The organism is Nonomuraea sp. NBC_00507, from assembly GCF_036013525.1.
GTDB lineage: Bacteria > Actinomycetota > Actinomycetes > Streptosporangiales > Streptosporangiaceae > Nonomuraea.
The window spans coordinates 1846781-1902962 of sequence record NZ_CP107853.1; the positions used below are offsets into that span (position 1 = coordinate 1846781).

The following is a 56182-nucleotide window of genomic DNA, read 5'->3' on the forward strand; positions in this document are numbered from 1 at the left end:
CCGTTCCAGCAGCAGGGTGCCGGTGCCGGGGTCGGAAGCGAGCAGCCGCACCGACCCGTCCCCGTCCCACGCACGCAGCCCCATCGCCTCGGTGGCGTTCTCGGCGGTGACCGGCTGCAGCTTCAGAGCGGCCTTGGTGCCGTCCGTGCGGAGCACCGGCAGCACCAGCGACACCACGCCGTGCCCGGGCTCGCCGTCGAGCCGCAGCTCCCATTCCTCCAGGTAGCGCTCGGCCAGCGCGGGGAGCCCGGCGGACCAGGCACGCCCGGCCTCCCCGTCGTACTTGATGTGGGATGCGGTCAGGGCCGGCGGGACCGTGATCCGCATCAGTAGTGCCAGGGGAAGGGCGACCAGTCCGGGGCGCGCTTCTCCAGGAACGAGTCGCGCCCCTCGGCCGCCTCGTCCGTCATGTACGCCAGCCGCGTCGCCTCGCCCGCGAACACCTGCTGACCCACCAGCCCGTCGTCGATCATGTTGAAGGCGAACTTCAGCATGCGCTGCGCCGTGGGCGACTTGCCGTTGATCTTGCGGGCCCACTCCAGGGCCGTGCTCTCCAGCTCCGCGTGCGGCACCACGGCGTTGACCATGCCCATGCGGTGGGCGTCGGCCGCGGTGTAGGTGTCGCCGAGGAAGAAGATCTCGCGGGCGAACTTCTGCCCGACCTGACGTGCCAGATAGGCCGAGCCGAAACCGCCGTCGAAACTGGCCACGTCGGCGTCGGTCTGCTTGAAGCGGGCGTGCTCCTCGCTGGCCAGCGTGAGGTCCGCCACGACGTGGAGGCTGTGGCCGCCGCCCGCCGCCCACCCCGGCACCACGCAGATCACCACCTTGGGCATGAAGCGGATCAGGCGCTGCACCTCCAGGATGTGCAGGCGACCGGTCGAGGCCGAGCCGTCGGCGTACTGATAGCCGTCCTTCCCCCTGATGCGCTGGTCGCCGCCCGAGCAGAACGCCCAGCCCCCGTCCTTCGGTGACGGGCCGTTGCCGGTGAGCAGCACGCAGCCGACATCGGTGGTCTGCCGGGCGTGGTCGAGCGCGCGGTAGAGCTCGTCGACGGTCTGCGGGCGGAAGGCGTTGCGCACTTCGGGGCGGTTGAAGGCGATCCGCACCGTGCCCTGGTCCACCGCACGGTGGTAGGTGATGTCGGTGAAGTCGAATCCCTCGACCACCTGCCATGCCTTGGGATCGAACAGCTCGGAGACCATGGACGAGAGCCTAATGGATCTGCCCTTCCACCTGCGGCCTGGTGTCCGTTCGCTAGGTGACCTCCGCACGCAACTCCGCGAGCAGCTCCCCTTGGTCGGCGAGCATGTCGGTGAGGATGCGGCGGGCCGCGCCGAGCAGATCCGCCAGCTCCGGTGTGGCCAGTGTGTAGACCACGGTGCTGCCCTCGCGGATCGCGCTCACGATGCCGGCCCTGCGCAGGACTCCGAGCTGCTGGGAGAGGCTCGACGGCTCGATGTCGATCTGGGCCAGTAGGTCCCTGACGGGTAGCGGCCCTTCCTGGAGTAGCTCCAACACTCTGATGCGAGCGGGGTGGCCGAGCGTTCGGAAGAAGTCGGCCTTGGCCTGATAGACCTCCACGTGCATATAGCCCAGACTAATCCAGCGGAGTTGCATAATTCTTCAAGTCACCATGTTGTTGGATAGCATGACAGCGGGGACTAGGGAGTAGCCATGGGCCGAGGAAGAGCCAAGGCGAAGCAGACGAAGGTCGCTCGCCAGCTGAAGTACACCAACCACAACATCGACTACGACCGGCTCCGGGAGGAGCTCGGTGCCGACACGCGGCACGAGGAGAGCCACCCGTCTACGGCATCCGAGCAGGAGTCCGAGCGCGCGCAATGACGCGGGTCAGCTTCGCGGGTGCGAGGGTGACGTTCTTCAGCCGCCTGGCCTCCGGCGCCTGATCGGGCGCCGAGAGCTCCAGGCGGTTCAGCACCTCGCGAATGATGACCCGCATCTCCAAAAGCGCGAGCTGCGCGCCGACGCAGAAGCGCCGGCCGCCGCCGAAGGGCATCCAGGCCCTGTTCTGGTGCCCGTCCATGAAGCGTTCCGGGCGGAACTCCTCGGGAGAGGGGAACGCTTCGGGGTCGCGGTGCACGAGCGGGATGTACGGCCCGGCGTACCAGCCGGCCGGGATCTCGTATTCGCCCAGCCGGAGCGGGACGTCGAGCAGGCGTGGCGCCTCATAGACGACGGGCCGGACGCGTAGCACCTCCTTGACCACCGCGTCGAGGTAGGGCTCGTCGTCCGGCAGCTTCCCCATGATCTCGGGCGGCATGCGCAGGAGCCGCTCGAAGGCCCAAGCCAGGCCGGTCGCGGTGGTCTCGTGGCCGGCGATCAGCATGGTGACCAGCTCGTCGCGGATCTCCTGGTCGCCCAGCTCGGTCTCGAGCAACCTGCCGAGCACATCCGTACCGCCCGGCGTCGCGCGGCGGCGGCGGATCTCGTCGAACAGGATCGTGTCCACCTCGGCCCTGAGCCGGACGAATCGCCCGGACGCCAGGAACGGCACCCGCGCCGCCAGGCCGCGCAGCCGCTCGGGCAGGGCGAGGAGCTGCATGGATCCGCCGGTCTCGATCAGCTCAGGGAGCAGTGCCCGGAGCCTGCGGACCCGTCCGGCGTCCCGGATGCCGAAGATCAGCCTGATGATGATCTCCAGCGTGATGTCCTGCATCCGCTCGCGGAGCGCGAACGGCCTGCCCAGCGGCCAGGTCGCGATCTTCTCCGCCGCGATCGCGGTGATCTCGTCGTGGTAGCCGGCGACCTGCTTGGCCCGCAGCGGCGGGTTGAGCAGCTTGCGGTGCCGCCACCAGTCGTCGCCGTCCAGCGTGAGCACCGAGTGCGCGCCGACCATGTGCTCCAGGAAGTCGCGCCGCGCCTCACCGGCGCGCCCGCCGCCCTGGTCGGTCTGGTAGACCTGCGCGGCGAGCTCCGCGGTGGTCACGTAGACCTCCGGCGGGAAGCCCGCGTAGCGCACCGTGAAGATGGGCCCGTACCTGCGGTGCAGGCTCTCCATCAGGCCGGGCGAGTCCCACATGAACCACGCGGTCTGCACCAGCGACGGAAGCTTTGGTCCCGGAGGGAGCATCTCGAACCTCCTCATGAATGTATACGTACGTCATAGACGCTCGTATACATCTGTAGCATGGATTGCGTGGCGCGAACAGAGGCCGGTGGATACCGGGAGAAGTTGCTGGCGGGCGCGGTGGCCTGCCTGCAGGAGAAGGGCTATGCCCGCACCACCGCGCGAGACCTGGTCGCCGCCTCCGGCACCAACCTGGCCTCCATCGGCTACCACTTCGGTGGCAAGGACGCGCTGCTCAACGAGGCCGTAGCCGGCGTCTTCGACCAGTGGACCGCATACGTCGAGCGGTCGTTGTTCGGCACGGAGCTGAGCAGCCCCAGAGAGATGCTGGAGCGGGCCATGGCCGCGCTGGTCGACGTGTTCGAGGAGATGCGGCCGCAGCTCGTCCTGTGCGTCGAGGGCTACCCGGCGGCGTTGCGCGAGCCCGTGCTGCGGGAAAAGCTGGCCGAGGCCTACGCCCGGACGCGGCAGGCAGGCGCCGACATGATCAGGAGGGCGGCGGCACAGCTCGGCGTCGAGCCGCCGGTGTCGCCCGAGGTGCTGGTGTCGGTGGTGGTGGCGATCACGGACGGGCTCATGCTGCAGTGGCTGCTCGACCCGGCGAGCACGCCCGACGCCCGCCAGGTCGTGGACGCGCTCGCCGCCCTCTCGGGCTTCATCGCCTAACGTTCCGTGTGCCGGACGATGGCCGTGGCCAGCTGCTCGTACGCCTGGGGCGCCAGCGTGTGCCCCATGCCGTCGATCATCAGCAGCTCCGCGCCCGGGATCCGCTCGGCGATGATCGCGCTGTGGCCGGGCTTGACCGGCTCGTGCGTGCCCTCGATGACCAGGGTCGGCGCCTGCACCTTGCCCAGTGCGTCCACCGGCTCGATGTCCGGGTTGGCCGCGTGCGCCAGACGGTGGTTGACCACGGCCGACAGGTCACGGGCCCGCTCGAGCACCCGCTCCTGCAGGCGCCGCTCCGCGTCCTCGTCGAACGGCAGCGCGGTGCCGTGTAGCACCCGTGCCTCCGCGATCATGCGCTCCACTTGCTCGCGCCGGTCCGCAGGCGGTGGCGCAATGATCATCTTCGTGAAGTACTCCACGAACTCCGGCCTGGGCGGCGGCAGGCTGCCCTCCGGCTGCGGCTGCCCGGTGAGCGCCCGCAGGAGCACCTCGCCCTCGCGCCCGCCCAGCGGCGAGGAGCCGATCACGGTGAGCGTGCGCACCCGTTCCGGTTGCTCGACGGCGATCAGCTGGCCGAGCAGCCCGCCCGCCGAGTGGCAGACGAGGTGCGCGCTGTCCAGCCCGTAGGCGTCCATCACACGGAGCACGTCGTCCCTGATGTCCAGCCACGTGTACGGCTGCTGCTCGAAGTCGAAGGTGGCCGACTTGCCGGTGTCGCGGTGGTCGTACCTGATGACTCGGCGCCCGGCCGCGGCCAGCCGCCCGACGAACTCGTCCGGCCACAGGATCCCCTGCGTCATCGACCCCATCACCAGCAGGATCGGCGGGTGCGTGGCGTCCCCGAACTCTTCGGTCCAGAGTTCCACGCCGTCAATGTTGATCATGTTCGTTTGCATGGCTCAAGCTTGCCCCGGACGATTACGGAGGCCTTCAGTAGTCCTACTGGCCTTCACAGCAGGCGGGCGAGTTCAGTACGGGTCGTGATCCCGAGCTTGGGATAGATCTTGTAGAGGTGGTACTCGACGGTGCGAGGGCTGAGGAACAGCCTGGCCGCGACCTCCTTGCTGGAGGCCCCCTCCGCTACCAGCAGGGCGATCCGCAGCTCCTGCGGGGTCAGCGCGGCCGCGGCGTCGCTCTCCGGCCGGCCCGCGGCCTCGCCCGCCGCTCGCAGCTCGCCCTGCGCCCGCCGGGCCCACGGTGCCGCGCCCAGCCGCTCGAACGTCTCCCACGCCGCGCGAAGGTGGTGCCGCGCCTGGCCGGGCTGCTGCGCGCGGCGCAGGTGCTCGCCGTAGAGCAGCGCGGTGCGCGCCTGCTCGAACGGCTCACCGTGGCGGCGCAGGGCCTCCTCGAACAGGCCGCTCTCGCCGCCGAGCAGGGCACGGCAGCGGGCCAGCAGCGCCAGCGACTCGTCCGTGGTGGCGTGCGCCGCCCATCTCTCATACGCGGCCAGCGCCTCACGGGCCGCCTCGTGCTCGCCGGCCGCCACGGCGGCTTCCACCCGGTCGGGCGTCGAGCGCCAGACCACCGTCGGGTGACCGGCTCCGGGGCCGGCCGTGGTGATCGCCGTGAACCGGGCGTGCGCCGCCGCGTACCGGCCCAGGCCCAGGTCCAGCATCGCCAGCGCGTACGCGGCCACGCCCGCGCGCAGGCCGATGCGGTGCGGGATCGCGATGGCCAGCGCCTCCTCGGCCTGGCGGCGGCACTGCTCCTCCTCGCCCCGCAAGGCCGACACCACGGCCAGGTTCGCCAGGTGGGCGGCGACGGAATTGGTGTACCCCGCCTCGCGTGCCAGCTCCAGGCCCTCCTCAGCGATGGCCGCACTCTCGGCGAGCCTGCCCTTGAACCGCTCGCCCGTCGAGACGAACTCCAGCACGACCGGCAGTTGCCCGACCATCCCCGACACCCTGGCGGCTCGCCCGGCCCGCTCGACGAGCTCCGCGGACACGTCGGCCTCTCCGAGGTAGCTGGCCGCCGCCGACGCCCACAGCAGCTCTGCCGCCCCGGTCAGCTCGCCGGCCCGGGCCAGCGCGCCGCGCAACAGCTCCGCGCCGGTGCCGTCCTCCAGCATGGCGCCGATCCCGGTCACCACGTCCCGCAGGAAGCCGGTCGGATGTGCCCTGGCCCGCCGTCCCAGCTCCACGATGGCCCGTACGTCGCCCACGTAACTCGCGGCCTCGCTGGCGTCCGCCAGCATGGCGATGCTCGCGCCCGACGCCAGGATCCGCACCGCCTCCGCGGCGTCGCCGGAGTTCAGCTCGAAGCGTCCGCGCAACTGCGCGAGCTCCTCCAGCAGCCGGCCATGCTCCACGGGCCCATGGCTTTCGGCGAGTTCGCGGGCCTCGGCGAGGTGGGTTTGGGCCTGTCCGGGGCGGCCGCCCAGCCAGGCGGCGGTGGCGGCGTCCTTGAGGCGTTCCGCCCTCAGGAGCGGGTCGGGGGTGAGCTCGGCCGATCGGGCGAGGGCCGTCGCGGCGTCGCCGTACCCGCCCCTGGCCCGTGCCCGCTCGGCGGATGCCGCCAGCTCGGCGGCGACGTTCTCGTCCCTGCCGACCGTCGCGGCGGCCAGGTGCAGGGCGCGCCGGTCGTCGTCCACCAGCGCGGCCAGGGCGGCGTGCGCGGCGCGGAGCTGTACAGAGGTGGCGGCGGCATACACGGCCGACCTGATGAGCGGATGCCGGAACCTGATCATTCCATCGGACACCGTCACCAACCCAGCCACCTCCACCTCGTGCAGCACCCCGTCGGCTCCCGGCTCGCCCGGGCTGTCCGGCCAGGAGCCGGCGAGGTGGGCGGCGGCACGCAAGACCATGGCGAGCTCGCTCTCCACGGACGCCAGCAACAGGAGGCGGCGGGCCGGCGTGGACAGCCGGGCCACCTGCTCACCGAACAACTGCTCCCCGCCCGGCAGCGGATCCGGCAACGGCGCACGCCCGGCGAGCTGCTCGGGCGACAGCGACGCGGCGATCTCGCGGAGCACGAGCGGGTTGCCACCGGTCAGGGCCGCCAGCCTGGTCCTGACCTCGGGCGCGACGGTGACGGCGGCGGCGAGGAGCCGCCCGGAGCTCTCCTCGTCCAGCCCGCCGACCCGCAGCTCGGGCACGCCCTTCAGCACGGCGTCCCCGCGTACGGCCAGGAGCATCGCGACGCCCTCGGTCCGCAGCCGCCTCGCCGCGAACAGCAGCGCGTCCGCCGAAGCTCGATCGAACCACTGCACGTCGTCGACCAGGCACAGCAGCCCGCCCGGCGCCGCGGCCTCGGCCAGGAGCGACAGCACACCCGCCGACACCAGGAATCGGTCCCCGGCAGGAGCGGCGGCCAGACCCAGCGCACCGGAGAGCGCGTCGCGCTGCGGCCCAGGGAGCTCGTCCAGCAATCCGGTCACCGGATGCAGCAGTTGGTGCAGCGCGGCGAAGGCCAGGTCGGACTCCGACTCGATCCCGCTGGCCCGCAACACCCGCATCGGGCCGGCATTCCCATGACCGCGCTGGTGCGCGGCAAGAGAGGCGGCCAGGTCCAGGAGGGCGGACTTGCCGATCCCCGCCTCGCCGCGGAGCGCCAGCGCGCGCCCCTCGCCGGCGCGGGCCGACGCGAGCAGGGCCTCGATGGCGGCGACTTCCGCAACTCTGCCGTACAACACGAAAGGTGACTGTATAGGGAGACGTACGGGACGCCGTCAGGCGGCGCAGGAGTCGTGGGTGGCGTCGAAGCCCTTGATCGACTCGGTGTCGTCGGCGCGCAGCGGTTTCAGGCCCTTCCAGTCGTCGCCGATCACGAGCACCAGCCGGCTCGTGTTCGCGGCGGCGACCCGCCTGAGGGCGGCGGGGCCGAGGAGGTCGTTCGTGAGTGTGGGCACACGGGTCTCGCCGTTGGGCCCGTAGAGGATCATGGTCTTCTGCTGCGGCTTGCGGGCCGAGTCGCCGATCTTCGTGATGTGGTAGCCGCGCTGCTCCAGCGAGGCCGCCACTTGGGTGCCCAGCCCGCTCCGCCAGGTGCCGTTGCGGAGCTCGATCTGGATCTTGGAACGGCTCACCTTGGCCTGGCCGCCCTTGACGCCTTCGACGCTCTGGTCCCTGGCCACGATCCGGAAGAGCCGCTCCGCCTGCGGCTGCACCCACTCGACCCGGCCGGGCTGGCTGAGTGAGTAGTGCCACGGCGTGGTGATGAAGCGGATCTTCCCGGCGTCCAGGCCCTGAAGGCTGGTGGCCAGGTCCTTCATGACGCCCGCGGACAGGCCGCGGTCGGTGGTCACCGCCTTCGTGGCGGCGTCGAGGACGGCCAGGAGCTTGGCCGGGTCGGTGAGCGTCTCGCCGCTCATCGCCTTCTTGACCATCGAGGCGATGAACATCTGCTGCCGCTGGATCCGCCCGATGTCGGAGCCGTCGCCCAGGCTGTAACGGGCGCGTACGTAGCCCAGCGCCTGCTCGCCGTTGAGCGTCTGCCGCCCGGCGGGCAGGTGCAGCAGCGCCTTCGTGTCGTCCACACGCTGCGGCAGGCAGACCTCCACGCCGCCCACGGCGTTCACCATGCTCTTGAAGCCGGTGAAGTCCACCTTGACGAAGTGGTCGATGTGGATATGGGTCAGCGTCTCGATCGTCTTCCAGGTGCAGGCGATGCCGCCGTAGTTGAACGACTCGTTGATCATGCCGAGGTGCGGCCGCTGCCCGGGGTGGCCGCCGGCGGCTCGGCAGGCCGGCAACTGGACCAGCGAGTCGCGCGGGAAGCTGATCACCATCGCGTTGTCGCGCTGCGACGAGACATGCACCAGCATGATCGTGTCGGTGCGCTCGCCCGTGATGTGGCTGCCGTACTTGGCGTTCTTGCCGGTGCGCTGGTCGGAGCCGACGACCAGGATGTTCATCGCGGTGCCCGCGACCTTGGGCGGGCGGGTCGCGCCGAGATCCTCGGCGGTGACGTCTTCGTGCTTGATGTTGCCGTTGAGCTTGACGAGGATGCCCACCGCGACGCCCCCGACCAGGAGGACGACGGTCACCGCGACCGCGATCACCCAGCGCAGCCAGGGCCGCTTGCGGCGTCGTGGCGGCGCGCCAGGATCGGAGGGTGGCGCGTCGACAAGCCCGCCGCTCACGTGACTCCCCATGGGACAGGGCCGAAGGGCCGCCGCCCCTGGCCAAGAGCCTCGCCGTAACTGATCTCGGCCGTGGAACGTGCCTGAGTGTACTCAGTCAGGCACGGCCATGCGGAGTGACACGGCGCCGCGCAGGTCCAGCCACGCCGTGCCGGGGCCGCGTACCAGCCTCAGCACCACCTCCTCGCAGCCCGGGCAGCGGGCGACCAAGCCGGGCTCGGGGCCGTACACGTGGAGCGCGGCGAGGGGGCCCGTCAGTCCGCAACTCGCGCAGCGGCCGGTGGCGGTGGTGACGTCCACGGCGAAGATCTCGCCGAGCGGCCCGCCCAGGGCATTGCCATCCAAGTGAGTCATGTCAGTCTCCGGTCGGGCCGAATCGTTCGGTTCTGATCCGCTCAGGCGCGTGCCCGAGCGTCAGCAGCAGGTCGGCGGCCGCTTCCACGAAGCCGGTCGATCCGCACACGTAGCAGTCCGGCGCGAAGTCGGCCGGCCAGCCGCCCTCGGCCAGGTCGGCCAGCGTGATCCGCCCGGCCGGACGGGCCGCGCCGGGCGGTGCGGCCCTGGTGTAGACGTAGGTGATGTCCAGGCCGGGCTCTGGCCGGCGCAGCTCGGCGGCGTAGTAGCGGCGGTCCTGGTCGCGGAGCGAGTAGAGGAGGCGGAACGGCACGCGGCTGCCGGCCTGCCGGCGCGCCCGGATCATCGCCATCAACGGCACGACCCCGGACCCGCCGCCGACCAGCATCACCGGAGCCTCGTTCTCGGGCCGCCAGACGAACCAGCCGCCCACCGGGCCGCGGATCTCGATCTGGTCGCCGGGCTCGATCACCTCGGTCAGGTAGGGCGAGACCTCGCCGTCGGGCACGGCTTCCACGGTCAGCTCGATGCGGTCGCCGTCGGCGGGGGCGGCCAGCGAATAGCTGCGTTGCGTGGTGTAGCCGTCCTCGGCCGTCAGCCGCACGTCCACGTGCTGCCCCGCCACGTGTCCTGGCCAGCCGGGCACGTCGAACACCAGTGAGCGGGCGGTGGCGGTCTCGTCGCGGACCTCGTGCAGGCGGGCGGCCTGCCAGGTCAGGCGGCGGCGCACCTAGTCGCCCTCGTAGCGCTGCTCGCGCCACGGGTCGCCGTAGTTGTGGTAGCCGGCGGTCTCCCAGAAGCCGGGCCAGTCCTCGTTGAGCAGCCGGATGCCGCGTACCCACTTGGCGGACTTCCAGAAGTACAGGTGCGGCACGATCAGCCGGGCCGGGCCGCCGTGCTGTGGCGCCAGCTCCTCGCCGTCGAAGCGGTGCACGATCCACGCCTTGCCGTCGAGCAGGTCTTCGAGGGGCAGGTTGGTGGTGTAGCCGCCGTAGGAGTAGACCAGCGCGTATTCGGCGGTGGTCTCGACGTCCTCGAAGAACACGTCGAGGGAGACGCCCTCCCAGCTGGTGCCGAGTTTGGTCCACTTGGTGACGCAGTGGATGTCGACCGTCGGCGTCTGCATGGGCAGGGCCATGAACTCCTGCCACGACCAGCGGTGGGTCTGCTCGGCCTCGGTGTCGATGGCGAACTCCCACCGGTCGAGCGGGACCCGCGGCGTCGGCCCGGCCGACAACACCGGGAAGTCCTCGACCAGGTATTGGCCGGGCGGCAGCCGGTCGCCGCCCTCTCTGCGCCTTCCGCTGAAGCCCCGCGAAACGATGCCCACGACGCGCCCCCTCCTAGTGATCCCGATCTATTCCACCACGCCTCGGGGTGACAAGCCCGGATTCATAGGCGAACACGACGAGTTGTGCCCGATCGCGCGCCCGCAGCTTGGTCATCGCCCTGCTGACATGCGTCTTCGCGGTGGTCGGGCTGATCACCATGTGGGCGGCGATCTCATCGTTGGACAGGCCGCGGGCCACCAGTGCGGTGACCTCGCGCTCGCGGTTGGTGAGCACGTCCAGGCCCTCGGGCGCGGGCTCGGGGCGGCGGGCGACGTATTCGCCGATCAGGCGGCGGGTGATCGCGGGGGAGAGCAGCGCGTCGCCGCGGGCCGCTACCCGGACCCCTTGCAGCAGGTCGGCGGGCTCGGTGTCCTTGACCAGGAACCCGCAGGCCCCGGCGCGCAGCGCGTTGAAGACGTACTCGTCGAGACCGAAGTTGGTGAGGATCACGACGTGGACGCCGCTCAGCCGTTCGTCGGCGGCGATCCGCCGGGTCGCCTCGATGCCGTCCATCACCGGCATCTGGATGTCGAGGAGGGCCACGTCGGGCAGGTGCTCCAGGGCGAGCGCGATGGCCTGCTCACCGTTCGGGGCCTCGGCCACCACCTCGATGTCGTCCTCGGACTCCAGCAGGGCGCGGAAGCTGCCGCGGATGAGCGCCTGGTCGTCCACGATGAGGACGCGGATCACGATGTCCCTTCCAACGGAAGCGTCTCTTTCGACCGCGACGTTTCCGGCAACGGCTCCTTGAGAGGAAGCTCGGCGCGTACGGTGAAGCCCCCTTCGGGGCGTGGCTCGGCACGCAGCCGGCCGCCGAGGGCCGTGACGCGCTCACGCATGCCGAGCAGGCCCACGCCGGGCACGGGCGGCGCGTCGCTGGTGGCCGTCCCGTCGTCGTCCACCTGCACGATCAGCTCCTCGCCCGCGTAGTCCACGCGGACCGCCGCCGTGGCTCCGCCCGCGTGCCTGGAGACGTTGGTGAGGGCCTCCTGAACGATCCGGTACGCGGCCCGGTCCACCTCAGCAGGCAGCTCGCGGCGCGCGCCGGAGATCGTCACCGTGGCCGCCAGGCCTGTCGAACGGGCTCGCTCCACGAGATCATCGAGCCGATCGAGCCCGCTGGAGTGCACCTCGGCGTCGGCGGAGCCGCTGGAGTCGCGCAGCACCTCCAGCGTGGCGCGTAGCTCCCGCATGGCGTCGCTGCTGGCCTCCTGGATCGCCAGCAGCGCCGCGGGCACGTCCTCGCCGCGCTTGCGTGCCAGGTGGACGGCCACCCCGGCCTGGACCTTGATGATCGAGATGCTGTGGGTGAGCGAGTCGTGCAGCTCCCTGGCGATGCGTAGCCGCTCCTCGCCGGCGCGGCGCCTGGCCATCTCCTCGCGGGTGCGCTCGGCCTCGGCGGCCCGCTGTTCGGCCTGTTCAAGGTACGCCTGCCGGTGCCGGTTCACCGTCGCCGTCACGCCGGCCGTGAGGAACCAGCCTACGAGCAGTGTGGTGGTCTGGAGATTCTGCCCGGACCAGTCAGCGTTGGGGAGGTTCACCGCCAGGCTGCCGGCCAGGAACACCACGCTCGCCAGCGTCGCGGGCAACCGGTGGCCGGCCCTGACCGCGGCGAACACCGATATCAGCACGGGAAAGGCGGACGGCGGACCAGGCTGGGCGTGCGCCGCGAAGACGAGCATGCAGGCCGTGCTGACGGCCAGAGGCACCAGGGGAGCCCGGCGCCAGGCGACGAGGGAGAGCGACCCGGTGATGACGGCCGCGAAGTCGAGCGCTCCCACGCCCGGCGTGTCTGCCACGGTGACCGACAGCGCGGCGGCCACCACCACGGCGAGCAGGACGTCCTTGACGAGCGGCGGCCACCGGTCCAGATAGCTCATCTCTGCAGATTAGGGTCTTTGCCCGCGATGATCCTCCCTTGGCAGGCGTATTCCGTCACTACTCCCCGCGAAGTAGTCCCGTAGATCGTGATCCGGAGGTCGTACGGGCAGAAGCATCCCCTCGCACGACGACCGCTGACCGGCCGGAATACCACCATGTGCGGATATGGACACGATCCGAGCATCCACAGGAGAACGATCATGACCGTACACCAGCACGTCGCCGCCCCTTCCTGGACCATGCAGGCGCTGCGCGCCGCCGTGGTCCTGCACGTCGCCGCGCTGCTGTTCCAGGCGGTGACGGCCGGAATGTTGCTGTCGTCTCCCGGTGGCCGGGCCCTGCACATGACCTCCGGGATCGCCCTGGTCGTCATCGGCCTCCTGCACCTGGTCATGGCGATCCTGGTGTGGCGGCCGGGCGGCGGGCCCGCGAGGTTCATCGTCACGGCCGCATTGCTCCTGGTGTTCACGATCGTGGCGGCGATCCTGGGCGAGCTGGGGATCAAGACCCTCCACCTGCCGCTCGGTGTGCTGCTGTTCGGCGGCGGCGTCATGCAGCTCAGCAGGGTGCTCGCCAGGCCCGGTCCGGCATGAACCCGACCAGACGTGACGCGTTGCGCCTGCTCGGCCTCGGCGCGGTGGCGGTGGCCGCCGTGCCGGGCTGCTCACTGCTCGCCGGCACCCCGCAGTCGCAGCTGCTGGCCAGCGCGGCGCCGCTGCCCAAGCCGTACGCGGTGCCGCTGCCGGTCCCCGAGGTCGCCAAGCCTGTGCGCAGCGCCGGCGGGGCCGACTTCTACGAGCTGACCGAGCAGGCGGCCGACGTGGAGGTGCTGCCCGGCCTGCGTACCCAGATATGGGGATATGGCGGGAAGTTTCCTGGGCCGACCATCGAGGCACGCAGCGGTCGTAGGACCGTCGTGAAGCTGATCAACCAGCTCGGCGCGCCGACCGTCCTGCACCTGCACGGCGGCCACACGCCGCCCGAGTCCGACGGCTTCCCGACGGACCTGGTGGCGCCCGGGGGCGCGCGCGAGTACGTGTTCCCGCTGGAACAGCGGGCGGCCACGCTCTGGTACCACGATCACCGCATGGACTACACCGGGCCGCAGGTATGGCGCGGGCTGGCCGGCATGTTCCTGGTGCGCGACGACGAGGAGGAGGCACTGCCGCTGCCCGCCGGGGAACGCGATCTGCCGCTGCTGATCAGTGACCGGTCGTTCGCCGCCGACGGCACCCTGCTCTACCCGGCGCTGGGCGACCGGCCGGGGGTTCAGGAGGGGTACATGGGCGGCGTGCTCGGCGACGTGATCCTGGTCAACGGGGCGCCGTGGCCGGAGCTGCGCGTGGCCAGGGCTCGTTACCGGCTGCGGTTGTGCAACGGGTCCAATGCGCGGGCGTACGAGCTGGCCACCGGCGGCCCGATGATCCAGATCGGCAGCGACGGCGGCCTGCTCAGCGCCCCGCGTACGGTGCGGCAGCTCCGCCTGTCCCCGGGAGAGCGTGCGGACGTGGTCGTCGACTTCTCCGCCTACAAGCTCGGCCAGTACGTCGAGCTGCGGAACCTGGCGGGGGAGGGCGCGCAGGCGCGGGTGATGCGATTCGCGGTGGACCGCGACGAGGCCGACGACTCGGCCGTGCCGCAGCGGCTGTCCACCGTCGAGGCGCTCGACCCGGGCAAGGCCACGGTGACGCGCGACTTCGAGTTCAGCAGCGGCAGCATGCACGGCGGCACCGGCTGGCTGATCAACGGCCGGCCGTTCGACCCGAAGCGCATGGAGGCCAGGCCCAAGCTCGGCGACGTCGAGGTCTGGCGGCTGACCAGCGACGTGGCGCACCCGGTGCACCTGCACCTCGACCACTTCCAGGTGGTGTCGGTCAACGGCGAGCGGCCGGCCGGGCCGCCGGAGTGGAAGGACACCGTCGAGCTGCGTGACGCGCAGACCGTCGAGATCGTCACCAGGTTCACCGGTTATCGGGGGCGCTACGTGCTGCACTGCCACAACCTCGAGCACGAGGACATGGCGATGATGGCGAGTTTCGAAGTCGTATGAAAGGGATCGGCATGCCTATCGACCTGGCGGAGCGTTTCCACGCCTTCCTCACCGAGGTGCCTCATGAACTGGGCCTGGGGAACGAGGACGCCGCCGCCATCATCGACCGCTACTACGTGCCCGAGATCGAGTACTGGAACGACGGCATCTGCCTCGACCGCCGGCGCCTGATCGACCACGTGAAGCCGGCCCGCAAGAACGCGGTGGGCCTGCGGATCGAGGTGCACGAAAGCCTCGTGGGCGAGGACGTGGCCGCGGCGCGCTACACGATGGACGCGGTCATGCGCCAAGGCAAGACGATCACGATGGAGATCTACCTGTTCGCACGGTACGCCCCCGACGGGCGCATCCGCCGGGTCGACTCGATCACCCGCACCGTGTGATCCGTATGGACCGTCCAGCGGACGGCGCTCACAATCAGGGCCATGGGAGACGCATATGTCGGCGCCAGGACGCCGCGCAGGGAAGACGCCAGGCTGCTGACCGGCCGCGGCAGGTACGTCGGCAACATCAGCCTGCCGGACGCCGCGCACGCGTACGTCGTCCGCAGCCCCATCGCCCACGGCCGGCTGCTCAGCTGTGACACCAAGGCGGCAGCGGCGGCCGACGGCGTGCTCGACGTGATCGTCCCGGCCGACGCCGCCGGCATGCGTCTGCCCTGCGTCAGCGTGGCGCCCGGCCAGCCGATCACGGAGTACCCGGTGCTGGACGCGGCGATCAGGTACGTCGGCCAGCCGCTCGTCCTCGTCGTCGCCCGCACGCCCGAGGCCGCCAGAGACGCCGCCGACCTGGTCGAGCTGGAGCTCGATGAGCTGCCTGCCGTGGCAGACATGGAGCGGGCACTGGAGGGCGACGCCCCGCTGCTCTACCCCGACTGGGGTACGAACGTCCTCACCGACTTCACGCTCGGCGACGCCGACTGCGCGGCGGCCGTCGAGGCGGCCGAGCACGTGGTGGAGATGACGGTCCGGATGGGCCGGGTCTCGCCGCACCCGATGGAGCCGCGTGGTGTGGTGGCCTCCTACGCCGGCGACGAGCTGACCGTCCACACCTCCACCCAGTCGCCGCACCACGCCCGCGAGCAGCTGGCGGACGCGCTCGGGCTGACCCACGACCGGGTACGCGTGATCGGCGGCGACATCGGCGGCGGGTTCGGCGGCAAGGAGCACGTCTACCCCGACGAAGTGCTCATCTGCCTGGCCGCCATCCGCCTGGGCCGCCCCGTGTCCTGGATGGAGTCGCCCGGCGACCGCCTGCTGGCCACGCTCCCCGCGCGGGCCGCCGTGCACCGGGGGCGGCTGGCGCTCGATGGCGAAGGGCGGTTCGTGGCGCTGCAGGTGGATGTGCTCGGCGACATCGGCGCCCACCCGTCGAACGTGGGCGTCTCGACCGCCGCGGTGACGGCCACGTTGTTGCCGGGGCCGTACCGGTTCGACCGGGTCGCGGTGCGGGTGCGCGGCGTCGTCACCACCACCACGCCGACCGGCTCCTACCGGGGCTTCGGCCAGCCCGAGGGCACTCTGACCAGGGAGCGGCTGATCGACGAGGCGGCTCGCCGGCTGGGGATCGACCGGATCGAGCTGCGGCTGCGTAACATGATCGAGCCCGGCGAGCTGCCGTACATGACGCGCGTCCACGTGCCCTACGACTCAGGCGACTATCCCCGTGCTCTGCGGACGCTCCACCACCTGGCCATGCTGCCCGAGAAGGATGACGGGCGCAGGCGGGGGATCGGGTACTCCTGCCACGTGGAGACCACCGGCATGGGCCCGTCAATGGAGCTCAAGGCCACGGGTTTCCTGGCCGGCGGCTACGAGACGGCGGTCCTGCGCATGGAGCAGGACGGGTCCGTGGTCGTGACGTCCGGGGTGGTGCCGATCGGGCAGGGCATCGAGACGGCGCTGGCCCAGCTGGCCGCCGACCGGACGGGGGTGCCCATCGAACGCGTGCGGGTGGTCATGGGGGACACGGCTTCGACGCCGTACTCGGGGATCGGCTCGATCGCCAGCCGCGCGCTGACCGTCGGCGGCGCGGCGGTCACCCAGGCCGCCGACCTGCTGCGCGACAAGCTCGTGGCCATCGCCGCGCATCGGCTGGAGGCGGCGCCCGCGGACCTGGAGATCGCCGACGGAGCCGTACGCGTAAAGGGCGATCCGCAGGCGGCCGTGACGCTGCGCGACCTGGCCACGTCCGCGTGGCGCGGGTGGGACCTGCCGGAGGGGGTCACGCCGGGTCTGGAGGAACGGGCCAGCTACGACCCGGCCGCCTACACCTACGCGTACGGGGCGCACGCGGCGGCCGTGGCCGTCGACCCGGAGACCGGGGCGGTGGAGGTGGAGCGCTACTGGGTGGTCAACGACGCCGGCGTGCTGGTCAACCCGGCGGTGGTGGAGGGCCAGATCCACGGCGGCGTGGCCCAGGGCATCGGGGAGGCGCTGACCGAGGAGATCGTCTACACCGAGAACGGCCAGCCGATCGTCGACTACCTCCTGCCGACCACAAGGGAGATCCCGGACATCCAGGTGGTGATGCTGGAGACGCCCTCGCCGATCACGCCCGGCGGCATGAAGGGCGTCGGCGAGGCCGGCACGATCGGCCCGCCCGCCGCCATCGCCAACGCGGTCGCGGCCGCGCTCCCCGAGATCGCCGACAAGATCACCGACGTGCCGCTGACTCCGTCGGGGCTGTGGTCCCTGCTGGAGGTGTCGCAGGCCCAAAGCTGGGCACGGAACGCCTGAACAGCTGACCACGCTGGCGCGCCACCGCCCGCCCGAGCAGGCCAGGCTCAGAGCGCAGGCCGTGCTCGCCGCGGTGGCCGAGCAGGACCCGGAGCTGGTGGCCAGGTTGCACATTCCGGAGCAGGTGCGCGGCCTGTTCCGGCCACCGGCACGCGCGACGTCCGCGGACGCCGTGACCGCGCTGGACGTGGAGCTGGCGAACAGGGTGGACGAGGTCATCGAGGAGATGGGCGCGGGCATCGGCGGTCCTTCATGACGCCTCGGCTCGGGGCCGCTCAAAAAGAATGGCGATTTTCTTGCTGAAGATTCGACCCAAACGGCTTTCTCGTGCGTACAAGTTTCGACAGCCGCGTACGGCAACCGAGAGGCAGGCACTCTTGTTGAACCAGACGCGCATTCGCTGCCCCGCACCGGAAAGAGAAGCCATGACCACGCTGCGGTCCGCTCCCCAGAGCAGGATGCAGTACGTATGGCCGCTGCGCGAGGACGCCCGGACGGTCGGTCACGCACGAGCGATCATTCGTACGGAATTAGTGTCCCTTGCCCTTTCCGCTGATGTCATCGATGACGCTGTGCTCATGGTGAGTGAATTGGTGACAAATGCCTTCATGTACGGCGACGCCCCCTACGAACTGATGCTTCACGTGGACGCCAAAGAGATCATGTGCGTCGTCGTGGACAGCAGCCCGATCCTCCCCGCCCCGGCGCCTGACGACTTGAGCGCCGAGCACGGCCGCGGCCTGCGCATCATCGCCCGGCTCTCCGACGGTTTCTACGGCTGTCACCCCCAGCGTTACGCCACCCACCCGGACCTGGTCGGCAAGGCCACCTGGTTCGCCCTGCCCCGCGACGGCCTCCAGGCCAACGTGGTGCCGATCAGACCCGGGACGTGAACGGCCCCGCGCCCAGGCCGGGCGCGGTGGTCAAGCGGGGTCAGTGGTGATCAGGGCGGCGCGTGGCGCGGACGGCGGCCAGGACGAGGAGGCCGGCCACCAGGCCGATGATCGCGCTCGCCCGGTAGACGTCATTCAGCGCCACGTACGCCGCCGCGTCGGCCCGGTACAGCAGGCCGAGGGCGGCGATGCCGAGCGCGTACCCGAGCTGCCTGACTGTGTTCACGGCGCCGGCCGCCATGCCCGCGCGCGGCGGCGGGGCGAACGCCATGGCGGCGGAGCTGAGCGACGGCACGGCCAGGCCCACGCCGACCCCCGTCACCACCAGTCCAGGCGCCAGCGCGGTCCAGCCGGTGTCCGGACCCAGCGTGCCCTGCAGGAACGCGCCCGCCCCGATCAGCAGCAGCCCGCCGCCGACGGCGGCACGCGGCGACAGCCCCGGGAACAGTCGTGCGCCGCCGATCGAGACCACCAGGGACGTCACGGCCATCGGGGACAGCGCCACGCCCGCCGCCACGGGCCCGAGCCCGAGGTCCTGCTGCAACCAGAGTGAGGTGAAGGCCAGGCATGCGAACGCGGCCGGCATGAGCAGCCCAGCCCCGGCCAGGATCCCGCTGAACGAACGATCGGCGAACAACCGCAGGTCCAGCATGGGCCGGTCGCTACGCGTCTCGGTGACGAGGAACGCCACCAGCGCCACGACGGCCACGCCCAGCGGCGCCAGCGTCCGCACCGCCGTCCATCCGTGCTCCCCGGCCTCGATCAGCCCGTACGTGAGCGCGCCCACCGCCACCGTGAACGTCACCATCCCCGCCCAGTCGAGCCGCCCGCCGCCGGGCAGGCGCGACTCGCTCACGGCCCGCAGCGTGAGCCAGGCCGCGACCAGGCTGATGGGCAGGTTGACGAGGAAGATCGCCCGCCAGTGCAGGTGCTCGGTGAGCAGGCCGCCGAGCACGGGTGCGAGGGCGGCGGCGGCCCCGTTGACACCACCCCACACGCCGAAGGCGATGCCACGCTGCCTGCCGTGGTACGTGGAGCTGATGAGGGCGAGCGTGGTGGCCATCATGGCCGCCCCGCCCGCGCCCTGGACTACGCGGGCCGCCAGCAGCAGGCCGCCGCTGGGCGCGAGCCCGCACGCGAGCGAGGCCAGCGCGAACACGGCCAGCGCCACCAGGTAGACCTTGCGTCGTCCCGCGTGGTCGGCGAAGGACCCGGCGGCCAGCAGCAGTGCCGCCAGCGCGAGCGCATAGCCGTCCAGCAACCACTGCGCACCGGTGAACGACATGTGGAGGTCGGAGGCGATCGGGGGCAGGGCGACCATGACGATGGTCACGTCCACGAGCAGCATGAACGCGCCCAGGCAGGCGGCCGCCAACGGCTGCCAGCTCGTGGTCGTCTCCGAGGTCTGTGTTGTCTGCGTCATGACGACCACAGTCGGGCCTGGTGCGGATATTCATCGGGAAGATTGCTGGATGTGGTGCTTTTCCGTACCGGATAGCCTGTGCTGGTGGAAAACATCATGCTGGACGATGTCGACCGCGGGTTGATGCATGCCCTGCAGGTGGACGGGCGGGCGTCGTTCAGCCGCATCGGCGAGGTGCTCGGCGTGTCCGACCAGCGGGTGGCGCGCCGCTACCGGCGGCTGCGCTCCACCGGCATGTTGCGTGTCGTCGGCGTCGTGGACGGGCGGCGCCTCGGCTACGAGTCGTGGTCGATCAGGCTGCGCTGCACCCCCGACGCCGCCGTCTCGATCGCCCAGGCACTCGCACGGCGATCCGACACCTTCTGGGTGCACCTGCTGTCCGGCGGCACGGAGATCTCCTGCGGCGCGCTCCAGCGCACAGCGAGCGAGCGCGAGTCACTGCTGCTCAACAAGCTCGCCAGGACGAACCGGGTGTTGTCGGTGACCGCGCACCGGACCCTGCACATGTTCGTCGGCGGGCGGATCGGCTGGACCGCCCTGGCCGCGCTGACCTCCGGCCAGGTGGAGCACCTGGCCGCCGGGCGGGTCTACACCAGGCGGGGTGACGGCGAGCCGGTCGTGCTCGGCCCCGGGGACGAGGCGTTGTTCGAGGCGCTGTCGCAGGACGGCAGGGCGGGCCATGCCGACCTGGCGGCCGTGACCGGCTGGTCGGAGTCGACGGTCAGACGCCGCATGGAGCACCTGTGTGCGGCCGGCGCGTTGTTCTTCGACATGGACGTGCTGCCCACGCTGCTGGACTACCAGGTGGAGGCGCAGCTGTGGATGTCGGTGCCGCCGGCCGAGCTGGACGCGACCGGGCGGGCCCTCGCCAGGCATCCGGAGGTGGCGTACGCGGGCGCGACCACGGGCCCCAACAACCTGATGGCCAGCGTCGTGTGCCGCGACGACGCGGCGTTCTACCGCTACCTCACCGAGAGCCTGGGCGCGCTGCCCGCGATCAGGCACCTCGAGACCGCGCCGATCATCAGGACGATCAAGCGGGCCGGGGCCCTGCTGCCCACGCGATAATCGGGGCGTGCCCTCCAGGCGATCCATCCTGCGGCTCGGCGGCGTGGCCGCGGCCGGGATCATCGGAGCGCTGGCCCAGGCGGAGGCCGCGCACACGCCCGACGACTCGTTCGTGCGATTACGCCGCCGGTGGCGCGAGGGCAGCGCGGGCTCCGGCTACGACCCGGCCGCGGAGCCGTACCGGAGATGGCTGGCCGGGCTGGGCAGAGCGGCCGCCCGCCACCGCGACGCCATGGCCCCGTCCCGCACCTCGCTGTGGCCGGACCAGGCCTTCCCCTCGTTCATGGCGACGCCGCGGCGGCTGCGGACGATGGCGCACGCATACGTGCTGGAGGGCACCGGCCTGACCGGCGACCCGGCCCTGGCCGCGGCCGTCGCCGCAGGGATCGACCACTACAGGCGGCAGGTGTACGCGGCCGGCGCCGACCCCGTGGGCAACTGGTGGCACTGGCAGATCGGCGTGCCCAGGGCGCTGCTGGACGCCGCCGTGCTGGTCGGCCTCGACGAAGGGCGAAGCGTGGCCCTGCGGGACGCCGTGGACCACTTCGTCCCCGACAGCCGCCTCGCCCGCTACGGCGGCAACAGCACCGGCGCCAACCGCGTGGACCTGTGCCTGGTGATGCTGCTGCGGGCCATGCTCAGATCAGACCCGGGCAAGGCGGATCTGGCGGTGTCGGCGCTGTCGCCGGTGTTCCGGTACGTCAGCGAAGGCGATGGGTTCTACCGGGACGGGTCGTTCATCCAGCACACGTACGTCCCCTATCAGGGCGCCTACGGGGTGACGCTGCTGTCGGGGCTGGCCACGCTGTTCGCGGTGCTGCGCGGCTCGCCGTGGGAGGTCGCAGACCCGATCGTGTTCAACGCGGTTGAGCGGTCGTTCGCGCCGTTCGTGCATGACGGGGCCTGCATGGACCTGGTACGCGGGCGCAGCGTCGGCCGACGGCCCTTCGGCGACCACGAGAAGGGCCGCGAGATAGCCGCCGCGATCCTGCTGCTCGGCGAGGTGGCCCCGGTCGCCTACCGGGCCCGCTGGCACGCCATGGTCAAGGGATGGGCGGTGCGGAACACGTACCGGCCGATGCTGGAGCACCGCGAGCCCGCCTTCCACGCCCGCCTGGCGGCGATCATGGCGGACGACGCGGTTCCGGCCGCGCCCGAGCCGGTCGGGCACCGGCTGCTGCCGATGAGCGCCAGGGCCGTGCACCGCCGGCCAGGCTGGTGCGCGGCGCTCAGCATGGCCTCGCACCGGATCGGCCATTACGAGCACGGCAACGGCGAGAACCTGCGCGGCTGGCACACCGGCTCAGGAATGCTCTACTGGTGGGCGGACGGGCACGGCGACCAGTACTCCGACTCTTTCTGGCCCACCGTGGACCCCTACCGCCTGCCGGGCACGACCGTCTCCACGCGGCGGCTGCCGGATGGCGCGGGTGCGGGATGGGGAGACACGCGCACGCCCTGGCGGTGGGTGGGCGGGGCCACGGACGGCGAATACGCGTCCGTCGGCCAGCACCTCACCGGGCTGGAGAGCACGATGGAGGCGTTCAAGTCGTGGTTCTTCCTCGACGACGCCGTCGTCTGCCTGGGCGCGGGCATCACCTGCGCGGACGGGGCGCGGGTCGAGACGATCGTGGACAACCGGAGGACCGGCGCCCCGCTCGCCGTCGAGCCGGGCTGGGCCCACCTCGAGGGTCACGGCGGCTACTTGGTGCCGGGATCGCTGCGCACGCTGCGGGAGCGCCGGGGGACCCGCGACTACGTGACGCTCTGGCTGGACCACGGCGTGGATCCCCGCTCGGCCGGCTACGTCTACACGCTGCTGCCGGGCGCGAGCCGGGCGGAGACGCGCGCCAGGGCCGCCGACCCCGGCTGGTTGCGCGTGATGGCCAACTCCGCCCGGCTGCAGGCCGTCCACGTCCCGTCGTTGAGGCTCACGGCGGCGAACTTCTGGGACGCCGGAGCCGCCGGCGACCTGACCGCCTCCGGCCCGTGCGCGGTCCTGGCCCGCGAGCACGGCGACGGCACGGCCACGCTCACCGTGGCGGACCCCCGGTGCGACCTGGACGAACTGACCGTGACCTGGGACCGGCCGGTGGCCGAGCTGATCAGCGGCGACGCCCTCCTGTACGGCTCCACCTTGACCTTCCATAGGCTTGCCGAGCGGGAGGGCGCCCCGATCACGGTCACGGTGCGGCTCAGCCCTTAGGCCGCTCGCCGGGCCTTTCGCGTGATCTCCGGTATTCCTCCACCACCAGCTCGGTGAGCTCCTGCAGTGAGGTCTCCGCCGTGGGCTTGTCGAACGTGATCGTTCCGTGCTGCAGCAGGTTGACCCGGTCGCACACCTCCAGGATCTGCGCGTAGTTGTGCGCGATGATCACGATGGACACCTCGCCCCGCGCCTTCAGGTCGCTGACCAGGTCGAGGATCAGCGCGCCCTCCTTGGCCCCCATCGCGGCCAGCGGCTCGTCAAGCAGCAGGATCCGCGAGCGCGAGTAGACCGAGCGGGCCACGGCGATGGCCTGGCGCTGGCCGCCGGACAACTTGGCGACCTCGACGTCGACCGACGGGATGCGTACCCCCATCGTTTCGAGGTGCTCGGCGGCCAGCTTGCGCATGCGCCGGTTGCTCAGCAGCCGGGCGAACCCGACGTGCTCGCGGCCGAGGAACATGTTGTGGTAGACGCTGAGCTCGTTGATCAGCGCAAGGTCCTGGTAGACGATGTCGATGCCCAGGGAGCGGGCCTGCTGCACCGACTTGAGCGTCACCTCCGCGCCGTCGAGCAGGATGCGGCCCGAGTCCGGCTGGTGGAACCCGCACAGGAGCTTGACCAGCGTGGACTTGCCCGCGCCATTGTCGCCGATGAGCCCGAGCACCTCGCCCCTGGCCAGGGTCAGGCTGACGTCCCGCAGGGCCGTGACCGCGCCGAACCGCTTGGAGAGCGATTCGGCGCGCAGGACTTCGGTCATGTCCGTCCCGCCCTTCGCAGCCGGGTCAGCGTGACGTTCGCGATCATGGAGAGCAGGATCGCGGCGCCCAGGATGAGGAAGTACGGGTTGGCGGAGATGCCGATGAGGTTCATCCCGTTCTGCAGCACCGCCAGCACGAGCGCGCCGAGCGCGCCGCCCACGATCGTCCCCGAGCCGCCCGCCAGCGCCGTGCCGCCGATCACCGCCGCCGACACGGCGGTGAACATGAGCCCGGTGCCGCCGCCGATGTTGGGGTCGATCGTGTGGATCCGGAACGCCTCGATCAGACCGGCGAACGCCCCCAGACTTCCGCCGATCATGAAATTTCCCATCTTGACCCTGCCGGTGCGCACCCCTGCCTCCATGGCTCCGAGCGGATTGCCCCCGGCGGCGATCGTGTGCAACCCCCACCGGGTACGCGTCAGCACCACATGCAGAAAGGCCACGATCCCCAGAGCCCACCAGAGATGCGCCCACGGTGCGGCCCCGAGCCACGAGCCGATCGTCCCGTCGACCGGCTCGGGGATCTCGGCGGGATAGGCGTGCGACGTGGTGAGCACGATCCCGGTCACCGCGTAGAACGTGCCCAGCGTGGTCACGAACGACGGCACCCGCAGCACCACGGTGACGAACCCGTTCACGAACCCGATGGCCGTCCCCGTCAGCAGCGCCAGCAGGATCGCCGGGATCGCCGGGAAGCCCCAGAAGTCGATCGCGTAGTGCATCATGAACGGCGCCAGCGCCGCCACCACCCCGACCGACAGGTCGATCTCTCCGCTGACCAGCAGCAACACGGTCCCGCACGCCACGATGGCGGCCGGCGCGGCGGCCTGGGTGATGTTGACCAGGTTGTCCGGAGTCAGGAACACGTCCGTGGCCGACACGAAGTACAGCCCCAGAGCGATCGCGACCACCAGGACGCCGGCCTCCCGGTGCTTCAGGAACGCCTCCCGCAGGCTACGCATGGGGAATGGGGCCGGTGCGGGACACGAGCTTCTGCGCCGTGTCGGAGCCCTCGAAGCGGGTCTTGGTCGTCTGGTACGGCCCCACGTTGTCCTTCGTCACGAACAGCAGCCCCGTGTTCGTCTCGGAGGGGAACAACAGCCCGCCCGACAGCTTGTAGAGGTAGAGGTAGAGCACCGGCAGGAAGCCCTGCAGGTACGGCTGCTGGTCGATCGTGTAGTCCAGGTCGCCGCTCTTGATCGCGGCCAGTGTCTCGGGCACCAGGTCGAAGCCGCCGGCCACCTTGAGCCCTTTCGAGCGCATGTTGTACTTCTTGACCACCTGCCCGATCGACTGCGTGGAGCCGGCGTCCACGGCCAGCATGCCTGCCAGGTTCTGGTGCCCCTGGGCGTAGGCGTCGATGATGGACAGTCCCCTGGTGACGTCGGCGTTCGTCCCGACCGACTGAAAGGTGATGGACTTGCCCGAGTCCTTGATCGCCTGCGCGGCGCCGTCGATCCTGGGCTGGATGTTCAGCGCGCCCGGTGTGGCGATGAAGCCCACGACCTCACCGGAGTCGACCTGCTGGAGCGCCCGCTGGCCGAGGGCGTACCCGGACTCGTAGAGCCCCTGCCCGATGTACGCCAGCCGCGCCGTCCCCTTGTCGTCGCGGGCGCCGTCGGCGTTGTACGACACCACCGGGATGCCCGCGTCGAGCGCCCGGTTGACCGGCTCGCGGAAGGCCGCCTTGTCCACCACGGCGACCGCTAACCCATCCGCCTTGGCGGAGATCGCGGCGTTGCACGCGTTGACCATCTCGGCCACGATCGAGTCCTTCGAGCCCGTCCACTGGAACTCGGTGCCGAGCAGCGCGCACGCGTCCTGGGCGCCGTACTGGGTGGGGGTGAAGAACGGGTTCGTCGTGACGTGGCAGACCAGCACGAACTTCCACTTGGGCGTGGCGGGGAAGTCTCCTGGGGCGGCCGCGCCGCCGCCGGTCGTGGCCGGCCGGCTCTGGTCGGACGTGCAGGCCGTCAGCAGCGCGGCGGCCGCGGCCGAGGCGCTGGCGAGCCCGGCGCCGGTGAGCAGCCGCCGCCTCGCGATCGGGGTGAGGTGAAGGGTGTCGACCGCTTCCTCGACCTTGGGGTGGATCTTCTTCATGTGCTCGACCTCGTATTCCCTACGAATCGGTCCAGCCGCAGGGGCCGGACCCGTATGGGTGCCCCCGATGGCCCCGCTGGGGCTTCCTTTTCCGCCAGTGAACTCCTTGCGGGCGCCCGTGTCAGCAACCAGTTCTCTGACAGGTCTACTCATCGGGTATACCTCGTGTGTATAGTCGGCGGCATGACGGTGTCGTACACGCTGCTGGGCCTCCTGGAGGAGGCCGATCGTCACGGTTATGACCTGAAGCAGGCTTATGACCGCCGCTTCGGCGCGGCCAAGCCGATCCGGTTCGGGCAGGTCTACCGCACCCTGGCCCAACTCGTCCGCGACGGGCTGGTCGAGATCGCCGGCGTGGAGCCGGGCGCCGGGCCGGAGCGCAAGCGGTACGCCATCACCCCGGAGGGAGTGACCGACTTGGACCGCTGGCTCGCCGAACCGGAGGATCCTCAGCCCCAGCTCCAGGCGGTGCTGTTCACGAAGGTGACGCTGGCGCTGATGTCGGGCCGGCCCGCCGAGGAGTTCCTGGACGCGCAGCGCACGCGGCACCTTGCCGTGATGCGCACGCTGACCGCCGCGCGGCGCGAGGCGGAGTCGGCGCAGGATGCCCTGCTGGCCGACTACCAGCTCTTCCACGTCGAGGCGGATCTGCGCTGGATCGAGCACGCGGCGGGCCGGCTGCCCACCCTGGCGGAGGAGGTCCGCGATGACGGTCCTAAGCGGTCGTGACCTGCACAAGACCTTCGGCCGCACGCCGGCGCTGCGTGGCGCCGCGCTGACCCTGGCCGACGGCGAGGTGCTGGCCGTCATGGGGCCCAGCGGGTCGGGCAAGTCCACGCTGCTGCACTGCCTGGCCGGCGTGCTGCGGCCGGACGCGGGCGAGGTGCTCTTCCGCGACGTGCGGATCGACCGGCTGCGCGACCGCGAGCGCGCGAGGTTGCGCCGCACGAGCTTTGGGTTCGTGTTCCAGTTCGGGCAGCTGGTCCCCGAGCTGCCTGTGGCGGAGAACATCGCGCTGCCGCTGCTGCTGGAGGGCCGCCCGCGGACGGCCGCGCTCGCCGAGGCGTCGGAGTGGGTGTCCCGGCTGGGCCTGGACGGCGTGTGGGACCACCTGCCCGGCGAGCTGTCCGGCGGGCAGGCGCAGCGGGCGGCGGTCGCGCGGGCGTTGATCGCCCGCCCGAAGGTGGTGTTCGCCGACGAGCCGACCGGCGCGCTCGACTCCGTCGCCGCCGACCAGGTGATGGAGCTCCTCGTCGACACGGTCCGCGCGGAGGACGCCTCCATGGTGGTGGTGACCCACGAGCCGCGGGTGGCCGCCTTCGCCGACCGTACGGCGATCGTCCGTGACGGGCTCGTCGTCCAGCCGGTGGGTGCCCGATGAACGCCGTGCTGATCGGGATGAGACTGGCCGTCGCCGGCGGCCGTACGGGATGGGCCCGGCTGGCGCTGACCGCGCTCGGCGTCGGCGTCGGCGTCGCGTTGTTGCTGCTCTGCCTCACCGGGCAGTCCGCGCTGCAGGGGCGGGCGGAACGAGCGGCATGGCGGGACACGTCGCCGTCCACCCCGGCCACCGCGCCGGACCCGATGTTGTGGCTGGCCGTCAGCGACCACTTCGCGGGTGAGCCGCTGCACCGGGTGCACGTCGCGGCACTCGGTGCGCGCCCGCCGGTTCCTCCCGGACTCGACCGGCTCCCGTCGGCCGGCGAGGTCGTCGTCTCGCCCGGGTTGCGGACGCTGATCGCGACAACCCCGCGTGACCAGCTCGGCGACCGGTTCCCCGGCCGGATCGTTGCGACGATCGGCCCGGCGGCCCTGGAATACCCGGACCAGCTCGTCGCCGTTGTCGGCTACGCCCCGGAGCGGTTGGGCGAGCTCACCGGCGCGCAGCGGGTGTTCGGGATCCAGACGGGCCTGTCCGGCGACTACGCCTTCACCCTGGCGGCGCGGCTGCTGATCGGGATCGTGGCGGTCCTGCTGCTCGTGCCCGTCGCCGTCTACATCGTCATGGTCACGAGGATCGCCGCCGTGCGCCGTGAGCAACGCTTCGCCGCGATGCGGCTGGCCGGCGCCACCAGGACGCAGCTCGCGGTCACGGCCGCCACCGAGACCGGGGTCGGCGCGGTCGCCGGGGCGATGCTCGGCTTCCTCGGCTACACGGCGCTCCGGCCCGTGGTGGCGGGGCACCTGACCCATGGCGGGGCCCGCTTCTTCGACTCCGACCTCACGGTGGCGCCTGCCTGGCTGATCGTGGTGCTGGCAGGCGTGCCGCTGCTGGCGGTGGGCGCCGCGATGACGTCGATTCTCGGGATTCGGATCACGCCGCTGGGCATCGGCGGCCGTGCCTCCCGTAGGCGGCCGCCCACCGCCTGGCGGATCGTGCTGCTGGGCGCCGGAATCGCCGGCATGCTCGCCATCGTGGCCGGTGTGCCGTGGCTGGTGGAAGTCCCTCCGCCGGAGGGGCCTTACATGGTCTTCCTGCTCTGCCTGCTCGTGGGCGGGGTGTTCGCCGGGCCTTACATCTGCCTGGTCGCCGCCCGGGCCATGGCCCGTCTCGGCCGCCGTGCCACCACGCTGATGGCGGCCCGGCGCATCGCCGCGAACCCCCGCACGTTCAGGGGCGTCAGCGGGGTGGTGCTGGCCGTCTTCGCTGCCACGTTCATGGCGTGCATGCTCAGCGCCGCGGGCAGCGCGCCGGGGGCCGCGTTCTACGGTGGCCTGCGGCCCGGCGTGGTCGAGATCTACGTCGGCAACCAGCCGGTCACCAGGCTCGCGCCGCTGATGGGCGCGCGGACGGTGGCGATCCGGGTGCATCCGGATGACTGGAGTTCGGTCGTGTCCTGTGCCGAGCTGACCCGGATCGTGGTCGCCTCCTGTCCGCTCCCGGAGTCCGTGCGGGTCCGCGGCATGGGACGGGACGCCACCATCGGCGTGATGTCCGGGGCCATCCACGAGTCCGTCCCGGGCGCGGCGGGTCTCCCGATCCGTGCCCTCTATGTGCTGACTGACGGCACCCTCGCGGCGGAGGAGCGCGTCCGTACGCAGGCCGCGCTCCTCCTGCCCCGCGCGATACTCAACACCCAGCGCGACACCGTGCTGCAGGAGTCGCGGTTGTGGGCCGAGTTGACCACGCTCGCCCGGCTGACGACCTGGTTCGTGGTCCTCCTTGCCGGGTGCAGCCTGACGGTCGGGGTGGTGGCCGGGCTGATCGAGCGGCGGCGCCCGTTCGCGTTGTTGCGGGCCTCGGGCGTGCGGCTCGGCGAGTTGCGCAGGATCCTGCTGCTGGAGTCGGTCGTGCCGCTGGTGCTGGCCGTGGCGCTCGGCGCCGGTCTGGGCGCGGCGGCGTCGTACGCGATGGCCGTCGCCCAGGGGGACCGGTGGTTCCCGCCCGGCCTGGACTTCGCCGGCGGCCTGGCCGCCGGGGTGCTGGCCGCGCTGGCCGTCACCGCGGCGGCGCTCCCGCTGATGAACGTCACGACCAGGTACGACGCCGTCCGCTACGAATAGAGGCCGAGCTCGCGCATGACGAAGTCACTCTCCTGACCTGAAGGTCTTGGCGCGCTGGAGGTAGTCGATGACCGCCGGCAGGTCACCGGCCTCCAGCCAGTCGATCTGCATGGCGACGCCCTCGCTGATCGCGGCGCTGTTGTCACTCCACAGAGCCATGCCCGCCGCGCTGAGCCGCTCGTCGACCTGCTGGTCGCCGCTCTGCAGCCCGCTCGCCAAGGACTCCCACCGGACGCTCAGCTCTTGCACCGCCGGATCGCCGACGGGCCTGCCGGCCCGCAGGTGGCCGAGGGTCTCCCTGAGCAGCTCCAGCCACTCGGCCCTGAGATCCTTCATGCGGTCCTCGCCGAGATCGGCCCGTCGCCGCGCCAGGTGGTCGCGGAGCTCGCGGTTGACGTACGCCTCGTACACCGAGATCGTCTCCAGCGTGGCCATGAACTGCTCGGCCTCGGGCATCACCGACTCGTCCAGCACCTGGATCAGGCCGCCGATCTGGTCCTTCAGCTGCACCAGCCGGGCGGCCTGCAGCTCGATCTCGGCGAGCTGCGCGCCGAGCAGGCCGCGCAGCGCCGTCAGGTCGTCCGACGGCTCCTTGAGCACGTCGGCGATCTCGTCCAGGGACAGGCCGAGCCCGCGCAGCGCCCGCACGCGGTAGAGCCGCCGCAGGTCCGCCTCGGTGTAGCGGCGGTGGCCCGCCGCCGTCCGCTCACCGGCTCCGACCAGGCCGATCTCCTCGTAGTGGTAAAGCGTCCTGATCGTGACCCCGGTGGCCTTGGCCAGCTCCCCGATGGTCCACCGGCGCTCGTCGTCGTCGCGTCTACTCACGCCTCCGACCGTAGGACCTCCCGTCACGGGAGGTTCAAGCCCTTGACGACGGGCTCTGGAGCGCCTAAGTTCCCGGCCACGGCGAAACATATCGTTACGCCCCCGAAACTTTCGGAGGTCTTCGGTGAAGTCCCTGATCATCGCCCTGGCGCTCGTCGCCGCCGTTCCACTCCCCGCCCACGCCGAGCACCGTACGCCGCGTGACCTGCGTGAGCTCGCGTACCAGAACGGCATCAGAATCGGCAGCGCCGTCGACATCGCCGCCTTGCGCAGTGAAGACGACTACCGCAAGGTGTTGAATCGCGAGTTCTCCCACGTCACCGCGGAGAACGCGATGAAGTGGGAGTCGGTCGAGCCGGAACGGGGCGTCTTCACCTGGGGCGACGCCGATGCCCTGGTCGACAACGCCCGCCGCAACAACCAGAAGGTCCGCGGCCACACGCTGGTCTGGCACAACCAGCTGCCGGCCTGGCTGACCACCGGTGTCGAGAACGGCACCATCGACGCCGCCGAGCTCAGGGACATCCTGCGCGACCACGTCACCACCCAGGTACGCCGCTACAAGGGCAAGATCAGGGCCTGGGACGTGGTCAACGAGGTGGTCAACGACGACGGCACGATGCGGCAGAGCATCTGGCTCACCCACCTCGGCCCCGGCTTCATCGCCGACGTCTTCCGCTGGGCCCACCGCGCGGACCCGCACGCCAAGCTCTACATCAACGACTACAACCTGGAATGGAACGCCCCCAAGATCGAGACCACGCTGTCGATCGTCAAGGACCTCCAGGCGCAGGGCGTGCCGATCCACGGCGTCGGCTTCCAGGGCCACCTCGGCATCCAGTATGACTACCCTGGCGATTGGGCGAACGTCATGAAGCGCTTCGCCGACCTGGGCCTGGAGATCGCGGTCACCGAGATGGACGTGCGCATGGTGCTGCCGGTGACGCCCGAGAAGCTGGCCACCCAGGCCGACTACTACCGCCGGGCGCTGACCGACTGCCTCAGCGTCAAGGTCTGCCGCGAGTTCACCGTCTGGGGCTTCACCGACCGGCACTCGTGGGTGCCCGGCTGGTTCGACGGCGAGGGTGCGGCCTGCCTGCTCGACGAGAACCTGGCGCCCAAGCCCGCCTACCACGCCCTGCTGACGGTGAAGAAGGCTTAGCTCGCGCCTACGCCGTAAAAAATCCCCGCGGCCGTGTCGAACCGGCGGGGACACGTTCGACGCGATTGATAAGAGAGCAGATTCACGGCAGTGGAAGGGATCGCGTCATGCAGAAGATCACCACGTACCTCTGGTTCGACAACCAGGCCGAGGAGGCCGCGCAGTTCTACACCTCGCTCTTCGCCGACTCCCGCATCCTCGAGGTCCAGCGTTACCCCGAGGGCGCGCCGGGCCCGGCGGGAAAGGCGATGATCGTCACGTTCGAGCTGGCCGGCCAGCGGTTCATCGCGCTGAACGGCGGCCCGCAGTTCACGTTCAACGAGTCCGTCTCGCTGTACGTCGACTGCGAGTCGCAGGACGAGGTCGACGAGCTGTGGGCCAAGCTCACCGACGGCGGCGAGGAGTCGCAGTGCGGCTGGCTGAAGGACAGGTGGGGCCTGTCCTGGCAGATCATCCCGCGCCGCCTCAGCGAGCTGCTGAGCGACCCGGATCCGGCCAGGGCGCAGCGTGCCATGCAGGCCATGCTGGGCATGCAGAAGATCGACGTCCAGGCCCTGGAGAAGGCCGCCGCGGGCTGATCTGCGCGGGTGGCCGATGAGCTCTCATCGGCCACCCGGTTCGGCCAGCCCGTACGGCAGATCCGGCCGCTGGGCGGCGATGTGCATGAGCCTGTTGTACTTGATCACCCGTTCGCCGCGCGCCGGCGCGCCCGACTTGAACTGACCGCACCCGCTGGCCACCGCCAGCTCGGCGATGAAGTCGTCCACGGTCTCGCCGGCGCGGTGCGAGACCATCCGCGCGTACTCGTGCTTGCGGCACACCTCCATGGCCTGCAACGTCTCGGTGACGGTGCCGACCTGGTCGACCTTGATGAGCGCGGCGTTGGCGATCCCCGCGGCGATGCCCTGCTCGATGACGGCGGGGCTCGTGACGAACACGTCGTCGCCGACCAGTTGCAGCCGCTCGCCGAGCCGGTCGGTCAGCTGCCTCCAGCCCTCGGTGTCGTCCTCGGCCAGGCCGTCCTCGATGCTCCAGATCGGGTAGTCGGCTGCCAGCTGCGCGTAGAGCTCGATCAGCTCGAGACTGGACAGGCGTTCGCCCGCCACCTGGTACGCGCCGTCTTCGCGGCGGAACCGCGAGGCGGCCGGGTCCAGGGCGATGGCCACCTGATCGCGGGCGGGCTTGTAGCCGGCGCCGTCGATGGCCTCCACCAGTGCGGCCAGCACCTCACGCGGATGCCTGAAGTCAGGCGCGAAACCGCCGTCGTCACCCTGCCCGGTCGGCTGCCCCGCCGCGGCCAGGTTCTCGTGCAGGACGGCGTAGATCTCCGCCCCGGCCCGTACGGCCTCGGCCATGGAAGGCGCGCCGATCGGGGCGATCATGAATTCCTGGAAGTCGAGCTGATTAGAGGCATGCAGGCCGCCGCTGACCAGGTTGAAGTGCGGCACCGGCAGCCGCGGCCGCACCGTGGACGGGGTGAGGAACTCCCACAGCTGCTGCCCTTGGGAGGCGGCCACGGCCCGCGCGGTGGCCATCGACACGCCCACGGTGGCATTGCCGCCGAGCCTGCTCTTGGCGTCGGTGCCGTCCAGCTCGATCAGGGCCTGGTCGACGTCGGCCAGCGAATGCCACGGCCGGCCTTTGAGGCGGTGGAAGATCGAGCCGGTGACGCGGGCCGCCGCCCGGGTCACGCCCGAGCCGCCGTACCGGCTCATGTCGCCGTCGCGGAGCTGGACCGCCTCCTGGGAACCGACGGAAGCGCCGGAGGGCACACCGGCCCAGCCGGTCGCGCCGCCCGCCAGGGTCAGCGTGACCGACAGAGTGGGGTGGCCGCGCGAGTCCAGGATCTGCGTGGCGCGCAGGTCGATGATGTGGAAGGCGCACAAGGCTCCTCCTGAGGGGTGCGGTCTCGGTCGCTTTCGACGGTGTCATGGTCGTTCCCGCACACAAAGGGCAAATCAACTTCACTTGCCGGCAGATTTGTCGGTAGGGCGGCCTACTGCCCGGATACCTCCGATCGCGCGTTGTTGGGCGGGCCTGACGGCGGTGGCGTGCGGACGACCGCCCCTGCGACGGGTGGGCACACGCGGCTCACTCGGCGGCGCGGGTGACGAGACGCCCCATCCGATAGACCGCCTGCGGACGCCGCAGCGCGGTGATGTCGGCCAGCGGGTCGCCCGCCACGGCCAGCAGGTCGGCGTCGAACCCGGGTGCGATCATGCCCTTGCGCTCGTCCACCCGGCAGGCGCGCGCCGCGACCGACGTGATCGACCGCAGCACGTCGATGGCGGCGTACCCCTGCTCGACCAGCATCTCCGCCCCGTACGGCACCAACCCGTGCGGTTTGGGCGGCCCGATCCCGGCGTCCGTCCCGATGACGAAGTCCACCCCGGCGGCGTAGAAGGCACGCAGCGCCTCCGCCATGCCCGCCATCCGCTGCTGGATGCGCGGTGGTGGCGGCGTAGGGCTCGGCACTATCCCAGCTGTGAGGGACACGACGATGTCCGCGGCGGCCAGCCGGGCGATCAGCCCGTAATCCACCTCGAAGGAGTCCTCGGTGAAGAACCCGCAGTGCTCGATCGAGTCGAACCCGGCCTCCAGCGCCTGCGCGACCCCCTCCGCGCAGTGCGCGTGCCCGGTGATCGGCAGGCCGTGCGCGTGCGCCTCGTCGGCCGCCGCCTTCAGCTCGGCGGGGCCGTACTGCAGCAGATGCGAGTGGGTGCCGGCGGTCATCTCGCCGCCCGTCACCATCATCTTGATGACGTGTACGCCGTGCGCCGCCCGCTCCCGCACGGCCTCGCGCACCCCTTGTTCGCCGGCCGCCTCGCCGCCCAGGAACCAGCAGTGCCCCTTGGGCGTGGTGATCGGCGGCCCGGCTGAAAGGATCTCCGGCCCGTCGAGACCCAGCCCGAGTCCCAACGCCAGATAGTCGCGGTCGCCCAGGTCACGCACCGTGGTCACCCCGGCCGCCAGGTGCTGCCGCGCCGCCGCCCGCATCCGGTCGGCGAGACCCGGCTGCTCCAGCGTCCCCAGGACATCGAGGCCGGCGTCGAAGGCCAGGTGGACGTGGCAGTCGATCAGCCCGGGCAGCAGCGTGGCGTCACCCAGGTCGATCGTGGCGGGCGCGTCGCCGGTGACGTCGGCGACGCGCCCGTTCTCTACGAGCACGACGCGGTCATGGTGCATATCCCGGCCGTCGAAGAGCCGGCGAGCGCGTAAGGCGAGCATGCCGACAACGTCGCACGGCCTCGCCGGAAATCCCTGAGTATGCCCTACTCAATTTCCTGGGCGGGGGACTGGGATACCTCAGGCCAGGCCGCCGGCAGGTGAGTCGGGTCGTCCGGCGGGAGGTGGGCCCGCAGGCGATCGTCGAAGCCGTCGCGCACGTCGCGATAGGAACGATAGGACGGTGGATACGGCCAGCCCCAGCGTCGCTCGGACTCCCGTGTCTGCCACCACCGCCGCGGCCGCCGCAGCTCCTCGACGACGGCCAGAACCGTGTCGCCCACCTCGGCGGGGTCGGGCAGCACGTCGCCGCAGATGTAGCGCTGCTGCCTGAGAAGGGTCGGGCAGTGCACGTCGCCCTGCGCGAACATCCCGAACCGCCAGCCGCTCTCCTCATCCCATGCCAGAGCGAGAACGGAGTCCTCGGCGAGGCCGGGCTCCTCGAGCACGATCGTGGCGGAGCGCGGGAGGAACTCCGTGATCCAGTGCGCGTTCGGCTGGATCTCCCGGCGAACCAGGGCCAGGTAGACGTCGTGCAGGTAGCCGACGTGCAGTTCCTGCCAATCCACGTGCCAAGTGCCGCGAGAGGTCACCACATCCGAGCCCATCGGCCGGCTATTGCCCCGAAGGAGGCCCGCTCCTGACGATGACCGGTCCGAGGGCTTCTCCGCCAAGCCCTGGGTGTGCGCTGCCTGCTCGACCATTCGACGCCTCCCCAATGACAATGGTGGAGTATCGTAAGGCTGCATGCAATCTTGCATGCAGCCTTACTTCTATGGCTCAATGGCAGGAGTGATCAAGGCAAGAGCGGGGCATCAGAGACATTTGGGATATATACCGTGAGCGATGCATCTTCTCCTCCTGTGCAACGTCGCATCCTGGCGCGAGAGCTTCGCTACCTGAGGGAGCGAGCATCCCTCACGGGTGACGACATCAAAGACCGTCTGGGCTGGTCACCGTCCAAAATCAGCCGGATCGAGAACGCCCGCATCAGTGTGTCGGAAGGCGACATCCAACTCCTGCTCGATCTCTACGATGCCACGCCCGGCCGGCGTGAGCGCCTCCTCTCGCTGGCCAGGCAGACCCAGACGCCGCACTCCTGGCGGGGCTACACCGCTTCGGTGCGGGAGTTCCTGACGTTCATGAGTGTGGAGGCGGTAGCGGAGTCCATCCGCGAGTGGGCGGTCAACGTCGTGCCCGGCATCGCACAGACGGAGGCGTATGCTCGGCATCTCATCACCAGTTGGCGCGAGGTCGATTCGACGTTGACGCGGCGCCAGGTCGAAGAGCGCCTCTCTATTCGGATGAACCGCCAAAAACGGTTCTTTCCCCCTGAATCATCTCAACTATGGATGATATTGGACGAATCTGTATTGTTGCGGACGGTCGGTGGTCCGGCTATCATGTCCGAACAAATGAGGAAGTTGGTGGACTTTTCTCATTTGCCTAATGTGACGATTCAGGTCGTACCCTTGGCGCACTCTCGCGGCATGGTCGAAGAGTCCTTCACCCTGCTGAATCTCGATAAGAGCGACGCGCTGGAACAGTGTCTGGTCTACGTCGACCGCAATGTCATCAGCCAATTCCTGCTGGACGAGCAGCAGTCGCTCTATTTTGAGAAAATGTTCGAGCTGCTCGCCGGTTATGCGCTCTCCCCCGCCGCATCACGTGACCTTATCGCCAACCTGGCTCATTCTTGATCCAGGTTCCGCTACGCTTTCCACACATGGAACATCGGTGGAAGCGCTCCAGCTTCTGTAGCCATAATGGCAACTGCCTCGAAGTCCGCCTGCTCGAGAGCGGCGACGTTGCCATCAGGGACTCCAAAGACGTCAGTCTTCAGCCGCTCGTGCTATCGGCCTCCGCCTACCGCCACCTGCTCGACAGGATCAAACGCGGCGACGTCTGACCGATCGACGCCGCCGTCACGGATTTGTCCCCAGCCGGGTGCGGATCGCGGTGGTGGCGGCGAAGCCGTGCCCGACTTGCTCCTGAACGAACCTGAGCGGTGTGCCGCCCTCGATCAGATGGGTCATGTACGCGCTACGCAAGCAGTGCGGCGTCATCCCCCGGTCGAATCCGAGATCGTCTCGATAGGCGGCGAAGCGGGTCTCGATCTCTCTGGCCCGCAACCGCCCGCCCCGCTCGGTCGGCCACAACGCCGGACGGTCCGCGAATCGGTAACGAGGGCGGATGTTGGTCACATAGTCGGCCACGGCCTCGACGGCCCACGGCATCACGCTCACCACCAGGCGATGCGACTGCGACGCTCCCCGGACTCGCCGGCCGGACCGTACGCGCAACATGCCGAAGCGCCCCAACTCGGGCGCGTCCGGATGGGGACAGAAGTCCTCGAGGTCCAGTGCGGAAGCCTCAGAGCAACGCAGTCCCCAGGCGTAGATCACCTTGAATACGGTGGCGTCCCGATACGCGGTGAGCGCCCCCTTCCGGCCCGCCCGCATGGCGAGCTCGAACTGGGCGTCGGCGTGGTCGAGCAAGGCCTGGACCTCCTCGCGGGTCATCGGCCGCCGCCCGGGGCTGCCTTCGTAGTCGACCAGGTGTGAGGCGGTGTTCCAGTCGTGGCAAACCTGTTCCGGGTAGGTGTCGAAGCGTGCCGCGCACTCCGCCGGCCACCCGTACTCGGGCGCGCCGACGTAGTCGCAGAAGAGCCGCAACGCCGCCTGGTAGCTGCGGATCGTCGACTCGGCCCGCCGCAGTGCGGTGGTCAGATGGGTCGTCCAGCGATCGACGTCAGCGGCGGACCACTGCCAGGGATAAGCGCCGGCGAATGCGGCGAAGCGGCGCACGATCTGCTGGCGGAAACGGATCGTCGAGGGCTGGAAGAGCTCGCTCTGGCTCTGCTGCCGAGCCCATCCGGAGAGCATCGCCTCGAAGACGGCCTTTTCAGCATGAGGCGGGGCCGCTTCCGCCAGAGCCCGGCTTGCCGGGCCGTCGTTCAGCGAGGTCATCGTGTCAATCGGCACGGGCCTTCGGCGTTCATGGTCATACCATCCACACTCGCCCCGGAAACTGCCCGTTCACCAGACCAGATGCTGTCCACTTTCTGGCAGCGCCGTCCCGGCTAGGAGCCGTAGAGCTCGCGGTGCCACAGGTCCGCGCAGATCCGTTCGATCCCGGTGGTCAGATGGCGGCGGTAGGTGGTGAAGGGCAGGCCGAGGCGCTCGGCGGCGATCTCCTGGGTGGCCGCGCCGCGGAGGAACGTGACGGTCAGGGCGCGGTGGGGCTTGTGCGCGCGAGGGTCTTCGCCGAGCGCGGCGATGGCCTGTTCCAGCAGCTCGCGCAGTGCGGTGGCGGGATCTGAGCCGGGGTGTTCGGCGACGATCCTGCTGCGGGCGAGCGGGCCGGCGGCCAGCGCGCTCGGCCGGCCGAGGTGCCGCAGCGCGGCGCGGACGGCCTCGGCGAACTCTGCATAGGAGAGCACGGCGAACCCTGCCGGCTGCGTGCGGGCGGGCTCCGGCGAGGTCAGCGGCCGGCTCAGGCGTTCCAACCAGGTCTGAGCGGGCACCGCACGCCAGTCGTGGATGAACAGGTCGTACGCGCCGTCACCCAGCCGCGCTCGTTCCGAGGTCTCGTGCATGTCGAAGTGCCGCAGGCAAGAACGGCACGCGGGCTCGGGGTCGCGGATCGCGACATAGGACCAGGCCATGCGCTCGGCCCGCAGGCAGGAGCCGATCATTCGCCACTGGATCAGGTCCATCACGGGCGAGTTGCCGCGGTGCCCGGGCAGCACCCAGAAACGGCCGATGGCCAGGTGCTCGCCGGAGCGCAGCGGAGCGGTGGTGCGCGAGTGGGCCCAGGCCGCGGCCGCGATCGGATCGGCGGCGAGCTCCTGCTCATCCGGCTCTTCCAGGCGCAGCCACGCGCTGAACGCGACCGGTTCGCCGGTCTCGGCGAGGCGGTAGAGGCGGAAGGCATGGGGACGCCGTTCGGCCCAGAAGGCGGCATTGGCCGCCGAATCCTCGTTCTCGGTGGTCCGCGCCAGCTGTACCAGGATGTCGACGTCCTCCGCGCGGAACGGCTCTTCCTGCACCACGCCCTGTCCGCGCCAGGTGTGGAAGTCGGAGGTCATCCCGTCGTGGCGATGCAGGAAGAAAAGGGACCCGACGGCGGCCAGCACGTCAGGATCGGCCGCGGTACGCAGCCTTTCCGCCAGGTGGGCGTGGATCAGCTGGTGCATGGCCGCGTACCCCTGCGGATCGCGCCAGCGGAGATCCGCCTCGAGCACCTCGCGGACCACATCGTGCGGATACAGGCCGAGCGCGGTGGATTCGACGAAAGGCAGCCGCCGCAGCCAGGTGAACAGCGGGGCGACATCGCCGGGCAGTACCGCGCGCAGCAGGTCTTCGGTGGTCATGTACGTGTGCGCGCACGCTTCCAGCGCGTGCCGGTGCGCGGCGGAGGGGACCTCGCCCACCAACTGGTCGAGCAGCGTCGCGACGACATCCTGGTGCGGCTTCCACCGGCTGCTGGCGTGCCGGTCCTTGGCCGCCACCGCCGCGCCCAGGGACAACGCCAGCGGATGGCCGCCGGCGAACGCGAGCAGTGGCTCGTGCAGGTCGACGGCCACCCCACGGGCGTCCAGCAAGGCCCGGGCGTCGGTGGGCGCGAGCTCGCGCAGCGGCATCACCTCCAACGCCTGCGCCCAGCCGGGGTCGGTGCACCATGCCAGGTCCGGCGGGGTCCGGCTGGCCACGACCGTCAGGACTCCGACCCGCGCGCGGGGGAGGAATCTCTCGCGCAGCCAGCCCTCCAGCCCCTCGATGCGCTCGAAGGCGTCGATCAGCAACACCGCGCGCTCATCGTGCGGCAGCGATCCGGCCTCCGCCTCGAACGCCTCGGGTGACGGCTCCAGGGTGCGCCCGTCCAGCAGCGCCACCGGCCGCCCGGCCGCCGTGGCCTCCTGCGCGAAGCGCCTCAACAACGTCGACTTGCCGATGCCCCCGGGACCGTGCACCCACAGCACGCTGGGGCCCCCGCCGCACAGCGTGGAGCTGAAGGCGGTCAGCTCCTCCTCGCGCCCGACGAACGCGGCTTCCCGTGCGACTTGCAGATGCCGCCCCAGCAGCCCGGAGCTCCTTCTCGTCCCTGACGACATGACCTCAACGTTAGCCTCGGGCGACTTTGCCATTTCCCCAAACCGCCAGAAAAGTGGGTGCATTTACTCACAGTTCACAACGAAACGGCGTTCCAGGGCTTAACGGTACTTGCTCCGTAAAGCGTGGAATTCCATAAGAATTGCGCGCTTTACGGTCTGCCCCTGGGCCAGAAATGAGCAGAAAGCGGGCAGCCGTTGGCCTGGGAAGTGGACAGTCGATGGGCGGAGGGTGGCCGCCATGCGACCCTCGGACACCAGAACCCGGGCGCCGCGTGGCCCCGTGCTCTCGCCGCAGGCGGCACCGGCGAGGATCCACGAGCTCGACGCCCTTCGGTTGGTGGCGGCCGTCAGCGTGGTCCTGTTCCACTACACGTTCTCGGGCTGGGCCGACGGCACTACGACGGTGGCCTACCCCGAGATGGGCTCCTGGACCCGCTACGGCTACCTGGGTGTCGACCTGTTTTTCATGATCAGTGGGTTCGTCGTGCTCATGAGCGCCTGGGGCGCGACCCCGCGCCGGTTCGTGGTGTCCCGCGGGGCAAGGCTCTATCCGGCCTACTGGCTCGCCATCGCGGTGACCGCCTTCGTCACGGTCACGCTCGGCCGCGACCTCTTCCCGATCTCGGCAGGGCAGGTCCTGGCGAACCTGACGATGTTCCAGGCCGTGGCGGACGTGCCCAACGTCGACGTCGTCTACTGGACGCTGTGGGCGGAGATGCGCTTCTACGTCCTCATCCTGGCCCTGACCTGGATCGGCATCACCAGGTCGAGGGTGATGGCCGTGCTGTGGGGCTGGCTGGCGCTGACCGTGCTGGTGGAGGCCGGGTTGCTGCCCCGCGTGGCCGATCTGGTCGTGCAGTCGGAGTTCTCGCATTACTTCATCGCGGGCATGGCGCTCTTCCTCGCCCGTGACCGGGGGTTCACCTGGCCCATCGGCCTGCTGCTGACCCTCTGCGCGGGAAACGCGGTCTACCGCGCCCTCGGCTACGCCGACGCCGTCGGACGACGCTACGGGGTCGCCTACGACCACGTGGTCGTCATCACGGTGGTGATCGCACTGTTCGCGATCACGGCCATGGTCGCACTCGGCGTCACCCGCCGCCTGGGGCGGCCGTGGCTGGCCACGGCCGGCGCGCTCACCTATCCGCTCTACCTGCTGCACGCCCACATCGGCTTCATCCTGATCAACCGCGTCGGCGCGAGCCTCGACAAGTACGTGCTGCTGGCCGCACTCCTGGCCACCATGGCCGCGGCCGCCTACGCCGTGCACCGCCTCGTCGAACGTCCCGCCGCGCCGCTGATCAAACGCATCCTGGGCTGAGCGTGGGTCATGTCAGCGCACGCGCCGGGTCGACGTTCCCGCCCGCCGGTCGCGGTGGCACCGGCGGGCGGGTCTGAACGTCAGGGCTCCCACACCGCTTGTACGGCGTCGTCGTCGGCGCGGTAATGCTCGCGTTCCAGCGCGCCGGGCGCGGTGAAGGCGGCCATGGAGCGGTCGGCGACCGCGGCGAAGGCGGCTGCCGGATCGGCCCCGAGGTGATCGGTGTCGGCTTGGCGTTGGGAGTCGAACTCGGCCGGATCCACCTGGTCGCGTTCGGCGACACCGGCGAGCCCTGCTCGCCGATCTGGCCCAGCAGGTGGCCGACCAGGGCGTGGCTGCGCTCCAGCAAGCCCGTGACGGCGGGCGGCCCCGCCATCGCGCCGCCGCAGGTCTTCGGCGTCGTAGATCAGCTCGCCGGAGACGATGGAGCAGACCAGGTCTCCGTCGGTGAACTGGTGGCGTACGCGAAAGTCGCGTACTGCGGCGCCTTCCATGGCCCACAACGCGTTCAGCGACAGCCCGGGCACGCCCGCGTCCTGCAGGCGCGGATAGACCTCCACCGGCAGCACTGACGCGACAGGCGCACATGGTGTCTGATCGGCACAGATACAACTTCCGTTCACGATGCGTTCTATGTCCGGTTCTGCGCTGGCGAGCTGCGGGTACTTCGATCAGCGCGTGCGGGTGGGCGTCACCCGCACGACGACCCTCCCGGAGGCACTTGTGCGCAGCACACGGCGGCCCGCGTCGGCCATCGCGGCCGCAGCGGCCATAGCGATGCTCAGCGTGGCCGTTCCCCCAGCAGGCGCGGCGGCCTCGAGCCATTCCGCAGGCGCCCGCTGTTCGGCCGACGTGTCCCTGCTCGGCTTCACCGACAGCCTGGACAAGACCACGTTCCAGGGCACGGCCGTCGCCGGGCTGTCCGCCCTGGCGCTGACCCGCCCGTCGCGGGCCCTGGCGCTCGTGGACAACATCGGCACCACCCCTGCCCGCCTCTACGATCTCGCCCTCACCTCCGGCCAGCGGAAACTCTCGGCCGAGGTACGCGGGATGATGACGCTGCGGCGGCCGGACGGCGCCCCGTACACCGGCGCCGACTTCGACGGCGAAGGGCTCGTGGCCGAGCGGGGCGGCGGCACCGTGCTGGCGAGCTCCGAGACGGAGCCGTCGATCCGGCGGTTCCGGCTGTCCGACGGCAGGGAGGTGGCCTCCCTCGACGTGCCGGCCAGATTCCGGGTCGCCCCGGCCGGTCAGGCGCAGGTCAACCAGACCTTCGAGGCCCTGGCCGGCACGCCCGACGGCCGCGTCCTGTACGCCGGCATGGAAGGGCCGCTGTCCACCGACGGCCGCGACGCCGCCGGCCGGGGCCTGCAGCGGATCCTGCGGTACGAAGGCAGGCCCGGCAACGCTTACACCCCGGCCGCGCAGTACGCCTACCGCACCGACGCCGGTCTCGGGCTCGTCGAACTGGTGGCGCTCGGCGACGACCAACTGCTGGCCCTGGAGCGCGGTTTCACCGCCGGGGTCGGCAACACCGTGCGGGTGTACCGGGTCTCCGCCACCGGCGTGCCGGACGTCTCCGGCGTCGAGTCGCTCGCCACCCTGACGGACCCCCGCGCCTGGCTCGGCAAGCAGCTCCTGGTCGACCTCGTCGACTGCCCGCCGTCCGGGGCGAGCGCCAAGCAACCCCAGCCGAACCCGTTGCTGGACAACATCGAGGGGATGGCGCTGGGCGGGCCGCTGCCCGGTGGTCGCCGTACGCTCTACCTCGTCTCCGACGACAACAACAACGCGGTGCAGACCACCCGGATGTACGCGCTGAGCGTCCGGCTGCCGGATGAGGCACGCCTGTCCGCCCGCGCGCTGCTGTCGGCGACCGCCTACCAGCCCGGCCCCGTGTCGGGCACGCAGCTGCCGCCCGCCACCGTCAACGGGGTCACCCCGCCGTTCCAGGGCCAGCCGATCCCCGGCTTCTCCGCGGTGATCCCAGCGACCCCGGGGGCCCGCTCCGCGAGCCGCCTGCTCGCCATGCCGGACAACGGATTCGGGGCGAAGAACAACTCGGCCGACTTCCTGCTGCGCGCGTACGTCATCGAGCCGGACTACCGCAGCGGCAAGATCGACGTCCGGAGCCACATCAGCTTCCGCGACCCGGATCGCAAGGTGCCGTTCCCGATCGTCAACCAGGACACCGCCGACCGGCTGTTGACCGGGGCCGACTTCGACATCGAGTCGCTGGCCTGGGACGCGCGGGGCGACCTGTGGATCGGCGAGGAGTTCGGGCCGTACCTGGTCCGCACCGACCGCACCGGCAAGGTCCTGCAGGCGCCGATCCCGCTGCCGGACGGCACGAAGTCTCCCCAGTCGCCCGATCTGGCCCAAGGCGAGAGCCCGACCTTGCCGGCCAGCCGCGGGTTCGAAGCCATGGCCGCGAGCGAGGACGGCTGGACCCTGTACCCGATCCTGGAGGGCGCGAAGACCGGCGACCCCGACCAGCGCCGGCGGGTGGTCTACGAGTTCGACGTGCGTGCCGGCGCGTACACGGGCCGCACCTGGTCCTTTCGGGTCGACGAGCCGGGCCTCGTCGTGGGCGACGCGGCGGTGCTCGACGACCGGCGGCTGCTGTTGATCGAGCGGGACAACGACATGGGCCCGAGCGCCCGGATCAAGCGTCTGGTCGTCACCGATCTCGACGCCGCGGCGCCCGACGGCGCCCTGCCCCGCCGCACCCCCGTGGACCTGCTGCGCATTGCCGACCCGAAGGGCGTCTCGACGCCTGCTCGCCCAGGCGAGTATGGCGTCGGGCCGCTGTTCTCGTTCCCGCTGCAGTCGGTCGAGTCGGTGCTGCCGCTGCACGGTGACCGGATCGTGGTCGCCAACGACAACAACTTCCCCGGGAACGACGGACGCATCCCGGGCCGGCCCGACGACACCGAGGTGATCGTCATCGACGTGCCGGGTCTGCGCGACTGACCGAGGTTCGTCGGCAGGGGTGCACCTAGGTGCACCCCTGTTCTGTGTCCAGCCATATTCCGGGTCGATGTCCTGGCTCGTTACGTTCGTGCTCAGCAGTCCGATGCCGCGTTCACCGGGGCCGCGGCAAGGGGGAGGGCTGGAACATGAATACGTCGGGTTTGGCGCCGGCTGCTCCGCACGGCTCACTGGATACGGGGATGCGGGTACCCGCGCCGGACCTGGCGCGGGGTCTCATGCTGCTGGCCATAGCCTTCGCGCACGCGCCGCTGTTCGTGGTCGACATCGACCTCGGCCCTGCCCTACTCAACGACCTCACGAACGGCTTGCACAATCTCTTCGTCAGCAACCACGCCCGGCCGATGTTCGCGTTTCTGTTCGGCTACTCGCTGGTCCAGCTGCTGGATCGGCGGACGCGGCGGGGCAGCGCGTGGGTGGACGTCAGGAAGCTGCTGCGCCGCAGGGGATGGTGGCTTGCCCTGATCGGGTTCGTCCACATGGCGGTGCTGGTCCCCATCGACATCCTGGCCGCGTACGGGGTCAGCGCCGTCCTGCTCGTCGGCCTCCTGCGGGCCAAGGACTCGACGTTGCTGTGGACGGCGGGGCTCAGCTTGGTGCCGGCGACCGCCATGGTCGGGTTCGCCATGTGGTATCCGCTGTCGCAGGGCCTTTCGCCTATCGCGGCCGGTAGTGTCGCGGCCGGGATGAAGGGTCCAGGGGAGTTGTTCGCCGAGCGACTCCAGGCCTGGCCGTTCGGCCTGGTGGCCGGAGTGATCCTCGTCGTTCCTGGCGTGATCTTCGGAGTGTGGGCGGCGCGGCGGCGGCTGCTGGACGAGCCCGCACGGCATCGCCGTTTCCTGGTCAACGCCGCGATCGTCACCACTGCTGTGTCCGTCATCGGCGCCGTACCTGTCGGCCTTGTCCAGCTCGGAGTAGGGGCCGAGCCGTCGGGCGCCGCCTTGTGGGCGGCCGCGCTCGTGCAGCCGCTCACCGGATACTTCGGCGGGATCGGCATGGCCGCGATCATCGGGTTGATCGCGATCCCGATCACCCGGCGACCGAACGGCCTGGCCACTGCCGTTCAGGCGCTCGGTCAGCGCTCGATGAGCTTGTACCTCTTCCAGTCCCTCGTGTTCGTCGGGGTCTTCTATCCGTACGGACTCGACCTGCAGGACGACCTGGGGCTTGCCGGCGCCACGGGCGTGGCCGCGGCGACGTGGCTGGTGTCGGTGGTCATCGCCGAGGTCATGCGGCGTGCCGGGTACAGAGGTCCCGCGGAGATCCTGTTGCGCCGCCTGGCCTACCGATGAGACGGCTGCGACATCAAACTAGCGTGGGCGTGGGTGTCGATTCCGGCCACGCCCGTTCGTAGTCAGGTGAACGGGGCGGGACAGACCCCGCCCCGCTGACGAGAGGAGCACCGCCTTGCCCCACTACATGTTGTCCGTGCACAGCTCCGAGAGCCAGGTCCGTGAGCCGATGACCGAGGAGGAGATGCGGCAGTCCCACGAGCGGCTCGGCGTCGTGGAGCAGGAGATGAAGTCGTCCGGGATGTGGGTGTTCTCCGGCCGTCTGCACGACGCCGACACCGCCACCGTGGTGCGTGTGCGCGATGGCCAGGTCCTGACCACCGACGGCCCCTTCACCGAGTCGAAAGAGCACCTCGGCGGCTTCTACATCATCCAGGCCGACGACCTCGACGCCGCGCTTGTCTTGGCCTCGAAGGTCACCGCGGCCATCGACACGCCGATCGAGGTACGTCCGTTCGCCGGCACCTCACAGGAGTGACCATCGGACAGGCCGCGATCGGCCGGATCTTCCGCGAGGAATACGGCCGGTCGCTGGCCAGCCTGATCGGCGTCTTCGATGACATCGACGCCGCCGAGGACGCGGTGCAGGAGGCGTTCGCCCTGGCCCTGATCAAGTGGCCGGCCGAAGGACTGCCGCCCAACCCGGGCGGCTGGATCACCGTCACCGCCCGTAACCGCGCGATCGACCGCCTGCGCCGCCAGACCCGCGAAAGGCACCTGCTGGGCGACGTGACGCTCCTGACGCCCGACCGCGAACCGGAGGAGAAAGACCCGGTGCCCGACGACAGGCTCAAGCTGATCTTCACCTGCTGCCACCCCGCCCTGTCCGCCGAGGCGCAGGTGGCGCTCACGCTGCGACTGCTCGGCGGCCTGTCCACCGACGAGGTCGCCCGGTCCTTCCTTGTCACCGAGCCGGCCATGGCCCAGCGCCTGGTCCGCGCCAAACGCAAGATCAAGGCCGCGAGCATCCCGTACCGGATCCCCGCCGACGATGAGCTGCCCGGCCGCCTGCCCCCCGTGCTGGCCGTCATCTACCTCATCTACACCACCGGCCTGTCCGGCCCGGGGGAGCGGGGCCTGTGCGCCGAGGCGATCCGGCTGGCCCGCATCCTCGCCACGCTCATGCCCGGCGAGGCGGAGGTCGCCGGGCTGCTGGCCCTGCTGCTGCTCATCGAATCGCGGCGCGCCGCACGCACCCGGCCCGACGGCTCCCTGATCCTGCTCGGCGACCAGGACCGCCGGCAGTGGGACCGCTCCCTGATCGCGGAAGGCCAAGCGATCGTCCGCCGCTGCCTCCTGCACGACCGGCCGGGACCCTACCAGCTACAGGCCGCCGTCAACGCCGTGCACGCCGACGCCCCCACCACCGCCCACACCGACTGGCCACAGATCATCACCCTGTACGACCACCTGTACGCCCTCGCACCCACCCCGGTCGTCGCACTCAACCGCGCCATCGCCATCGCCGAAGTCCACGGCCCTGCCACCGCCCTGACCCTGATCGACCAGCTCGACCTCGACCACTACTACCCTTTCCACGCCGCCCGCGCCGACCTGCTCCGGCGCCTCGACCGTCACAGCGAGGCCGCCACCGCCTACCAGTGCGCCGCGGACCTGGCGCCCGCCGGCCCCGAGCGAGACTTCCTCACCCGCGGCGGCCGCTGATCCCCTTTTCTGTAATTTGCCGTCCCCATGGCGCCGCTTTGAAAGGCCGGGGGAACCGCTGTCCAGGCCTCCCTCAGCGGTGCGAATACGCGCTCGAAGGCTTGCTGCGGCGTGCCGCCGTATTTCTTGAGGTGCGCGGCTAATTACGTGCATGTAATGATGCGCCAGAAATGAGGATTTACTTCTGGCCGGGAGATTCCGCCCGTCATTGCGATTAGTCTGAATCATGTTCAGCGCTGTATCGGCGTATCCCGGGAATCGACGCTCATCATCCGATCCCATCCATCGAGATTCGGTCTCACTTCAGGGAGTGATCTCTGATGTTCAAGCGTTTGCTTCTCGCCGTCGCGCTGACGGCGTCCACGCTCTTCATCTCCGGCACCGCCACCAGCGCCGCGCAGGCCTCCGACGCAAGCCGCTGCGCGCCGGCCCAGCAGGTCACGCAGGCCTCCGGCACAGCCCGGAGGTGCGAGTGGCGAGGTAAGTGCTACTGGTGTTACCGGAAGGGACGCTGGGAGCGCCAGTACTGCAAGGGCAACTAGTCGCACCTGCGGCTGACCCCAACGAACAACGGCAGCCTCGCGAGACGCCGACCTCGCGGGGCTGCCCGTTCGCATGCGGCGCTCAACGCCGTCGCAGCAGGTACGTGTCCATGATCCAGCCCTTGCGCGTCCTGGCTTGGGCGCGCAGCTCCTTGATCCGCTCGCCCACCTCCGCGACCGGGCCGGCGACCAGGATCTCGTCCGGCGTGCCCAGGTAGGCGCCCCAGTAGATGTCGAAGTCGTCGAGCCCGTCGAAGGCGCACCGCGCGTCCAGCATGATCACCATGTCGTCCGCCGTCGGACCCTCCTCAACGAGGCGACGGCCGGTCGTGACGTGGACGGGCCGGGCCACCCGGGTGAGGCTGGTGCGGTGGCGGGCGGTGAGCGCGGCAATGGCGCTGATGCCCGGAATCACGTCGATCTCGTAGTCCGGCAGGCGTTCCAGGATGGCCAGGGTGCTGTCGTAGACGCCGGGGTCGCCCCAGACCAGGAAGGCCCCGGTCTGCCCGTCGGCGAGGGCCTCGTTGATCATCTGCTGGTAGAGCGTGGCCCGGCGCTCCCGCCAGTCCTCGACTGCTTCGGCGTAAGCCGGGGTGGTCCGGTCCCGTTCCGGGTCGCGCGCCTCGACGATCCGGTACGGCCGGCGCCCGTGCTCCTCGATGAGCTGGTGGCGCAGTCGTACCAGGTCTTGCTTCTCCTGGCCCTTGTCGAGGAGGAAGAAGACGTCGGTGGCCGCGATGGCCTTGACGCCCTGGAGGGTCAGATGGTCCGGGTCGCCGGCGCCGATCCCGATGACGAGTAGCCGCTTCACGGAGATGAGTGTGCCAGGATGTGCCGTGAACCTTTTCAGCCGTGGTGAGGCTTTCGCTGAGTTTTGGCGGGAACGGCACCTGTGCACCCTGACCACCGTCCGCTCCGACGGGACGCCCCACGTGGTGCCGGTGGGTGCGACGCTGGACCTGGTGGCCGGGATCGCCCGGGTGATCACCTCTGGCGGTTCGCGCAAGGCCCGGCTGATCGAGGCGGGGCAGGCGCGGGTGGCGCTGTGTCAGGTCGACGGCCGCCGCTGGTCGACCCTGGAGGGCGCGGCCGTGGTGCGGCGGGAGCCCGAGCAGGTGGCTGACGCCGAGCAGCGTTACGCCGAGAGGTACAAGCCGCCGCGGCCCAACCCGGAGCGGGTCGTGCTGGAGATCCACATCACCCGCGTGCTGGGGAATTTGTGATCACGGTCGTGGGCATCGGCGCGGACGGCTGGGACGGGCTGGTTCCGGCCTCACGCGGGGCGATCGAGCAGGCTGACGTCCTGGTCGGCAGTGCCAGGCAGCTCGATCTGGTGCCCTTGGCGAGCGTTGAGCGGGTCGTGCTGCCGTCGCCGCTGCTGCCCAACCTCCCCGGGCTGCTGGACTCGCTCGCCGGACGAGCGGTCTGCGTGCTGGCCAGCGGTGATCCCCTGTTCTACGGCATCGGCTCGACCCTCGTGCGGCTGCTGGGGGCCGAGCGGGTCAGGGTGTTGCCGCACGTGTCCTCCGTCTCGCTGGCGTGCGCGCGGCTCGGCTGGCCGGTCGAGCAGGTCGAAGTGGTGAGCGCGGTGGGGCGCCCGCTGGCGGCGCTGCGCGCCGTGCTCGCTCCGGGGCGGCGGGTGTTGGTTTTGGGGACTTCGGCGGACGCCGTCAGCGATTTGCTGGACTTTTCCGGATATACGGGCAGCCGGGTCACGGTCCTGTCCGACCTGGGCGCCGAGACCGCCAGGCCGGACTCGCCGCTGCGCATCATCGCCATCGAGTGCTCGGCGAGCGACACTCCGCTGTCCAGGGTGCCGGGCCTGCCCGACGAGGCCTTCGAGCACGACGGCCAGCTGACCAAGCGTGAGGTGCGCGCGGTGAGCCTGTCGCGCCTGGCGCCACTGCCCGGCCAGTTGCTCTGGGACGTCGGCGCCGGCGCGGGCAGCATCGCCATCGAATGGATGCGCACGCACCCGTCCTGCCGGGCGGTGGCGATCGAGAGTCGTGCCGACCGTGCCGAGCGGATCGCCCGCAACGCCGAGAGCTTGGGCGTCCCGGGGCTGGCCGTCGTGGCAGGCCGTGCGCCCGAGGCTCTCGACGGGCTGCCCACGCCGGATGCGGTCTTCGTCGGTGGCGGTGCGACCGTGCCGGGGCTGCTCGAGGCCTGCTGGGCGGCGCTGCGGCCGGGCGGGCGGCTGGTGGCCAACGCGGTCACCCTGGAGTCGGAGGCGCTGGTCGCGCAGTGGTTCGGCCGCGTCGGCGGCGACCTGGTGCGCCTGGCGGTGCAGCGGGCGAGCCCGGTGGGCGGGTTCACCGGGTGGCGGGCCGCGATGCCGGTGACGGTGTGGACGGTGGTCAAGGAAGGTGACGCATGACCGTGGTCAAGGAAGGTGACGCATGACCGTGGCAGAGGAAGGGATCTGATGACGGTCTATTTCATCGGTGCCGGTCCCGGCGCCGCCGACTTGATCACCGTGCGCGGCCTGCGCCTGCTGGAATCGGCGCCCGTCTGTCTGTACGCGGGCTCGCTCGTGCCCCGCGACCTGCTCGACGCCTGCCCTCCGGGGGCACGGCTGGTGGACACGGCCAACCTCACGCTGGACCAGATCGTGGCGGAGATCGCGACGGCACACGCCGGCGGCCGGGATGTCACCCGGCTCCACTCCGGGGATCCGTCGATCTTCAGCGCCGTCGCCGAACAGGTACGCAGGCTGGAAGAGCTCGGCGTGCCGTACGAGATCGTGCCCGGAGTCCCGGCGTTCGCGGCGGCGGCGGCCTCGCTGCGGCGGGAGCTGACCGTGCCGGGTGTCGGCCAGAGCGTCATCCTCACCAGGACCTCGGCCCGTGCCACGCCGATGCCGCCGGGCGAGGACCTGGCGACCCTCGGCGCGGGCCGGGCGACCATGGTGCTGCATCTGGCTGTCCAGCGGATCGACTCCGTGGTGGCGGAGTTGCTGCCGGTCTACGGCGCGGACTGCCCGGTGGCGGTGGTGGCGTACGCCAGCCGGACCGACGAGCGCATCCTGCGCGGCACCCTGGCGGACATCGCCGCACAGGTGCACGAGGCCGGGATCAAACGGACCGCGGTGATCGTGGTCGGGCGGGTGCTGACCGCGTCGGAGTTCCCCGACAGCCACCTCTACAGCGCGGCCAGGGACAGATCGTGCGACGGGTCCTGATCCTGGGCGGCACCGCCGAGGCCAGAGCGCTGGCGGCGGAGCTGGTCGAGCGGGGCGTGCACGTGATCTCCTCGCTGGCGGGGCGGGTGCGCAATCCGAGGCTGCCGGCCGGAGAGGTGCGCGAGGGCGGGTTCGGCGGGCCGGAGGGGCTGGCCGCGTGGGTGCGGAAGGAACGTCCCGATGCGCTGATCGACGCGACCCATCCCTTCGCGGCGCGCATGACCGCTTCCGCGGTCGAGGCGGCCCGGCTGACCGGGACTCCGCTGCTGGTGCTGCGCAGGCCCGGCTGGCCGCAGGTGCCGGGCGAGCTCCGGGCGCCCTCGCTGGAGGCGGCCGCCGCCGAGCTGGCAGCCGGTGACCGGGTGTTCCTGACCACCGGCCGCCGGAGCCTGCCGATCTTCGCAGGCCTGACCGGCGTCTGGTTCCTCGCCAGATCGGTGGATCCCCCCGAGCCGCCGATTCCGCGAAATGTCCACATCATCCTGGACCGCGGGCCGTACACCTTCGCAGGCGAGCTAGCCCTCATCGATGAGCACCACCTGACCGTCCTGGTCACCAAGGACAGCGGCGGCGAGCTGACCCAGGCCAAGCTCGCCGCGGCCGGGGAACGAGGCCTCAAGGTGATCATGGTTGACCGTCCGCCCCTGCCGGGCGGCGTGACCCACGTCGAGACGGTCCCGGCCGCGCTCGATTGGCTCAGGGATATCGGCGCGGCGTGAAGACCGTGCCCTGCGGGGTCACGCGGGTGGTGGACGACCCGACGATCAACAGGCAGCGCATGTCCACCCGATCCGGGTCGAGCTCGCCCAGCGTCGTCACCGTCACGGACTCGCCGGCCCCGCCGACGTCCCGCCCGATCACCACGGGCGTCTCCGGAAGGCGGTGCTCCAGAAGCAGATCACGTGCGGCGGCCACCTGCCAAGTACGGCTGCGCGAAGCGGGGTTGTAGATCGCCAGCACCAGGTCGGCCCGAGCCGCGGCGCTGAGCCGGGCGGCCACCACCTCCCACGGCTTGAGCAGGTCGGACAGGGAGATCACGCAGTAGTCGTGGCCCAGGGGAGCACCCACCCGGGAGGCGACCGCCTGGGCCGCGGTCAGCCCCGGCACCACGCGCACCGGGACGTCCGGGTAGTCCGCCGAGGCCTCCAGCACCGCGCTCGCCATGGCGAACACCCCAGGATCGCCCGACGAGACCACGGCCACCCGCCTGCCCTGCCGCGCCAGCTCCAGGGCATGCCTGGCGCGTTCGGCCTCGACCCGGTTGTCGGTGCGGTGGCGTTCTTGGCGAGGGTTGGGGGCCACCCGGTCGACGTACGGCCCGTATCCCACGATGTCGGTCGCCAAGGCGAGCGCGTCCTGCGCCTCGGGAGTCAGCCAGGGCCGCCCGGCGGGACCCAGCCCCACCACGACCACCTCGCCACCTCCGGGTGCTTGCGCGTCGTCCTTCGGCACGAAGGTGCGCTCGGCCGGGCTGGCCAGCAGGGCCAGGGAGAAGTACGGCACGCCGTCCGGGTCCACCTCCTTGAGCGGCGCGACCCGTTCGGCGCCCATGCTGGCGCGCTCCACGTACCAGGCATCCTCCAGCCGCCCGGCCTCGGCGAAGGCGTCGCGCACCTTCTCGAAGGTCCGGCCCAGCTTGAGCACCGCCGCCGAGTCGGTCGCGCGCAGCCGCTCGGCCAGCACCTCGCCCGGGAGCGTGCCCGGCAGCACGGTCAGCACCTCCTCGCGCTCCACCAGGGGCCGCCCCAGCACGGCGGCCGCCGCGCTCACCGAGGTCACACCGGGCACCACCTCCGTCGGGTAACGGTGGGCCAGCCGCTTGTGCATGTGCATGTAAGAGCCGTAGAAGAGCGGATCGCCCTCGCTGAGCACGACGACCGTCCGGCCCGCGTCGAGGTGGGCGGCCAGCCGCGCCGCGCACTCGGCGTAGAAGTCGTCCAGCGCGCCCTGGTACCCACCCGGATGGTCGGTGGTCTCGACCGTCAACGGGTACTGCAGGAGCTCCTCGATCTGGCCCTCCCGCATGTACGTCAGCGCGATCGAGCGGGCGATGCTGCGCCCGTGCCTGGCGGCGTGGTACGCGATCACGTCGGCCTCGCCGATCAGCCGGGCGGTCTTGACCGTCACCAGTTCCGGATCGCCCGGTCCCAGGCCCACGCCGTACAGTCGTCCGGTCACCGATCCTCCAGATCGCCTTCGGTCTTGAGATAGACCTCCTGCAGCTCGCGCAGGGTCTGCTCGTCCGGGTGCTCCCACATGCCGCGCTCGGCCGCCTCCAGCAGCCGCTCGGCGATGCCGTGCAGCGCCCATGGGTTGGATGTGGCCATGAACTCCCGGTTCTCCGGGTCCAGCACGTAGGCCTGGGTGAGCTTGTCGTACATCCAGTCCGCCATGACCCCGGTCGTGGCGTCGTAGCCGAACAGGTAGTCCACGGTCGCGGCCAGCTCGAAAGCGCCCTTGTAGCCGTGCCTGCGCATCGCGGCCAGCCACTGCGGGTTGACCACGCGGGCGCGGAAGATCCTGGAGGTCTCCTCCGCGAGCGTGCGGGTGCGGACCGCGTCGGGGCGCGTGCTGTCGCCCACGTAGGCGGCGGGAGCCTTTCCGGTCAGCGCCCGGACGGTGGCGACCATGCCGCCGTGGTACTGGAAGTAGTCGTCGGAGTCGGCGATGTCGTGCTCGCGGGTGTCGACGTTCTTGGCGGCGACCGCGATCCGGCGGTAGGCGTTCTCCATGTCCTGCCGTGCGGGCACGCCCTCCAGGTCGCGGCCATAGGCGAAGCCGCCCCAGACGGCGTAGACCTCGGCCAGGTCGGCGTCGTCGCGCCAGGTGCGGCTGTCGATCAGCGGGAGCAGCCCGGCGCCGTAGGCCCCCGGCGCCGAGCCGAAGATGCGGCGCTCGCTGCCGTCGGCTCGTACGTGGGCGCGGATGTAGTTGTCCTCATCCGGCTCCTCCAGCGAAGCGGCCAGCCGTACAGCGTCGTCGAGCATGGCCACCACGTGCGGGAAGGCATCGCGGAAGAAGCCGCTGATGCGGACGGTCACGTCGATGCGGGGGCGGCCGAGCTCGGCGAGGGGGATCGGCTCCAGCCGCGTCACCCTCCTGGACATCTCATCCCATTCCGGGCGGATGCCGAGGAGTGCGAGGACCTCGGCCACGTCGTCGCCCGCCGTGCGCATGGCACTGGTGCCCCAGACCGACAGGCCCACCGAGCGCGGCCACTCGCCGTGGTCGGTGCGGTAGCGCTGCAGCAGGGAGTCGGCCATGGCCTGGCCGGTCTCCCAGGCGAGGCGGCTGGGCACCGCGCGCGGGTCGACCGAGTAGAAGTTGCGGCCGGTCGGCAGCACGTTGATCAGGCCGCGCAGCGGGCTTCCGCTCGGTCCGGCGGGGACGTAGCCGCCGTCGAGGGCGTGCAGCACGTGGTCGATCTCGTCGGTGGTACGGCGGAGCCTGGGCACCACCTCCGTCGCGGCGAAGGTCAGGATGCGGGTGACGAGGTCACGTCGATCGCCGGATAATTCCGGCACGTCGGCGTGTGCCACCACCACCTCCGCCGCGGCGGATGGCTCCCAGCCCCGCTCCTCCATGCCCTCGACCAGCGCACGCGCGGTCGCCTCCGCCCGGTCCACGGCCGACAGACTCGCCGTGCCGTCCTCGGCCAGGCCGAGTGCCTCGCGCAGGCCGGGCAGGGTCTCCTTGCCCGCCCACATCTGCCTGGCCCGGAGCATCGCCAGCACCAGGTCCACCCGGACCTGCCCTTCGGGGGCCTGGCCGAGCACGTGCAGCCCGTCGCGGATCTGCGCGTCCTTGATTTCGCACAGCCAGCCGTCCACGTGCAGCAGGAAGTCGTCGAACTCGCTGTCGTGCGGCCGGTCCGCCAAACCCAGATCATGGTCGAGCCGGGCGGCCTGGATCAGGGTCCAGATCTGGGCGCGGATGGCGGGCAGCTTGGCCGGATCCATGGCGGCGATGGTGGCGTGCTCGTCGAGCAGCTGCTCAAGCCTGGAAATGTCGCCATAGGTCTCGGCGCGAGCCATCGGCGGCACCAGGTGGTCGACCAGCACCGCGTGCGCCCGCCGCTTGGCCTGCGTGCCCTCACCCGGGTCGTTGACCAGGAACGGGTAGACCAGCGGCAGGTCCCCGATCGCCGCGTCGGTGCCGCACGAAGCCGACATCCCCGCCGACTTGCCCGGCAGCCACTCCAGGTTGCCGTGCTTGCCCACGTGCACCATGGCGTGCGCACCGAACTGGGCCGACAGCCACCGGTAGGCGGCCAGGTAGTGGTGGCTGGGCGGCAAATCGGGGTCGTGGTAGATGGCGATCGGATTCTCGCCGAAGCCGCGCGGCGGCTGCACCATGACCACGAGGTTCCCGGCGCGCAGGGCGGCCAGGACGATGTCGCCCTCGTGCACGAACAACTCGCCCGGCGGCGGCCCCCAGTGCCGCTCCATCTCCTCGCGCAGGTCCTCGGGGAGCGTGCGGTACCAAGCGGTGTAGGCCTGTCCCGGGATGCGCACCGGGTTGCCCGCCAGGTGCTCCTCGGTCAGCCAGTCCTGGTCCTGCCCGCCCGCCGCGATGAGCGCGTGGATGAGCGCGTCGCCGTCCTGCTCGGCCACGCCGGGGAAGCCCTCTCCCACGTCATAGCCCGCCTCGGCCAGGCGCCTGAGCAGGCGTACGGCACTGGCGGGCGTGTCAAGGCCGACCGCGTTGCCGACCCGGGAGTGCTTGGTCGGATAGGCGGAAAGCATGATTACCAGCCGCCGCTCGGCAGGCGGCACGTGCCGGAGCAGGCCGTGCCGTACGGCGATGCCGGCCACCCGGGCGGCCCGCTCGGGGTCGGCCACGTAGACGGTCAGCCCGTCGGCGTCGATCTCCTTGAACGAGAACGGCACGGTGATGATGCGCCCGTCGAACTCGGGGATGGCCACCTGAGAGGCGGCGTCCAGGGGCGACAGGCCGTCGTCGTTCTCCGCCCACGCCTGCCTGCTGGTGGTCAGGCAGAGCCCCTGGAGGATCGGCACGTCGAGATCGGCCAGCGCGCCCACGTCCCAGGCCTCGTCGTCCCCGCCCGCGCCCGCGGTGGCCGGGCGGGAACCGCCCGCCGCGAGCACGGTGACGACCAGGGCGTCCGCCGCTCTCAGCGTTTCCAGCAGCTCCGGCTCCGCCGTACGGAGAGAGGAGCAGAAGACGGGAAGCGCCCGCCCTCCGGCCTCCTCGACGGCCCGGCACAGCGCCTCGACGAAGCCGGTGTTGCCCGCCATGTGGTGAGCCCGGTAGTACAGGACGCCGATCACCGGACCCGTCCCGGTGGACTCGCGCTCCAGCACGCCCCAGGAGGGCGCGGCCTCGGGCGGGGCGAAGCCGTGGCCGGTCAGCAGCACGGTGTCGGAGAGGAAAGCGTGCAGCTGGGCCAGGTTGCGCGGGCCGCCGTGCGCCAGATAGGCGTGTGCTTCGGCGACCACGCCGCCGGGCACGGTGGACAGCTCCATCAGCTCGGCGTCGGGCGCCTGCTCGCCGCCCAGCACCACGACCGGGCGGGGACCGGACACAAGCGCGTCCAGGCCCTCTTCCCAGGCCCTGCGGCCACCGAGCAGGCGGACCACGACGAGGTCGACGCCCTCCAGGGGGAGATCGCCGGGGGTCAGCCTGGCGGGGTTGCCCAGCCGGTAGCCGGCACCGCTGGCCTTGGCACTGAGCAGGTCGGTGTCCGAAGT

General features: G+C 70.8%; 53 protein-coding genes (2 of these 53 cut by a window edge). 27 read left to right on the forward strand and 26 right to left on the reverse strand.

The genetic code is table 11. The features are described from left to right. The 3 genes in view from OHA25_RS09520 to OHA25_RS09530 are tightly spaced (at most 52 nt apart) and all read right to left on the reverse strand, a layout consistent with a single transcriptional unit that may run on beyond the window. Positions 1–327 carry the beginning of an aminoglycoside phosphotransferase family protein gene (locus tag OHA25_RS09520; RefSeq protein WP_327587205.1) on the reverse strand. The gene continues 588 nt to the left of window position 1, outside the view, so the window shows 327 of its 915 coding nt (coding positions 1–327); the start codon lies at positions 325–327; its stop codon lies off the left edge, out of view. Continuing rightward, the gene (locus OHA25_RS09525) at positions 327–1205 is read right to left on the reverse strand and encodes a 1,4-dihydroxy-2-naphthoyl-CoA synthase (RefSeq protein ID WP_305917474.1); all 879 of its coding nucleotides are present in this window, start codon (positions 1203–1205) and stop codon (positions 327–329) included. The genes OHA25_RS09520 and OHA25_RS09525 overlap by 1 nt, the downstream gene beginning before the upstream one ends. 52 nt (positions 1206–1257) lie before the next feature. After that, a complete protein-coding gene (locus tag OHA25_RS09530; RefSeq protein ID WP_327587206.1) occupies positions 1258–1590 on the reverse strand; it encodes an ArsR/SmtB family transcription factor in 333 nt (110 codons plus the stop codon). An 87-nt stretch (positions 1591–1677) separates the two neighbouring features. Here OHA25_RS09530 and OHA25_RS09535 point away from each other — a divergent pair, with 87 nt between their 5' ends. After that, positions 1678–1848: a DUF3073 domain-containing protein gene (locus OHA25_RS09535; protein ID WP_327587207.1), complete on the forward strand. Its 171-nt coding sequence runs from the start codon at positions 1678–1680 to the stop codon at positions 1846–1848. On the opposite strand, the gene OHA25_RS09540 is transcribed toward OHA25_RS09535, so the two are convergent. Further along, positions 1811–3109, reverse strand: coding sequence for a cytochrome P450 (locus OHA25_RS09540; protein WP_327587208.1), 1299 nt, complete (start codon positions 3107–3109; stop codon positions 1811–1813). The genes OHA25_RS09535 and OHA25_RS09540 overlap by 38 nt on opposite strands. 51 nt (positions 3110–3160) lie before the next feature. On the opposite strand from OHA25_RS09540, the gene OHA25_RS09545 reads away from it, so the two are divergent. Beyond that, positions 3161–3757: a TetR/AcrR family transcriptional regulator gene (locus tag OHA25_RS09545; protein ID WP_327587209.1), complete on the forward strand. Its 597-nt coding sequence runs from the start codon at positions 3161–3163 to the stop codon at positions 3755–3757. Here the strand turns inward: OHA25_RS09545 and OHA25_RS09550 are convergent. The 8 genes from OHA25_RS09550 to OHA25_RS09585 all read right to left on the reverse strand — a co-directional run bounded on the left by OHA25_RS09550 (position 3754) and on the right by OHA25_RS09585 (position 12405). Then, entirely contained in the window at positions 3754–4641 is an 888-nt protein-coding gene (locus tag OHA25_RS09550) for an alpha/beta fold hydrolase (RefSeq protein ID WP_327587210.1), read from the reverse strand. The two genes, OHA25_RS09545 and OHA25_RS09550, sit on opposite strands and share 4 nt — an antisense overlap. Positions 4642–4706: 65 nt before the next feature. Continuing rightward, entirely contained in the window at positions 4707–7391 is a 2685-nt protein-coding gene (locus OHA25_RS09555) for an AAA family ATPase (protein ID WP_327587211.1), read from the reverse strand. A gap of 36 nt (positions 7392–7427) precedes the next feature. Continuing rightward, positions 7428–8840, reverse strand: a complete 1413-nt coding sequence (locus OHA25_RS09560) for an LCP family protein (protein ID WP_327587212.1) — start codon at positions 8838–8840, stop codon at positions 7428–7430. Between the two features lie 93 nt (positions 8841–8933). Further along, positions 8934–9194, reverse strand: coding sequence for a DUF6510 family protein (locus tag OHA25_RS09565; protein ID WP_327587213.1), 261 nt, complete (start codon positions 9192–9194; stop codon positions 8934–8936). A gap of 1 nt (position 9195) precedes the next feature. After that, complete coding sequence (locus tag OHA25_RS09570) at positions 9196–9924, reverse strand: ferredoxin reductase (RefSeq protein ID WP_327587214.1); 729 nt, start codon at positions 9922–9924, stop codon at positions 9196–9198. After that, positions 9925–10524 carry a sulfite oxidase-like oxidoreductase gene (locus OHA25_RS09575; RefSeq protein ID WP_327587215.1) on the reverse strand — a complete coding sequence of 200 codons (600 nt, stop codon included), beginning with the start codon at positions 10522–10524 and terminating at the stop codon, positions 9925–9927. A 13-nt stretch (positions 10525–10537) separates the two neighbouring features. Next, on the reverse strand, positions 10538–11215 hold the full coding sequence (locus tag OHA25_RS09580; protein ID WP_327587216.1) for a response regulator transcription factor: 678 nt from the start codon (positions 11213–11215) through the stop codon (positions 10538–10540). Further along, entirely contained in the window at positions 11212–12405 is a 1194-nt protein-coding gene (locus tag OHA25_RS09585; protein WP_327587217.1) for a sensor histidine kinase, read from the reverse strand. The genes OHA25_RS09580 and OHA25_RS09585 overlap by 4 nt, the downstream gene beginning before the upstream one ends. A 201-nt stretch (positions 12406–12606) precedes the next feature. On the opposite strand from OHA25_RS09585, the gene OHA25_RS09590 reads away from it, so the two are divergent. From OHA25_RS09590 to OHA25_RS09615, 6 genes are all read left to right on the forward strand, one after another. Continuing rightward, positions 12607–12999, forward strand: a complete 393-nt coding sequence (locus tag OHA25_RS09590) for a hypothetical protein (protein ID WP_327587218.1) — start codon at positions 12607–12609, stop codon at positions 12997–12999. Further along, entirely contained in the window at positions 12996–14456 is a 1461-nt protein-coding gene (locus OHA25_RS09595) for a multicopper oxidase family protein (protein WP_327587219.1), read from the forward strand. The genes OHA25_RS09590 and OHA25_RS09595 overlap by 4 nt, the downstream gene beginning before the upstream one ends. Positions 14457–14467: 11 nt before the next feature. Beyond that, positions 14468–14839, forward strand: coding sequence for a nuclear transport factor 2 family protein (locus tag OHA25_RS09600; protein ID WP_327587220.1), 372 nt, complete (start codon positions 14468–14470; stop codon positions 14837–14839). A gap of 42 nt (positions 14840–14881) precedes the next feature. Further along, a complete protein-coding gene (locus tag OHA25_RS09605; protein WP_327587221.1) occupies positions 14882–17194 on the forward strand; it encodes a xanthine dehydrogenase family protein molybdopterin-binding subunit in 2313 nt (770 codons plus the stop codon). 61 nt (positions 17195–17255) lie between these two features. Then, a complete protein-coding gene (locus OHA25_RS09610; protein ID WP_327587222.1) occupies positions 17256–17450 on the forward strand; it encodes a hypothetical protein in 195 nt (64 codons plus the stop codon). A gap of 169 nt (positions 17451–17619) precedes the next feature. After that, positions 17620–18087, forward strand: coding sequence for an ATP-binding protein (locus OHA25_RS09615; protein ID WP_327587223.1), 468 nt, complete (start codon positions 17620–17622; stop codon positions 18085–18087). Positions 18088–18127: 40 nt separating this feature from the next. Here OHA25_RS09615 and OHA25_RS09620 read toward each other — a convergent pair whose 3' ends face one another. Beyond that, positions 18128–19510 carry a DHA2 family efflux MFS transporter permease subunit gene (locus OHA25_RS09620; RefSeq protein ID WP_327587224.1) on the reverse strand — a complete coding sequence of 461 codons (1383 nt, stop codon included), beginning with the start codon at positions 19508–19510 and terminating at the stop codon, positions 18128–18130. A gap of 84 nt (positions 19511–19594) precedes the next feature. Between OHA25_RS09620 and OHA25_RS09625 the strand changes: the two genes are divergently transcribed. Then, on the forward strand, positions 19595–20578 hold the full coding sequence (locus OHA25_RS09625) for an Lrp/AsnC family transcriptional regulator (protein ID WP_327587225.1): 984 nt from the start codon (positions 19595–19597) through the stop codon (positions 20576–20578). Between the two features lie 7 nt (positions 20579–20585). After that, positions 20586–22784 carry a polysaccharide lyase 8 family protein gene (locus OHA25_RS09630; RefSeq protein ID WP_327587226.1) on the forward strand — a complete coding sequence of 733 codons (2199 nt, stop codon included), beginning with the start codon at positions 20586–20588 and terminating at the stop codon, positions 22782–22784. On the opposite strand, the gene OHA25_RS09635 is transcribed toward OHA25_RS09630, so the two are convergent. Genes OHA25_RS09635 through OHA25_RS09645 form a run of 3 tightly spaced genes read right to left on the reverse strand, consistent with a single transcriptional unit; the run spans position 22774 to position 25647 of the window. Further along, a complete protein-coding gene (locus tag OHA25_RS09635) occupies positions 22774–23544 on the reverse strand; it encodes an ATP-binding cassette domain-containing protein (RefSeq protein ID WP_327587227.1) in 771 nt (256 codons plus the stop codon). The genes OHA25_RS09630 and OHA25_RS09635 overlap by 11 nt on opposite strands. Further along, a complete protein-coding gene (locus OHA25_RS09640; protein WP_305917446.1) occupies positions 23541–24509 on the reverse strand; it encodes an ABC transporter permease in 969 nt (322 codons plus the stop codon). Before OHA25_RS09640 ends, OHA25_RS09635 begins: the two co-directional genes overlap by 4 nt. After that, positions 24502–25647 carry a sugar ABC transporter substrate-binding protein gene (locus OHA25_RS09645; protein WP_327587228.1) on the reverse strand — a complete coding sequence of 382 codons (1146 nt, stop codon included), beginning with the start codon at positions 25645–25647 and terminating at the stop codon, positions 24502–24504. Before OHA25_RS09645 ends, OHA25_RS09640 begins: the two co-directional genes overlap by 8 nt. A 183-nt stretch (positions 25648–25830) precedes the next feature. Between OHA25_RS09645 and OHA25_RS09650 the strand changes: the two genes are divergently transcribed. Genes OHA25_RS09650 through OHA25_RS09660 form a run of 3 tightly spaced genes read left to right on the forward strand, consistent with a single transcriptional unit; the run spans position 25831 to position 29151 of the window. Further along, a complete protein-coding gene (locus OHA25_RS09650; protein WP_305917444.1) occupies positions 25831–26376 on the forward strand; it encodes a PadR family transcriptional regulator in 546 nt (181 codons plus the stop codon). After that, a complete protein-coding gene (locus OHA25_RS09655) occupies positions 26354–27028 on the forward strand; it encodes an ABC transporter ATP-binding protein (protein ID WP_327587229.1) in 675 nt (224 codons plus the stop codon). The genes OHA25_RS09650 and OHA25_RS09655 overlap by 23 nt, the downstream gene beginning before the upstream one ends. Further along, the gene (locus OHA25_RS09660; RefSeq protein ID WP_327587230.1) at positions 27025–29151 is read left to right on the forward strand and encodes an FtsX-like permease family protein; all 2127 of its coding nucleotides are present in this window, start codon (positions 27025–27027) and stop codon (positions 29149–29151) included. Before OHA25_RS09655 ends, OHA25_RS09660 begins: the two co-directional genes overlap by 4 nt. 24 nt (positions 29152–29175) lie before the next feature. Here the strand turns inward: OHA25_RS09660 and OHA25_RS09665 are convergent, their stop codons facing one another. Further along, positions 29176–29976, reverse strand: a complete 801-nt coding sequence (locus OHA25_RS09665; RefSeq protein ID WP_327587231.1) for a MerR family transcriptional regulator — start codon at positions 29974–29976, stop codon at positions 29176–29178. A gap of 124 nt (positions 29977–30100) precedes the next feature. Between OHA25_RS09665 and OHA25_RS09670 the strand changes: the two genes are divergently transcribed. Then, complete coding sequence (locus tag OHA25_RS09670) at positions 30101–31138, forward strand: endo-1,4-beta-xylanase (protein ID WP_327587232.1); 1038 nt, start codon at positions 30101–30103, stop codon at positions 31136–31138. A 107-nt stretch (positions 31139–31245) separates the two neighbouring features. Then, positions 31246–31716, forward strand: a complete 471-nt coding sequence (locus OHA25_RS09675) for a VOC family protein (RefSeq protein ID WP_305917439.1) — start codon at positions 31246–31248, stop codon at positions 31714–31716. A gap of 24 nt (positions 31717–31740) precedes the next feature. Here OHA25_RS09675 and eno read toward each other — a convergent pair whose 3' ends face one another. The 3 genes from eno to OHA25_RS09690 form a co-directional block, all read right to left on the reverse strand. Then, positions 31741–33024: a phosphopyruvate hydratase gene (gene eno, locus OHA25_RS09680; protein ID WP_327587233.1), complete on the reverse strand. Its 1284-nt coding sequence runs from the start codon at positions 33022–33024 to the stop codon at positions 31741–31743. 205 nt (positions 33025–33229) lie between these two features. Next, on the reverse strand, positions 33230–34366 hold the full coding sequence (locus tag OHA25_RS09685; protein ID WP_327587234.1) for an amidohydrolase family protein: 1137 nt from the start codon (positions 34364–34366) through the stop codon (positions 33230–33232). Positions 34367–34410: 44 nt separating this feature from the next. After that, the gene (locus OHA25_RS09690) at positions 34411–34932 is read right to left on the reverse strand and encodes a DUF6292 family protein (RefSeq protein ID WP_327587235.1); all 522 of its coding nucleotides are present in this window, start codon (positions 34930–34932) and stop codon (positions 34411–34413) included. 270 nt (positions 34933–35202) lie between these two features. Here OHA25_RS09690 and OHA25_RS09695 point away from each other — a divergent pair, with 270 nt between their 5' ends. Together OHA25_RS09695 and OHA25_RS09700 are read left to right on the forward strand one after the other, a co-directional pair. Continuing rightward, the gene (locus OHA25_RS09695; protein ID WP_327587236.1) at positions 35203–36063 is read left to right on the forward strand and encodes a helix-turn-helix domain-containing protein; all 861 of its coding nucleotides are present in this window, start codon (positions 35203–35205) and stop codon (positions 36061–36063) included. A gap of 26 nt (positions 36064–36089) precedes the next feature. Continuing rightward, on the forward strand, positions 36090–36272 hold the full coding sequence (locus tag OHA25_RS09700) for a DUF397 domain-containing protein (protein ID WP_327587237.1): 183 nt from the start codon (positions 36090–36092) through the stop codon (positions 36270–36272). Positions 36273–36288: 16 nt separating this feature from the next. On the opposite strand, the gene OHA25_RS09705 is transcribed toward OHA25_RS09700, so the two are convergent. Both OHA25_RS09705 and OHA25_RS09710 read right to left on the reverse strand, forming a co-directional pair. After that, positions 36289–37332, reverse strand: a complete 1044-nt coding sequence (locus OHA25_RS09705) for a tyrosine-type recombinase/integrase (protein WP_327587238.1) — start codon at positions 37330–37332, stop codon at positions 36289–36291. A 113-nt stretch (positions 37333–37445) separates the two neighbouring features. Beyond that, entirely contained in the window at positions 37446–39479 is a 2034-nt protein-coding gene (locus OHA25_RS09710) for an ATP-binding protein (protein ID WP_327587239.1), read from the reverse strand. 238 nt (positions 39480–39717) lie between these two features. On the opposite strand from OHA25_RS09710, the gene OHA25_RS09715 reads away from it, so the two are divergent. Further along, positions 39718–40800: an acyltransferase family protein gene (locus OHA25_RS09715; RefSeq protein WP_327587240.1), complete on the forward strand. Its 1083-nt coding sequence runs from the start codon at positions 39718–39720 to the stop codon at positions 40798–40800. A gap of 80 nt (positions 40801–40880) precedes the next feature. Here OHA25_RS09715 and OHA25_RS09720 read toward each other — a convergent pair whose 3' ends face one another. Further along, positions 40881–41360 (reverse strand): hypothetical protein, encoded by a 480-nt coding sequence (locus OHA25_RS09720; RefSeq protein ID WP_327587241.1) that lies wholly within the window; start codon positions 41358–41360, stop codon positions 40881–40883. A gap of 73 nt (positions 41361–41433) precedes the next feature. Here OHA25_RS09720 and OHA25_RS09725 point away from each other — a divergent pair, with 73 nt between their 5' ends. The 5 genes from OHA25_RS09725 (at position 41434) to OHA25_RS09745 (ending at position 47290) form a co-directional block, all read left to right on the forward strand. Further along, positions 41434–43773: an esterase-like activity of phytase family protein gene (locus tag OHA25_RS09725; RefSeq protein WP_327587242.1), complete on the forward strand. Its 2340-nt coding sequence runs from the start codon at positions 41434–41436 to the stop codon at positions 43771–43773. 200 nt (positions 43774–43973) lie between these two features. After that, on the forward strand, positions 43974–45083 hold the full coding sequence (locus tag OHA25_RS09730; RefSeq protein ID WP_327587243.1) for a DUF418 domain-containing protein: 1110 nt from the start codon (positions 43974–43976) through the stop codon (positions 45081–45083). 115 nt (positions 45084–45198) lie between these two features. Then, positions 45199–45561, forward strand: a complete 363-nt coding sequence (locus OHA25_RS09735) for a YciI family protein (protein ID WP_327587244.1) — start codon at positions 45199–45201, stop codon at positions 45559–45561. Beyond that, positions 45558–46748, forward strand: a complete 1191-nt coding sequence (locus tag OHA25_RS09740) for an RNA polymerase sigma factor (RefSeq protein ID WP_327587245.1) — start codon at positions 45558–45560, stop codon at positions 46746–46748. Before OHA25_RS09735 ends, OHA25_RS09740 begins: the two co-directional genes overlap by 4 nt. 320 nt (positions 46749–47068) lie before the next feature. Continuing rightward, positions 47069–47290, forward strand: coding sequence for a hypothetical protein (locus OHA25_RS09745; protein ID WP_327587246.1), 222 nt, complete (start codon positions 47069–47071; stop codon positions 47288–47290). An 82-nt stretch (positions 47291–47372) separates the two neighbouring features. On the opposite strand, the gene cobF is transcribed toward OHA25_RS09745, so the two are convergent. After that, the gene (gene cobF / locus OHA25_RS09750; protein ID WP_327587247.1) at positions 47373–48101 is read right to left on the reverse strand and encodes a precorrin-6A synthase (deacetylating); all 729 of its coding nucleotides are present in this window, start codon (positions 48099–48101) and stop codon (positions 47373–47375) included. Positions 48102–48126: 25 nt separating this feature from the next. Between cobF and OHA25_RS09755 the strand changes: the two genes are divergently transcribed. Genes OHA25_RS09755 through OHA25_RS09770 form a run of 4 tightly spaced genes read left to right on the forward strand, consistent with a single transcriptional unit; the run spans position 48127 to position 51190 of the window. After that, on the forward strand, positions 48127–48513 hold the full coding sequence (locus OHA25_RS09755) for a pyridoxamine 5'-phosphate oxidase family protein (RefSeq protein WP_442942090.1): 387 nt from the start codon (positions 48127–48129) through the stop codon (positions 48511–48513). Next, the gene (gene cbiE, locus OHA25_RS09760) at positions 48510–49667 is read left to right on the forward strand and encodes a precorrin-6y C5,15-methyltransferase (decarboxylating) subunit CbiE (protein ID WP_327587249.1); all 1158 of its coding nucleotides are present in this window, start codon (positions 48510–48512) and stop codon (positions 49665–49667) included. Before OHA25_RS09755 ends, cbiE begins: the two co-directional genes overlap by 4 nt. A gap of 48 nt (positions 49668–49715) precedes the next feature. After that, on the forward strand, positions 49716–50471 hold the full coding sequence (cobM, locus tag OHA25_RS09765; protein ID WP_327587250.1) for a precorrin-4 C(11)-methyltransferase: 756 nt from the start codon (positions 49716–49718) through the stop codon (positions 50469–50471). Then, positions 50456–51190, forward strand: coding sequence for a cobalt-precorrin-6A reductase (locus OHA25_RS09770; RefSeq protein ID WP_327587251.1), 735 nt, complete (start codon positions 50456–50458; stop codon positions 51188–51190). Before cobM ends, OHA25_RS09770 begins: the two co-directional genes overlap by 16 nt. On the opposite strand, the gene cobJ is transcribed toward OHA25_RS09770, so the two are convergent. After that, a complete protein-coding gene (gene cobJ / locus OHA25_RS09775; protein WP_327587252.1) occupies positions 51168–52649 on the reverse strand; it encodes a precorrin-3B C(17)-methyltransferase in 1482 nt (493 codons plus the stop codon). The two genes, OHA25_RS09770 and cobJ, sit on opposite strands and share 23 nt — an antisense overlap. After that, positions 52646–56182 carry the 3' portion of a cobaltochelatase subunit CobN gene (cobN, locus tag OHA25_RS09780; RefSeq protein ID WP_327587253.1) on the reverse strand. Its footprint extends 24 nt past the window's final position, so the window shows 3537 of its 3561 coding nt (coding positions 25–3561); the start codon falls outside the window, past its right edge; it ends in the stop codon at positions 52646–52648. The genes cobJ and cobN overlap by 4 nt, the downstream gene beginning before the upstream one ends.

Excerpts from the sequence above, each read along its gene's own strand:
- OHA25_RS09525 (WP_305917474.1), bottom strand. The coding sequence starts at position 1,205 with ATGGTCTCCGAGCTGTTCGATCCCAAGGCATGGCAGGTGGTCGAGGGA.
- OHA25_RS09530 (WP_327587206.1), bottom strand. The coding sequence starts at position 1,590 with ATGCACGTGGAGGTCTATCAGGCCAAGGCCGACTTCTTCCGAACGCTC.
- OHA25_RS09535 (WP_327587207.1), top strand. The coding sequence starts at position 1,678 with ATGGGCCGAGGAAGAGCCAAGGCGAAGCAGACGAAGGTCGCTCGCCAG.
- OHA25_RS09540 (WP_327587208.1), bottom strand. The coding sequence starts at position 3,109 with ATGAGGAGGTTCGAGATGCTCCCTCCGGGACCAAAGCTTCCGTCGCTG.
- OHA25_RS09550 (WP_327587210.1), bottom strand. The coding sequence starts at position 4,641 with ATGATCAACATTGACGGCGTGGAACTCTGGACCGAAGAGTTCGGGGAC.
- OHA25_RS09565 (WP_327587213.1), bottom strand. The coding sequence starts at position 9,194 with ATGACTCACTTGGATGGCAATGCCCTGGGCGGGCCGCTCGGCGAGATC.
- OHA25_RS09585 (WP_327587217.1), bottom strand. The coding sequence starts at position 12,405 with ATGAGCTATCTGGACCGGTGGCCGCCGCTCGTCAAGGACGTCCTGCTC.
- OHA25_RS09590 (WP_327587218.1), top strand. The coding sequence starts at position 12,607 with ATGACCGTACACCAGCACGTCGCCGCCCCTTCCTGGACCATGCAGGCG.
- OHA25_RS09595 (WP_327587219.1), top strand. The coding sequence starts at position 12,996 with ATGAACCCGACCAGACGTGACGCGTTGCGCCTGCTCGGCCTCGGCGCG.
- OHA25_RS09600 (WP_327587220.1), top strand. The coding sequence starts at position 14,468 with ATGCCTATCGACCTGGCGGAGCGTTTCCACGCCTTCCTCACCGAGGTG.
- OHA25_RS09605 (WP_327587221.1), top strand. The coding sequence starts at position 14,882 with ATGGGAGACGCATATGTCGGCGCCAGGACGCCGCGCAGGGAAGACGCC.
- OHA25_RS09615 (WP_327587223.1), top strand. The coding sequence starts at position 17,620 with ATGACCACGCTGCGGTCCGCTCCCCAGAGCAGGATGCAGTACGTATGG.
- OHA25_RS09620 (WP_327587224.1), bottom strand. The coding sequence starts at position 19,510 with ATGACGCAGACAACACAGACCTCGGAGACGACCACGAGCTGGCAGCCG.
- OHA25_RS09635 (WP_327587227.1), bottom strand. The coding sequence starts at position 23,544 with ATGACCGAAGTCCTGCGCGCCGAATCGCTCTCCAAGCGGTTCGGCGCG.
- OHA25_RS09640 (WP_305917446.1), bottom strand. The coding sequence starts at position 24,509 with ATGCGTAGCCTGCGGGAGGCGTTCCTGAAGCACCGGGAGGCCGGCGTC.
- OHA25_RS09645 (WP_327587228.1), bottom strand. The coding sequence starts at position 25,647 with ATGAAGAAGATCCACCCCAAGGTCGAGGAAGCGGTCGACACCCTTCAC.
- OHA25_RS09650 (WP_305917444.1), top strand. The coding sequence starts at position 25,831 with ATGACGGTGTCGTACACGCTGCTGGGCCTCCTGGAGGAGGCCGATCGT.
- OHA25_RS09655 (WP_327587229.1), top strand. The coding sequence starts at position 26,354 with ATGACGGTCCTAAGCGGTCGTGACCTGCACAAGACCTTCGGCCGCACG.
- OHA25_RS09660 (WP_327587230.1), top strand. The coding sequence starts at position 27,025 with ATGAACGCCGTGCTGATCGGGATGAGACTGGCCGTCGCCGGCGGCCGT.
- OHA25_RS09675 (WP_305917439.1), top strand. The coding sequence starts at position 31,246 with ATGCAGAAGATCACCACGTACCTCTGGTTCGACAACCAGGCCGAGGAG.
- OHA25_RS09685 (WP_327587234.1), bottom strand. The coding sequence starts at position 34,366 with ATGCTCGCCTTACGCGCTCGCCGGCTCTTCGACGGCCGGGATATGCAC.
- OHA25_RS09700 (WP_327587237.1), top strand. The coding sequence starts at position 36,090 with ATGGAACATCGGTGGAAGCGCTCCAGCTTCTGTAGCCATAATGGCAAC.
- OHA25_RS09705 (WP_327587238.1), bottom strand. The coding sequence starts at position 37,332 with ATGACCTCGCTGAACGACGGCCCGGCAAGCCGGGCTCTGGCGGAAGCG.
- OHA25_RS09710 (WP_327587239.1), bottom strand. The coding sequence starts at position 39,479 with ATGTCGTCAGGGACGAGAAGGAGCTCCGGGCTGCTGGGGCGGCATCTG.
- OHA25_RS09715 (WP_327587240.1), top strand. The coding sequence starts at position 39,718 with ATGCGACCCTCGGACACCAGAACCCGGGCGCCGCGTGGCCCCGTGCTC.
- OHA25_RS09725 (WP_327587242.1), top strand. The coding sequence starts at position 41,434 with ATGTCCGGTTCTGCGCTGGCGAGCTGCGGGTACTTCGATCAGCGCGTG.
- OHA25_RS09730 (WP_327587243.1), top strand. The coding sequence starts at position 43,974 with ATGCGGGTACCCGCGCCGGACCTGGCGCGGGGTCTCATGCTGCTGGCC.
- OHA25_RS09745 (WP_327587246.1), top strand. The coding sequence starts at position 47,069 with ATGTTCAAGCGTTTGCTTCTCGCCGTCGCGCTGACGGCGTCCACGCTC.
- cobM (WP_327587250.1), top strand. The coding sequence starts at position 49,716 with ATGACGGTCTATTTCATCGGTGCCGGTCCCGGCGCCGCCGACTTGATC.